Consider the following 54,314-nt stretch of genomic DNA (forward strand, 5'->3'; position numbering starts at 1 on the left):
GAAAGCCGAGAACCCGCGTCGCTGGTCTGGTGATATCCGAAACTTCAGCTTGCCGGAATCAGTCACTCTGAACCCGGAAAAGGCGGCCAATTGTTAAAGAGCTGATGACTTAAACGCGACATCTACGTTGACAGACTCCGACGGGAAGATATAGGTGGCGGTGTTCAGCAGCAGCGGATAGGGCTCACTGGTGACCAGCTCGAAGGTGTAATCATCGATGATGTTGATGCCGCTGAAGGGCTTGAAGATGGCCTTGAAATCCTGGCTCTGCTTCAGGCGGTCGAAAGTGAACTTCACATCCGCGGTCGTCAGCTCGTTGCCGGAATGGAACTTCACGCCCTAACGGAGTTTGAAGCGCATGGTGTTTTCATCAACCCGGGTCCAGCTCTCTGCCAGGCGCGGCTCGAAACCAAGATCCTTGGTCCAGCGCAACAGCGGATCAAAGGTCATATGAGACAGCTGGAGAATGCCACCAGACAGCTGCTCATGAATGTCGAGGGTCACGGGGTCGGCGTCGTACGCCATCTTCAGTTCCTTGGTCGCCTCGGCAGACAGGGCTACCGGCGCCGCCGCCAGGGCCATGGAACCGACAAATGCTGCAATCAGTTTTTTCATCGCGTTTTCCGTCGCTGTTTTAGGAATTTTCACGGAACATCGGCGCAGAACGGCGCCGAATGCCTGGCCAACAAGCTAGTCTCGGAAAACACTTAGGGCAATCGAAATTGCGACATGGGGCTATACGCCAGGTGAATGACCTGATTTGGCGCAGACTTACAGCCGGAAAACCAGAGGCAGGATCAGGGCAGTAAACACACCGGTAAGTCCCATCCCCAGAGACGCAAACGCGCCGGCGCTATGGCTGATTTCAAACGCCCTGGCGGTTCCGATGGCATGGCCATTCAGCCCCAGGGCAAAGCCCAGAATCCGTTCGTCGTCAACAGGCAAAAGCCGCGCGAGCAGGTCTACGAAGAGGGTTGCCACCACGCCCGTGATCAGGAGCCCGCCCATCATCAGGGGCACCGAACCGCCCAACTGCTCGGTAATACCGATGGCGATAGGCGCAGTAACCGACTTGGGCGCCAGCGATGCCAGGACCTCCGGTGTGGCCCCCAGAGCCCAGCCAATCACCACGGCGTAAACCGCCGCCATGGTGGCGGCAATCGGCAGCGTGACCACAATCGGGCGCCACATGGCACGGATATGGTGCATCTGCTGGTACAAGGGAATCCCGAGTGCGACGGTGGCAGGCCCCAGCAACACCGTCAGCCACCGCGCGCCCTGTTGGTAATCCTGGTAATCCACCGCCAACGCGATGAAGCCAGATAAAAGACACGCAGACAAAACAACCGGCGGCAGCCAGATAGGCCGGCCAATGCGGGAGAACAGCCAGTTGCCGGCAAAGAAGGCACCGAGGGTCAAACCGATCGCAAGAATCGGGGTGGCGGCAAGCGACTCCGGCAGGGCCTGGAAGCGCGCGAGTAGCTCACTCACCATCGCTAACGCCTCTTTTCGTCACCGCTTTCATCAACAACAACGTCGTCAGCACACTGAGAAAGGTGCCCACCAGCAATGCCGCCGCAACCGCCAGCCACTGCCCGGAGAACTGGTTCGCCGTGAAAAACACACCCACCACCCCCGGCATGATCAAGAGCACCAGCACCGATATCAGCCCCTGGCTGGCCCGAGCAAGATCATCACTCACGTTGCCTTTAAGCATCAGCGTGAAGGTAATGACCACCATCCCCAGCACGCCGCCACTCACCGGCAACGCCAGAAGCAGGCGCACAGACTCGCCAAGAATAAAAAACAGCACCAGAACCAGAAAACCACGCAACATCGGCATGCGCTTACACTCACCCGGGAAAGAATTGCATTACACTAGCCCAAACCCCTATCCCGATACCAATGCAGGAAGCCCATGGCGCTCAAAGCAACCATCCTCAAGGCGACGCTCAACATCGCCGACATGGACCGTCACTACTACGCGGATCATCAATTGACCATCGCCCAGCATCCGTCGGAAACGGACCTGCGCGTGATGATCCGGCTGCTTGCCTTTGCCCTGAACGCCGGCGACACCCTCGAATTTACCAAAGGCCTGAGCACCGATGATGAGCCAGAGCTGTGGCAGAAAGACCTGACCGGCGAAATTGAATTATGGATCGAGCTTGGCCTGCCAGAAGAAGACCGAATAAGGAAGGCCTGCAACCGCGCCGGGAAAGTGATCCTCTACACCTATGGCGATCGCGCATTCCCAGTCTGGTGGGACAAACATCACGGCAAGCTGGAACGTTTCGACAACCTCACCATTGTTCACCTACCCGGCGACAGCACTGAGGCCCTGGCAGCGCTCGCGGACCGGTCCATGAGCTTCCAGGTGACCATCCAGGATGGCGAGGTCACCTTCAGCAATGACAACAATCTGGTATCGATTACCCCCGAGCAGCGACTACCCCAGAACTGAGGTCAGGACTTGCCGCCGGGGGCTGGACAGACACCCGCTACGCACGTAAGATTGCGCACTCGAAATCGGCGAGTCATCGTCGAGCTCGAAGCGCCCGTAGCTCAGCTGGATAGAGCGTTGCCCTCCGGAGGCAAGGGTCAGAGAAAAAATCCGGGACCGAAGGCAACGGTCAAAAATGCCAACTTTGTTGAAGACCGCCCGTAGCTCAGCTGGATAGAGCGCCGCCCTCCGGAGGCGGAGGTCAGAGGTTCGAATCCTCTCGGGCGGGCCATTTGATCGATATTTCAGCAAGTTAGACGCACCAGCCTTTTGAAAACCCCGCACTCTCGCAAATTTCTTCCAGTCTAATTTCAAACTACGCGATGACCGCTGCCCAGCTTCTGAAATTGTGCTGTTTGGCACACGAATTCGAGCCTGTGTCCAAATTGTGTCCATGGTGTGTCCACAGCTTTTGGCACATTTTTCTAGGCTTAAGAATTCTGACCTTTGCACTGAATCCGAAAATAATGACTTGGACACAGAAAACAGTCCTACCGCTCAACGTTTATGCTTTGGAAAGTCCGCTGAGAACCTCTCTGAAGCTGTTCAATCCAGCTTCCAGATTTTCAATTATCTCCTCAGCAAGATCGTCTGGTTCCGGCAGGTTATCCAAGTCAGTCAGACTTTTGTCCTTCAACCAGAAAATATCCAGGCTGGTTTTATCCCGTGCGACCAACTCTTCATAATCGTATTTGCGCCAACGGCCGTCCGGATTGTTTTCCGGATGCCAGGCTTCCACTCGCTTGCTGGGATTGTGGGGATTATAACATTTGATAAAGTCAGCCAAATGTTCATATCGCATGGGCTTTTTCTTTAGAGTGTGGTGGATGTTGGTGCGGTAGTCATAGAACCAGACTTCTTTCGTCCAGGCATCGGGACTAGCGGGCCTGTTATCGAAAAACAGAATGTTTGCTTTCACGCCCTGAGCGTAGAAGATCCCCGTGGGCAAACGCAGAATGGTATGCAGCGTGGTGTTTTCCAGAAGTTTCCTACGAATGGTTTCACCGGCACCGCCCTCAAACAGTACGTTATCGGGCACAACTACAGCCGCCTTGCCGGTGGTTTTCAGCATACTGCGGATGTGTTGAACAAAGTTGAGCTGTTTATTTGTAGTGGTGGCCCAGAAGTCCTGACGGTTATAGGTCAGCCCATCGGTTTCTTGCTCGCCGTCCTCATTGGTAAAGCTCATAGAGCTTTTCTTTCCGAAAGGCGGGTTCGCAAGCACGTAATCTACATTGACGGGGCTTGCTGCAATCAGCGCATCATTTGGGGAAACCAGACTATCGCCATCGATCTCCCCGATGTTGTGCAGAAACATGTTCATCAGGCACAGACGACGGGTATTGGCGACGATTTCATTGCCAAAAAACGTGCTGTGTTTTAAAAACTGCTTCTGATCTTTATCGAGCTGGAAGTTTTCCGGATTGGTGAGAAAGTCATAGGCCGCTAAGAAAAAGCCTCCAGTACCACAGGATGGGTCAGCAATGGTCTTACCCGGCTCCGGCCGCAAACAATCAACCATAGCGCGAATCAGCGGTCGTGGCGTGAAATACTGACCCGCACCGGATTTGGTATCTTCCGCATTGCGCTCCAGTAGCCCTTCGTAGATATCCCCTTTTAAGTCAGCCCCCATCAATACCCACTGGGTACTATCGATCATATCGATCAGCCGATACAGCTTGGCCGGGTCCTGAATCTTGTTCTGAGCCTTGGTGAAGATCTGCCCGAGCATTCCGGTCTGTCTGCCCAATTCACGCAATAGCTCAACATACAACACTTCGAGCTCGGCCCCCTTCTTACTGGTGAGCGACTGCCAGCTGTACTCCTCCGGGATTCCCACATTCCGATTGTAGGGCGGCTTGCTGTACTCATCCGCCATTTTTAGGAAAATTAGGTAGGTAAGTTGCTCCAGATAGTCCCCGTAGCCCACACCGTCGTCTCGCAGAGTTGTACAGAAGCTCCAAACGCGGGAAACGATAGACGAAGTATTCATTGATGATGTTCCTTAGCGGCAAACACGAGGTTGTTTAATTTAGTGAGTCGATGTTCATTGATTGGACTTCAAGGGAAATTCAATCACATGTAGAAGCCATAACGGATCTGTGGTCGATCGTTATCGTCAAGATACTTCATGATCTCACCCACTTTCCTTGCACAACTTAGAGTGATCGGATATTTGCCATCCAATTGGGTATTGTTCCAATTCATTTTGGTTAGACCCAAGATTTCCTTCGCTAGAAATGCAGGACTTTGATCCGACCTTACAACACGCAACTCCAGCGGTTGCGGAATATACATTCCCGGATAAGTCTTGTAATACCAGATAGATCCGCGCGTATAGAGCAATTGTCGTTGGTCATTCAGAACCAGAGAGGTGCCGCGGTATGGCGGGTACCCCCCATTTCTAAAAAGCCTGAACCGTGAATCCATAACCGTCACGAAATCCACCGTATCGATATGCAAATCAACAGCGGCAGACATGAAACCTGCAATTTCCGGATCAGAGAAGTTCGATGTTTTGTGCACGACTACCCTACCCGGATACGTTCGCATTGCATTCCGATACTCTTCAAGAGCTGCTTTAAACAAAGTGTAAGACTGTTCCTCAGATAGACGGGGCACCCTGTCCCCTTTTTCCAGGTGAACTGGAGTGCCCCTCAAAATCAGACCGTTGCCTAATTCATCAAAAACCTGAGCCAGACTGGTATTGAGTGTTTTTTTGTCTCTGCTGCGATAGAAAGCAATGCCAAGCGCACATGACAGGGAACTCCCACCATTTTTCTCTAACCGCCAAGGATTGGTCGCTCCAGCCTTGTAGTAGAGCGCTGTGGCCAAATTCCAGGCTTTGGTTGCATCGTCCTGCTGACCTTTACCACCGGAGGTGAGAGACTCGGTCCGTAGTAACTGTAGAGGCTTCCCCAAGTGCATTGCCTTCGCCTTCAGAGCACGTCTGAAGTTAAACTCTGATCGCACCTCAATACTTTCTTCAAGTTTTTCCTCGCCTTCGGCGGAGGCATCCTTACTGACTGCGTCGAAAATCGCTTTCGGAAGCACGCAAACAACCACATCAACTGGCCTGTTTTGCGCCAAAAACTTGACCTCCTCGTAATAAAGATTAATAGCCTCGTCAATCCGTCGAACTCGATCCTTTATTCTTACTACTTTTTCAATGTCTAGCTGCCTGAGCTTACGCCCTAGATCTTCATTAAAAACAAGCTCTGAATGGAATCCTGCTTTACTGTTAAACCCACAAAAGTCCGGGAATAAATTACTCTTGTGGTCCTCGCTCGCACCGTGAATGGGATGACTCATTCTATCGAGCAGGTTAGAGAACTCTTCCAAGTCTTTATTGGTTCCAACCGCACCAAGAAGAATATTTGTGCGACGAGTTTGTGAGTTTCTATCATATACGCCGTAGGCAGAGATACCCCGCCGAGGACATACGTGAGTACCGTTAAAAAATTCAAGCCTTGGCTCATTTACATGTACAAGCTTCATTATTCGAACAACCCTAGCCTTCGCTCAAATTCATCTTTAACCTGTGAAGGTAAAGCGGCCCACCTTGACTCATCGAGCGCAGGTGCACCGTCAAAGCTAAGAATTTCACCAAATGAAATAAATATGTCCTCTTTGGATTGATCGGAAAAAAGATCTTCCTCATCGAGGGATAGAAGCCATGCTGCAATGAATCGGAAGTGGTTTCTAACCTGCTGATTATTTTCCTGGCGTTTTATCCAACTCAAGTTATCTTGGCCGAAAGGCGATTTTCTGAAATCTCGCCCGTAACTGAAATACCAGTTTGGCGTTATAGAGATGAGCCACTGATCTTCGAGGTTCAAGAAATCTACTGAAAAAGAAAGGTGCTTCTGCGTAAATACTTTAGATGGATCTTTCTTGTTGTACTGTCTTGTGAACACCGTACGCGTGGACTTTTTCGCGCCCTCCCACGTTTCTGTTCTTTGGTCTAGATTATCCTCGCGAGGCAAAAATATAAATTCCTTTGACTCGCTTTCCCAATGAACACGTTCCCTAGCCAGACGATGCTGGAGAGAGAACCGCAATAAAGATTTGAATACGCGCTCATGATCATCGTCGATCATAAAAAAATCCTGGCTTGAATGTTCCTCTGCTGTTCCCAGCTCAATCAAGTGACGAAATGGATTAGCATCTTTCGTCAAATCAAAAAACGTAATCACCGATCGGCTATGGATGACATAGGCAGATGGAATGCGCACGCCCATATCTTGATTTAACTCGCGTATAGTTTTTCGCCACCGTCCCTCTTTTCGCTTACCATGACGTTTTATGAGGTCCTGATTTATCTGTGCGACGTACAACCGTGGAGGAAACCAAACATCGATAAGGTTACTCGTTAACGTTTCGGCGGGGCTGTTAGGCGGGTCAATATCCTCATCCGCCAATCCTATTGGGACCCCTCTCAGGTGTGCCTTCAGGTGGTCAACCGCAGCCTGAAGCCGTTTTGGCGGGGCCTCCGCGGCTTTAGCGCAAAGCTCTCGATAGTCCCAGACATCATGACTAGACGAGAATTTAACCTTACCTTGGCAGGCGGTCTCAATAATAGATTGTGAATAACTGCCTTGCTTAGCGGTCAAAACATAGAGCACTAGTCGATCGTACTGTTCGTGAAGGTTATGCCTTATAAAAGTATCGATAGTGTGCTTTATTTTTCCAATATCAGCTGTAGCCGTAACCTGAACAGCTACCCGCGCTGTATCATCAGCGAGATCTATGCCGGGGAAATTCGCTTGATCAGCATTTAAATTGTGCATATCTGGCCAGTCACACAATTCACGCAACAAGCCACAAATTACGTTTTCTGCCACTTGATGAGCATCGAACTGGGTCATAGCACTGGCCGCCTCAATTTCTTGACGGAAGCGTGCAATCAACTCGCGAAATTCATTCTGCAAATCAAGAATGTTCATTTGAACAGCCCTGTCCCATTTCAGACTTCACGCCCTTTACTTCACCGCCAGCTACCAGCTGGCCAGAAAACGCTTTTCTCAAGATGGATTGGCGGATTAATTCAACACGACACAACTCAGCGTCAACGCACGCCGAAACATTTTCTTCAATGGAGAGCAGCTCCCGTAGCTTGTTTACAATCTCATATTGCTCTTCAAGCTGAGGGAGGTTGATCTCGACTGAACGGATGTTATCTAGATTTAAACCAGGCTTTCCCGCACCATACGCGAATTTCGATAGTTGCTTTCTGCCAGCTGACTCAGCCACCAAAAACCAATGAAGGAATTCTGAATCAATATCTTCTGTGGGCCTACAAAGAGCCACATGCTGACTTACGTATGCAGTGCCGACATCGGCAGAGACCCGTCCTGTTTTGGTTACATTGGCACCCGTGATGGTGACAAGAACATCACCCACCTGCACTTGAGTTCTTCGCCCTTCGGTCTTTTTGGGCAAAGCAACAAAGGTTTTCTCATCTAAATCCAGCCTGTCGTATTTCAGGTTCTGGGCACGTATAAATGTGTCGCCAGAGTCCGAGTAATACTTTGCCCAGCCACGCGATCCCGAGGTAAGCAATGCAAGTAGATTTCCCAGCTTTTCTAGCCGCCATGACGCACTAGTGTTTTTTTCTCGCCACCGAGCAGTAAGCTTGCCCTCGAAAGCATGTTTGAGCACAGACTGACGATAGACTTTAAGTTGTTCGCGGGCTGTTTTCAGCGCAGCGATACCATTTTCCAGCTCGGAAAAGAGCTCTTCGATTTTATTGACAATACGCTTTTGTTCATTCAAAGGAGCAAGGGGAAAAGGAAAAGCCTTGATTACTGTTTGACTTATGTTTTGTTGTGTAGCTCCCTTTCCTAGATCCTTTAAATTTGGACGCACGTATCGCAAAAAATAAAATAGATATTTTGTTTCTATTTCATTCTGTATGGCAAAAGCAATGGCCTGATTGGTTGCCAGCCTCATGCCAGCAATCCCTAATTTCCCTATGGATCCATACATAGCCAGCAATACAGTGCCTTCATCTACAAGCTTGGCAGAACTATTATTCAAACCTTCTCTAGTGATAGTTTGTCCCGACGCCACGACAACGCTATCGTTTAGATCTCCAATTACAAGCCAAGGGATTTCGCCATTATAGTAATCGCTATTACCAGCTCTTGGTGTACCTCCACTTCCCCATTCAAAGCAATCACCCAGCGTTGATTTAACCCAAGTATCGGGGATGTCATCTAGTATTCGGGATTCGGCTTTTTTTAACGCTCCCAGATCGACTTTCCCCAAGCTGCTCACGCCACCAACTCCCGATTCAACTCACCCATCACCCAGTCCATCCGCTCCCCAAACAACTGATACATCCGCCCCAACCCACCCTGGGCATCAAACGGAGCCATATCCAGATCATCCCGCTCGACGTGGAATGAGCTGGCAACGTGGTCGCGGATCAGGTGCAGCCAGGCCATTTGCTGTTCGTTGAATTTGTCGCTACCACCAGCGTGGTATTTCATGATCCAGTCCTGAAAGTTCTTTCTGACGGTGCTACCGAAGGTTCTGATTCCCGGGTCGATGCCGCATACGCGGCGTATCAGTGCCACCAGGGCTGTGAGCTCACTCAATGGGTTCTCGCCTTTGTAATTGTCCAGGTGGGCATAAGCCTGCCAGACGCGCAATGGTGCGAGCTTTGGCCGTTCCTGCCTAAGCTGTTCCAGCAGGGCTTTGATTTGGGGGTAAGTCACTTCGCTGCGCCTGGCAGGGGTATGAAAGTAGATGCTCAAAGCGTCAATGTTGTCTGCCTGCCCCTGAAGGTAGTCGGCAAACTCCTCCACCAGGGCTTTGGCATTGTCCGTGGTTTCACCAGCCCATTCGGCGGTGATTATATTATCCAGGTCGTCGTGGACAATGGTTTGTTCTTTATCTCGGCGGATGCTATCGATCAGGTCGATCAAATCGCCGTTGAATACATTGGCAACCTGGCTTACCAGTTCTTTCTGGGCCTGATCACGGGCGCTCTCGCCAGGGTCTGTTCCCGCTGGCTGGCTGACAATTTCCAACGCTTTTTGTTCCACCCGGTCGCCATCAATGGCATTGAACAGTTCACCTATAATCGTCAACAGGGGTATACCGCCCGCTTTCCCGGCGATGCGGGCACGCTCTTTGTCGTCCAGCTGTTTGTCCAGTCTTGCCAAGCGTCCAGCCAGGGAAGATACAGTATCCGTATCGCTGGCGCCCATCATTACGCCCATGGCCAGGTCTTTCATGGGCACGCTGGGCTTCGTGATTAGTGGTTGGCTGGCTGTTTTCAGGGATTGAGTCACGCCGATGGAGTCCACAATCACGTAGTGGGTTTTGGCGCCTTGCGCAGATGGCGTGACCTTTTTCAAACTGTCTTTATCCAGAGTTCGGGTGCCCCGGCCTTTCATTTGTTCGAAATAGTTCTTACTCTTCACATCCCGCATGAACAGCAGGCATTCTAGCGCTTTCACATCTGTACCAGTGGCGATCATATCCACTGTCACGGCGATCCGCGGGTAGTAATCATTACGAAACTGGGCGAGTACGGATTTAGGGTCTTCGCCTTTTTCGATCACTTTACCGTCAGCATCCAGTTTGTCGTTGGCCACCCGATAAGTGACCTTTCTGCAGAACTGATTGCTCTCACCAAATTCCTCTCGCACTGTCTGAATAATGTCGTCGGCATGGCTGTCGGTTTTGGCGAAAATTAGCGTTTTCGGAACTTCCTCTCGGCCTGGAAAAATGCTGGGCAGGGCATCCCTGAATGCACGAAGCACCGTGCGGATCTGGTCGGGATTAACAATATTCCGGTCCAGTTGCTTGGCGGTGTAGGTTTCGTCTTCATCTTGGGTTTCCCAGCGCCTGCGACGGGTGCTGCGTTCGCGCCTTTCCACCTGCTGTTTAGCGGTGATCTCGCCGCCTTTCCGGGTTTTCTCGGTTTCAATCACATAAACTTCGTTGCCAACGTTAACGCCATCCGCCACGGCTTTTTCGTGGTCGTATTCGCTAACCACGTTTTTGCGGAAGAAACCAAAGGTGCGGTTATCGGGTGTGGCGGTCAGCCCTACCAGATAGGCATCGAAATATTCCAACACCTGACGCCACAGGTTGTAGATGGAGCGGTGGCATTCATCAATGATGATAACGTCGAAAAACTCGGGGGGAATCTTGTCGTTATAGACCACCGGCAAGGGTTCTTTTGGCCGGGTGGATTGCTCCGCCGGGTTCTGCTCTTCCAGTGATTCTTCCAGCGGTTCGCCCCTGAGGATGGAGTACATACGCTGAATGGTACTAATACACACTTGGGCATCTTTAGCAATGAACTGGTTTTTCAGGCGCTGGACGGTGTAGAGCTCGGTGAATTTCCGGTTATCGTCGTTAGGCAAAAAGCTCATGAATTCCTGTTCAGCCTGTTCGCCCAGGTTTTTGGTGTCTACCAGAAACAGGATTCGGTTGGCACTGACCGGCTCTCTTAATAAACGGTAGCTGGAAGTAATAGCGGTAAAGGTTTTTCCCGAGCCCGTGGCCATCTGTACCAGAGCGCGGGGTTTATCCTGCTTTAACGATTCTTCAAGATTGGTTATAGCAGTAATCTGGCAGTGCCGCAGGCCGGTGGTGTTCAGCGGCGGAAAATCCTGTAATCGGGCACGAAAGCTTTTTGGTTCATATAGCCATTTTGCCAATGTTTCGGGGCGATGGAAGTTGAACACTTCCCGTGAGCGGGGGTGTGGGTCGTTGCCATCGGTAAAACGGGTAATCACGCCGGTGCTTTCATACACAAAGCGCATAGGTTGGCTGTTGTTGACCCACTTCAACGTGGCGTTGGCGTAGCCTTGGGACTGATCTTCGACGATGGTGATTTTCTCACCCCAGGTCTCGGGCTTGGCTTCGATTACACCAACGGCTTGTTTATCCACGAAGAGAACATAGTCGGCCGGACCTACATCAGTTTGGTACTCGCGCACAGCCACACCAAGTGAGGCAGAAAAATCGATCTTTTTCTTGTCCTGCACCGCCCAGCCAGCGATTGCGAGGAGCTGATCTATCTCGTCTCGGGCTTTTTGTTCCGGATTTTGATTGACCATGCGTACTCCCTTATTTACTCATCCTTGCCGAGGCCGGTCATTGTGAGCGTGGCTCGTGCGCTACTCCAGCTGTACTTATTCGAGCGACGCATCCGCCATTTTTGGCCAGATAGCTGCGAACACAGCCTCTGAAAACAGAGCGTCACTCTTCAATGAAATAGTCAGTATCGACCTGCTTGACCTCGTAAACGTCCTTCACATTAACGCCTAGGTTATTCTCGATCATGAGCTGAGCCAGTTCGCGCCCATCGATGAGAACAACCTTCATATCCAGTCCAGCGGCCGCATCGCGAGCACCAGATGAAAAATCGGATGTGGTCAGGAAAACACCTTTGCGTGCACGCTGACGAGTCAAAGCACCAATAAATTTATCGATTTCAGGACGGTGAACCGTATTGGCCCATCGCTTGGCTTGGAGGTAGATGGTATCCAAGCCAAGTTTGTCTTCCTTTATGATGCCGTCGATTCCATCATCGTTGGTCGTTTGTGTGGCCTGCCCTGCCTCTTTCCTGGAGCCGCCATAGTCCATGGAGATCATTAGGTCGACGACCAGCTTTTCGAAAAAAGAGGGTGATGCTTTGCGGATGCTATCCAGCACTTCGTCGGCAAGGTTTTCCATCAAAGACTGGTGCGCAGAGGCAAGCTGCTCGTCAGGCGTAGCCTCTTCAATGGTGTCGTCCCCTGGCTTCAAGGAATCGCTGACAGGTTTTGGTTTCTGGGTATGGAAATTATGGAACTCGGGAAACTGTTTTAACCATGCAACACTGATGCGCTCGGGTCCATTGCATAACGCATCCTGACCGCGCTCGGTGATCTGCACCATGCCTCTTTCCGGAATTGTAAGAAGTCCGGCTTTATTGAGATATGTCCTTGCCCAACCCACCCGGTTGTTGATTACCGTCTGATTGCCGGATGGCAGACGCTCTTTCCGCTCTTCCTCTGACAGCTCAAAAGCTTCTTTCACGGCCTCGCGCACATCGGCCAACGACCGGGGATATCCGTCGCTGACTGTTTGAAGTACCGGACGCATGACTGATTGGAAATCAGGTATTGCCATTGCCTGTACTACTCCCTGCCAGAACTTTGCTTACTGCTTATCCACAAACTCAAATAAATCACCAACGCCGCAGCCCAGATATCGACACAGAGCTTCGATAGTTTCGAGCTCTACGCGACTCGCGGTCTCGTGATAAAGCCGGGTGATAGTGCCCCGGTTAACCCCAGTTTCTCTCGCCACGTCGACGATTTTGAGTTTCTTCTCGCCCATCAGCTTAGACAGATGGCACTTAATCATTTGGCCCACCAAAGAACAAATTAACCCACAGGAGATCAAAAAGACTTGCAAAGAGTCTTTATGAGTGCATAATGATCTACAGGAGGACATTTTGAAGTGCTAGTCATGCGGTATGTTCTCCAGAACCAAACGATAGCAGAGGTGAAAAGTTATGTCACAGGAGTATCTGACTACCGAGGAACTCGCCCAGCGCATCAAATATGACGCGCGAACTATTCGCGAAAGGCTCAAAGACAGTGTTCTGCTAGAGGGCGTTCACTACATTCGCCCATTTGGCGGACGAAAAATCCTTTATATCTGGGAAAAGGTCGAGCAGGACATGTTCGACCAGGCCAGCAAGGTTGCTTTTGCCGTGCCAATGGCTCGGGGAGGGGTGTGCCGTGGGTAAAATCGTTGTACGTCCTGAAACCGGAAAGCTGTACTTCGACTTTCGAGTCCAGGGTAAGCGCTTCAGAGAACAAACTGCGCTCCCGGATACTGCAAAAAATCGAAAACAGCTGGAACAAATCCTCAAGAAGCTTGAGGCCGAGATTACGCTCGGGACTTTTGATTACTCAGCATACTTTCCAGGCAGCCCCAACCTTCAAAAGTTCACTGCTCTCGCCAAAAACAACGTGCCAGGCTATCACGAGACACCGCTGTTTCGGGATTTCGCCAATGACTGGCTGAACGAAATGAAAATCCAGTGGCGCCAGTCACATATCGGTACCGTGGCAGGAACACTGGAGAACTACCTGAAACCATTTTTCGGGGAAAAAGAGGTTGGCCACATCACCAAAAAAGACATTCTCGACTTCCGGGCCTCACTCGCCAAAGTTACAACCCGGAGCGGTAAAAGTCTTTCGGCCAGTAGAATAAACCGAATCCTGACGCCATTGCGCATGATTCTCAGTGAAGCGGCCAATCGATACGAGTTTAGCTCACCCTACCACGGAATTAAATCGCTGAAGGTCCCGCGCACAGACGTGGAGCCGTTCGACATCGATGAAGTGAGGCTAATCATCGATACAGTGCGGCCGGATTTCCGGAATTATTACATCGCGCGTTTCTTCACAGGAATGCGCACCGGTGAGATTGACGGCCTGCAGTGGGACTACGTGGATTTTGAGCGGCGCCAGATTCTGGTTCGCCAATCCTTGGTGAAGGACCGGCTGGAATACACAAAAAACGATGGCTCTTTCCGAACAATCGAAATGTCTCAATTGGTCTTCGATGCTCTCAGCGAGCAGAAAAAGGTCACTGGAAACAAACAGTTTGTTTTCTGTACCAGCACCGGCGGACCACTCAACCACAACAATTTGACGAAGCGCGTTTGGTACCCGCTGCTTCGCCATCTTGGACTACGCAAGCGCCGGCCTTATCAAACACGTCACACCGCAGCAACGTTGTGGCTGGCTGCGGGTGAGAACCCGGAATGGATCGCAAGGCAAATGGGCCATACCACCACGGAAATGCTGTTCCGCGTTTACTCCCGGTATGTACCAAACCTGACCCGCCGCGATGGCAGTGCGTTCGAGCGCCTGCTCATTAACGAATTCAACGCCAAAACTGATCCCAAGAAGGAAGGTGACTCATGAACCATTCTCAACTGTTTGCTATCAGCCGAAAGTCTTTCGCAAGTCGTTTGGCTAGTGCACTCGCATTCTCGATGCAAATTCCGGACGGAACTCACCTCGTCGCCGTGCTTGGCGAGGGCGACGAAAGCTGTAATCTCGCTGCGCTCACTCACTGGGTGGAACATGAGATGTGGTTGATGGACGACGAGGCCCTTCAGGACCCGCTGCCGCAACTGCTCAACAATCTGGAACGTCTTCTGCACTCTGCACAGGAGGACTTCGCATGAGCATTGTCGTCAACACCACCTGGAAAACCGAGCCGGAAATCTTCATTGGGACCATTACCCATTTGACGGAAATCCCAAACGGAGAGGACCTGCCGGTGTTGGAACTGACCATCGAAAACTCTTTCGAGCAGTATAAGGTCGTCATGTTCCAACCTCACCGAGATCTCCAGCTCACACAAATCCCAGACTGTGCTGTTCAGCTGGTGCTCTGGGAGGGTGAGCGGGGGAATGCCGTGTCGCGCTCAGACACTGTCATTCTAGGGGAAACGCCTGACACACTGCTGCATCTGCCTGAGTCGAAACTGGTCCACCCAGATCTGGTGGTCGATATTGAACTGTTCATCGACGCGTGCCCGGTGCAACCGTTAGCTGATTTTGTTCGGCGAGTGCTGGGTCGACCATCAGTTGGGCTGCGTTTCTTGAATGGCGCGATGCAAGAAGCAGGCCTCCGACAGCCAGGCAGCCTCGCAAGACACGGCCTTGATGTAGCCATACGATCATTCGATGCATGCCGCGGTTATAACGACGACGAACGCTGGCTGGCTGCTATTGCGGGACTTCTACATGGGGTGGGCCGTATTGAGTTGTCTGACTCTAAACCAGTCGATTACTTAAAGGTAGTGTTAAAGGGTTTGGGCTTGATAGCGGACGACCTACAGCGATTAGCGCGACAACTTCCTGAGGCAGCCCGAAGCATTCAGTTTATTATCGCCTCGATGTACCGCATCGGAAGCCCTACACAGCCAGACCCAAAGGCTATGGTTGTGCAGTCATCTCACCTGCTTGCCGCGCAACTCCAGTCAGAACTGATGCACACAGCGTCAACGCACTTGGCTAGCGCCTCTACACGCCTCACCTCACCTTAAAAAAGGACTATATTCAGCGGCCATGGATGGCTCTCTCCTTCCGGATTTTATCATCAACATACACTCGTCCGGCGAATCCAATCAGCGCTATAAATGCCACAAATCGAATAGCTGTCATGCCATGCTGCAGAGAGCGCCCACCAAAACCTTTAGTGGGCTGATCGACCACTATTTGAGCGACACCCATTGCATTTCTTGGGCCTGCAGGATCATCCCAACGCACCCGAACATGGGATTCGGGCAGAGACAGCTCCTTACTCCAATATGTCTTCATTTGCTGTCTATCAGGACCGTTTTCGGGCGCACGCACATCCACCCACGCAAGTTTCTGAAAACCTATAACCTCCAGAAACTGGAGATATAAAACTTTCTTCTCGGTCGAAGAAAACTTCAACTGCGTGTGGCTCCTCTGCACAGCATTGACAACGTTCTCTACAAGCGCGACAAAGCGTTTAGCGTCCGAGCGAGCAAGTTCGACCAGGCTTTCATACATCTTCTCAGCGGCCGGATGCGATGCCGTCAACTTGGGTGGTGCCGGACACATGCGCTGGACAGGATTGGCCACTCCACCCACTCCAACTCGGTGAGCAATACTGTGGGCATTCGGTCTCTTGCCCAAAGTAAATGCGTTGCGTTGACCCAGGTGCCCCTCTTTGAAATGCCGTGCATATTGGTCCATCAACCACTCACCACGCCTATGGCAGCAAGTCAAACAGGACTCGGACAATCCGAACAAGCTTGCGGTTCCGACAATCGCATTCTCCAACTCTGCACCGTTCGTTATGAGCTGAGAGATATGATCAAGCGCCTGATAAACCAACAATGGGGATTCCGGCATCTCCTGTGCCTCAGGCTTGGGCCCTACCGCTGATGAGACCAACGGCTGGTATTCAGCGAATGACTTGTCTGCGGCAACCTCCCCGCATTTTTTAAAACGACCCAACACGGCAGCCAGTTGAGGAAGAGTAGAGCCCTCTTTAAGGCCTCGTCGTTTACGAAGCTGATCAAAATTAGCCCGGGTAAAACCCAGGAGCTCGATTTGCCGGCTATCTGATAAAGTATTCATTGGTACCGACCAACGCATCAGGCCAACCGCGACGTCCAGCAGATGTGTGTAGACTCGGGTGGTTTGCCCCGGAGACGCATGCCCCATCAAAAAGCTTAGGTACTGGAGCTTATCGATCGCAGGCACATACTGCTCTTCCCCACACAAAACCGCATACCAGTTCTCTCCCCAGTGAGGCATGATGATCTCACCGTCATCACTGCAGGCCCATTCAACCGGGAAAAGCTCTCCTGGATAGGATTCCATCAATCGCAAAGCATTACACGTCGCACAGGAATGTCGCAGATTATGAAAACTAAGCCCGGGTGTTCCCGAGGCGATTCGCATCGCATCCTGAACCGGGTCGATCAACGCCTTAGACGGCATCAAAAAATTTGGCTGATGCAACTCACACAGGAACAATTGGTTACGTTTCTTCGATGTCTGCTCCAAGGTCCGCCTGCGATACCAACGCCTCACCAAATCCAACTCTGCGTCAGTTAGCAACGCCCACAATGACAACACTCGATTGGCGTTACTGGTCTTGGTGGAGCCAAACCTGTTCCCTCTGACGACCAACGTCGGAAACGCCAGGGCAGGCTCATACAATCCCTGCAGATCCCGGAGGAGCAATCGTCGGATTTCCCCTCGTCTCAAACCGCACCGATAGCCGAGTATGAGTGCAACCTGTCGTGCTTCAGCTAACCGCCGGTCTGGCTCATCATCGAGCATGGACATAGCCCTCGCATATTCTGCGGGCGTTAATATCTCTGCATCCACCTGGCCGTTACTGCTCACTCCCTCGATATAGGTGTCTGGCAAACCGTGCTGCGTGACCAGGTCACGATGAAATCGTCTGAGAACGCCAGAGCGGTAGGCTCGCTGTTGGATTGAAGAACTGGCCTGTAGCAACTGTGCGTACAGCCCTTCCCAGTCATCTTCGTCCAGGTCATTCAGGTCCTCTTCATCAATCAACTCTGCGACCAGTGGTTCGGCAAACTCCGACAGATACCGTTGCAGAGAACTATCTGTCACAGAGAATCTTAAACATGCGCACCACGAAGCTAGAACCCTGACGATGGGGGAAAAGGAATTCGCACGGGCAATTTCCATGAGTGCCTTGTAGCTCCGGCTTTTTTTAGAAAGCCGCTTCACAGTCTTATCGAGCGCCAACGCCTGAGCGATCGCTTCCATTGCCTCGTTGGAATTTTCGCCTTTTAATCCATAAAGCGGACAAGGTGATTCCCCGTTAATCAACTCCGAGGTGGGTTTTGACGATTTGCTGTGCCGGATTTTTGGAACACGACCGGTAATCAATCTGATCCAGGCGTCGCTATGCATAGAGACAAAGACGCCGGGAGCGTTTTGTACGAAACCGGCAATTCCCATAACGTTCAGGGACGCCAGTGTGGAGGACGCGTCCATCAAATTACGGACAAATTTAGCGTCCTCCTTAGAGACTATGTTCTTTGTAGATGCAATCCGGCCAACAAACATTGACAGTAGAGAACCCGGCGATGCGCTCGGGAAGGCGTCAATACCATGCTCACGATTAAACCGATGCAGCAAACACAGCGTGACCGGGTCTGGAAACCAACGGAAACATTCCACCCCTTCACCACACTCCACCCAATACAGCGTCTCTGGCCCCAGTTGCTTTTTGGCAGTTTGCATACCGCGGGGAATGACTTCACAGATAGCATTGAGACGCTTCTGGGCGCATAGCCCGCCAAACCAAATCATGGAATATATCAACCGGCCAGCATCATGCATCAGGCGTTCGTTCCCAGCCAAATCGCCACTGTCCAAGGTTTTCCAGAAATCTACCTCAATCTCCTCGTAAGCTGATTTATGCTCAAAGGATTTCGGCGTCATCGGCGGCGTATCCATTCGAACGACTATCATCAAATCCCGGTTTGGAATTTCGAGGCTATGCTTCTGTGCGATCTCATCGAGACGCCTCACCACGTGATTGTGACGGGTGCGTAGTGCATGCCCTTTTACATCAGCGCAGACAGTATCGAAAACGCGCGCGATCATTCCCTCATCAATCGGGTTAGGCACAGCACCTGCAACCAACTCTGAAAAGGACTGGGCAAGAATTCGGTCCACAGCATCACGTTCAGCCTGTACGAGCTTTGCCCGCTCGTACTCGCGCCGCTCATCGCCGTGCAGCGTTTTATTGTTGGATTTTGTATCGACGATCAGCCCATCCCTCTCAACGGTGTCCAACCGAGTTCCGTTTGGATCTCCGCCAGCACTGGCAACAGAATTTTCTTGTACTCAATCGGCGACAGTGTCGAGAATCTCCCCATGGGCTCTCGACCCGCCACCCAGTGCCCCATCAAGGCATCCACTAATGCCACGGGGACTTTGCGATGTATCAGCTCACTACGCAGGAGATGCCGCGCAACATTTAGCGGTAAACGTGAGAATGGTGAAAGGTGATCCTCAATCCCATCAGGCGTCACGGGGAGCGGCTTCGTAATTCTCTGAGTCGGTGTTGAGAGAAAAAAGAACACGTGATCCGGAGCTGACTCACCCAAGTACGTCTCAACCATCCGCACCACATGGTGCCGGTGGCGCAGATAATACTCCCAGTGACTCAAGAAATTTTCGGTCAGTGGCACAATGCGCGAGTGACTCCAATAGTCGCCCTCCTTGTCCGCGATCACCGCAAACCTGCGATTCAGGTCTACATCTGTAATTCGGGATAGGGGCGCTTGAACGCTTCGGTACCCGGTGCACAAAAACAGCAAAAGAACCGTGTATAACGTGTATGCATTATGAATATCGGGAAGTGTCGATTTTCCGATTGGCTGGCGCAGCATTGCCTGGAAATGTGTTTTCAAATCCGTCGCAAGCTGACTCAATACATTAGATCTTGGGCAATAAGGCGAACCAATGCGCCGGTCAGACTGCACCGCTGCTACCGAACACAACGCATCGCGAAATGCGGGCATTAGCTGCGAAATAGCCAGCAAGTAATTTTCTTGCAAGTCCGACTCATAGGTGCAGTAGTAATTTATTCCCACGTGTTTACTGATCTCATCATGATCGCCGGCAATAAGAATCGCCTGGACCATGTCACCGGCACCGTCAGACAAACGGTGAAATAACGCTCGTTGAACTCGTTTGAGGGTCAATCTGACGTCACCGTCTTTTTTGATTCGTTCAAACAGGCCGACCGCTTGTCCCGCAACACTCTCTTCCTTGTGGTTCTTGAAAAGCGCGCCCCGCCAGGCAGTTGGGTCAGAGCCCAGATAACGCTCCAGCAGCTTCCAGAGAGGACCAACAACAGGCATCCGCATTGATGGCACGGTCTGAACCAATTGGTGCCGAAGTTCCGCGTCGAGCTGTGTCTTCCGTACCGGTTGCGGTGCAGCGCTTTGCCAAATCGCAGACTCATGACAAATGTATATTCGCCCCTCGTCTCCACGCTCCGGCAAGTCACTCAATTGGGATTTCAGCTGCGTCTGCAGAACCAAATCTAGCTCTCGCCCTGTCAAAAGGACCAAAAGGAGCGCCAGTGCAGCCGATAGATCGGCGTCAACGGGCTCAGTAACCGCTTTCCAGTAAACGTAGAGTTCGTACTCCGTCGGTCGTTCCCAACGGTTTGGCAGCGTTTGATTAGAACGTTGAAGCTGATCGGATTTTGCGCGGTCTCTAGCAACCCCATTTTTCCCAACCCAAGGCTTCCGATGCTTTGAGGGGCCTTGGCTTGTCGCAACTATGGGCCGGTGAACTAGGTCATCTGATGGGAGTGCATTGCGCTCTGCTGTTTGGAATAGTTTGTCCTGGTCAACACTGGTCCTAGTAGGGAAAGAGAGCGCCTCAATCAACGCAGCGGAATCGATCTCATCATTCTCTTCAGTATCGAGGTGAACTCGCTCCATCTCAAAGTCGCTACCGGCGCGATTCTCGTACTCACCTGTACCTGCTGAGACTTCGATTTCAGCTCGTGCTCTTCGCTCAATGAGAGACTCTTTTTGCAACGACAGTCCCAGTAGCCGACGGATAGGCGACAAATGCCCGGCTCGCAGTTCACCACGCTCCCTAAGTCGCTGTTCCAATTGATCAAGCGTGGTATAGCAATTTTCGGGCTCCGAGGTACCAACGCTCTCAAGGCTATCCATCCAAAGATGGGCTCGCCGGAACTCCAGAAAAACTTTTTGCAGGTTCGAGAGCGGAACTTTTCCATCAGGCGCTTCGGGAACCCCGACCCAAATCGCGATAAACGCATGAGCCAAAATCGACATATGCTTGCTGTCTAAAGAGACCTGGTCACCCATTTTCAGCAATGCGGCATAGACAGGATACGGAGTGATTTTTGGCCTTTCGTCAGAAGTCGGATGCCAAGATTCGTCAACATAAACACCATCGATAATATCTCGACACAACTCGATGATTCCCGGCAAGGTCTTGCCCAAGTCATCCATACTAGGATGATTCTTTTTCTCAAGAATCGACGACATTCGACCCGCAATTGGCAAAAAAGCCGTAGCGACAGTCTGGATTTGGGCGCGTATCTCAGGTGGCTGAATAAGCCGCTCAAGTGCAACACTCGGGGACATCATTGACTCCCTAACTTTTGATAAATAATCGGAGATTCCTGCCTCAAATCTCTCGGCGATTCACGCCAGCGACCAGGGATAAACGGCTTTTTGTGGGGAAGATCGAACTAGCAGAGCCACACTTCTTCATTAGACGAAATAGAGAGGAGATAGCTTTTGAATAGCCCCCTGTCTGCATTGCCATCAGGGACAAATTCAGCAGCTCACGTTCAATCACTTCGGTGAGCAAAATGTCGGTAGGGATTGGAGGGCTCTCAACAAGGACAGGAATCGGAGTCTCAGGATTCAAACACGAAACCAACGCCGCAGATCGCAGATTGCCCGTTACAATGTAATATAAGACGTACTCGGTTTTGTTCTCCGTTCCTTTTCCCTTTTCTCCTTCGTTCTTTTTCTTCTTTTTCTTTCTCTCTTCAACCACCATCGGATGGCGGTGCAGATAGTCCAAGATAGCTGGCTCGGTTAACTCACCCAGAGCGCTTGCCCGGAATGGCAGTGCTGCGAACTGCTCAAGAAAGTGTTTTCCCCGCAATACTGGGGATTCCTCAAGGTCCGTAGGTGAGATCGTTTTCAGTGTATAGGTGTGGTCAGTCATGCTGCTCTCCTCAAAAGTGATGAGAGTCATTCTGGCGACCTGTGAAAGCGCGCTGTTTTGTCTAATTGATTGAAAAGTGCGTTTAGACGATTTATTAAAAAGTCTTAATCTTCGTCTCCATCAGCCTTGCATCAATCAAAAAATGTGAAACGGAAATGCTGGATTGGTAAATCATGAAGCAGGTCTCAGGAGTTGGAGACAATGACAGACACGAAAACCATTGAGAAATTGCGAGTGCTGGCTATTCAAGAAGCTATAGCTCTGTTTGAGGGTGATGAAATGGCTGCTATGAAATGGATGAGGACAGCTCAGCGAGGGCTTGGTAATCGACCTCCTCAGGGACTGATGGGCACATCCATGGGTATAGAAAAAGTGCGTACGTTAATCGGCCGGTTGGAGCATGGAGTCCTAACCTAAGCTTTCCGGTAGGCCGCCCCCTGCAACCACTACTGATCATGTATCGTTCAACAAGCGCCTTGGGAGCCAACCGTCAGACAAGGCCTAGATGTCGCAGCATGGATCCGGCCATAAAACGCTATAAGTGGGTGAAAGAAACATCGTCGCCAAAATTCCTGCGTCCTGCAGGCGTGGGTCTAGGTACAGTGATTCCGTGAAGTCGCAACCAACAATTGGAGATCTATCGTCTAAGCCAAGATCAGCTCAACGCAACACCCAACAAGCTAGTCACCATGCAAAACAACTGAACCCAAATCATGGGACCAATCCTGCTGCGAATGGCCAACCTCTCAAACTTTCAAGCGGCGTCACCTCTTTTGAGTTGGATTAGCCAGTTCGTGCACATGAGCATATTGTGCATCCAAGCCTCTCAACAGCTCTTCTTCAGGAAACACTTGGTTTTGCATCGAGCCTCCTGCTCCGAGAGGTTTGCCATGTGCGAGCCAGTTTAAGCAAAAATTGCCATGCCGATTGCTTACCGCGCGCTAGTACGGTCAGCAATCCGTCCAGTTATGGTGGCGCCCATCCTTGGTTTTTATTCAAAAAGCCCTGCTTATGGGTCTAATTCAATTTTTCGCTCAATTAGACGAGCCTCGCTCCCCGGATTACTCGTTACGCTTTCTGTGCAATTCAACTCATTTGCGAGGTTATTTATGGACCCTAAAGAAAAACTGGATGAAATCATCTCATTGCACTCGGTTATCCGGTCATCTTGGCTGCGGATTGATTGGCTCGATGAAGCCTTGGCGGAAATGAAGCAGGCCCTTCAAGAAGCGGAAGAAAAGCATCAGGAGAACGTTGCATATCAAGAAAAACTGATGCATGAATTGGCTAAGTGGGCAGTTTTGGAAGGCGTTGCAGGCGTCGACGACCATCTGCCCATGCTTCGACCAGTCGAATTCGGGATTACGATGCTCAATCTGTTAGCAAGGCGGGATGCGACTGAGGATAACTTAGAGGAGGAACACTAAACTAATCTCCATTGACCAAAGGTCTTTTGGCGCAGTCAGTGATGTCATTGGCTGCGCCCTTTCCTTCCAGTCACCCGCTATTCTCACGAAAGAAACTACTTCGACCATCTTCGACGACTCGCAAATGAACCGGTAATCCCCACCCCATTTTTATCGAGTTTCAAAAGTAGACCTCAGGCCATCATGGCCACTTTCTATTGAGAGGTAATCTGACTTTATCCTTGCAACACGGTCAGATCATGCAAAACTGATATGGAAGTCAGCTGGGAGCATTTGATGTGATTGAAGAGTACACCGTTGCTGAACTCCGGGATCTCGTTTATCGGGAGATCATGGAACTATTCGAGGGAGATAGGGTTGCTGCCGACTTGTGGTTATCGTCACCCATTAAAGTTCTCGGCGATCGCACACCGGCATCCTTCATGGCAACTAAAACCGGTGTGCAAAAAATCCGAAACCTCTTGCGCAAGTGGGAAGAGGGGACAGTTTCTTAGTGTTTTCATCCACCGTAAACACGGAGTTCGTGGCGATCTGATGGACTGTAACAACCGGCAATGAGCTTGCGCATTCGCCGGGGCATTTCTGGGTACAGCTTTGAAATACTTGACCTGACTTGTGACCTGAAATCAAACCGCCAAAGGCCTAAACAAGTTACTTCAAGAGGATCATTTTCGACCGCCACTACCATTCAGAACCAAGTAGCAGAAGTAACCAATGACAACACCCCAGAAAGCTGATGAGAGTCCAAATAGAGACATGCCCGAAGCTGTAACAACAAAGGTAATCAATGACGCTTCGCGGTGACTAGGCTCCTCTAAGGCGGAGAATAGATTACCTGCAATCGCTCCAAGGAGAGCAAGCCCGGCAAGCACAGCTACAAATGCCGCTGGAAGTGATGTAAATAGACTAACGATGGTACCGGCGAACAAACCTCCCACCAGATAGAAAACACCATTGAACACCCCCGCGATGTATCTACGAGACGGATCTTCATGGGCGTCTTTACCTGTGCAGATGGCAGCGGTAATAGCAGCTACCACAGTAGTGATTCCGCCGAAAAAAGCCATTGGGAGTGAAACCAGGCTTGTTATTCCGATAATGGGCTTTGCCTTAACCGGGTAGCCTGCACTTTGGAGGATCGCCATGCCGGGCAGAAATTGTCCAGTTAAACTCACCAAGACAAGCGGAATGGCAAAACTAAGGGTTGAACTTAATGTCCACTCTGGCTGAATGATCTGAGGCACCGCAACGCTCCAGCGAACGCCTGACAAGGAGGCACCTTCCAGAGCGACCGCAAGTACCACCCCTGAAATTAACAAGAGAACCAGGGTATATTTGGGAAAAAGGCGACGAAACACAACATAGGAAACAAGCATTCCGATGGCCAAAGCGGGAGTGGTTTCTATTGCGGTGAAAGCACCCACACCAAACTGAAAAAGAATACCCGCCATCATCCCAGCAGCAATGCCCTTCGGAATCGCTCTGACAAATGTGTCAAAGGTACCTGAAATACCAATAATAAAGATCATAATCGCCGCGCTAATATAAGCGCCTATTGCCTCGTTTAGAGACAACTCGGGGAACAGTGTAACCAGCAACGCGGTGCCCGGTGCAGACCAAGCGGTCACGATAGGAGCTCTAAGCCAAATCGATAACGCGATCCCTGATATGCCGGCTCCCACAGAAATAGCCCAAACCCATGAGGTCATCATATCGGACGAGATTCCAGCGCTGGCTCCAGCTTGGAAAAAGATAGCTAAGGGGCCCGAATATGATACGAGAACCGCTAAGAAGCCCGCCACGACTGCCGGCAGGGAAAGGTCTTTTAGAAGTTTTTGCATAAGTGTGAATCCGTTATTGATTATTGTAGATTCAGGTCATGAAAAAGGGCCCCGAGCGGTTAAACGCCGGGGCCAAAGAGGGCATGACTGACTGTCTACCCTGGGGTCGCATTTCCTACAGAACTTACCCTAGATCGCCCCCAGCAACTGGGACCACTGTTCCCGTAATGTAGCTGGCAGCATCAGATGCCAGGAAAAGAATTGGCTCAGCCTGTTCATCCAAAGTTCCGTATCGATGCATGAAGCTGTTCCCTATGGTCTGATCAATCAGGGTTTGATACCACGCCTTTTCCTGCTTACTCTGTTCTTCCGCATTTCGAGGCGTCAGTCTCGGTGGCGCTTCTGTACCGCCCGCCGCTGCGGCATTTACTCGGATATTGTGTGGCGCATATTCATACGCCATGTTCACAGTCAAAGCGTTAACCCCTCCTTTGGCTGCACCGTACGGAACTCGCATTAAAGCACGCGTTGCTATGGAGGAGACGTTGACAATCACTCCTTCATTTTGCTCAAGCATGTAAGGTAAAACTGCGCGGCAACACCATAGAGTCGTAAAAAGCGAACGCTGAATTTCCTTTTCAATCTGTTCCGGCGTGTAGTGCTCGAACGGCTGAGCCCAGATAGTGCCACCGACATTATTAATGAGAATATCGATACGCTGAAAGTGCTGATGCGCCTCCGCCATTACTTTCTCGGCCCCTGCCCAAGTTTCAAGGTTGGCCTGAACAGCAACAGCATCAGCTCCCTCATCACGCAACTCTGCAGCGACGCCGTGAATATAGTCCGCAATGTCTACGAGAAGCAGGCGAGCGCCTTCTGCGGCCGCCAGCTCGGCTACACGCTTACCTATTCCTTGGGCGGCTCCAGTGATCACCATTACCTTATCGGTGAAGCGAGATGTCATGCGACCTTCTCCTTTTCTGCAGGAGCGCTAGGAGCGAACTTTTCATAATGAAACGAATTCGGTTTCAAGCCCTTTTCTCGGAAAAATCCGAGCACCGAATCAACCATGGGAGGGGGACCACACAAGTAGACATCGACATCCCCCTCATTTAGGGGAGCGTCATCCATATGCTGGGTAACATATCCTTTCCTCGGATGGTCGCTCTCTTCTCCAGAAACCACAGTGACGTATGTAAAATTGGCCAACTCCTCGGTAAAACGGTCCAGGATATCGAGGTACACCAAATCATCATCATTAGTGACGCCGTAAATCAGATGTGTTGGTAAGTCGCAGCCATTGGCTTTCATATGCTCTAGTTTGGATAGGAAGGGCGCTAGGCCAGTGCCTCCTGCCAGCATCAGTATCGGACGCTCGATGGGTCGCAGATAGAAACTTCCCATGGGGCCGGTTAGGGTTACCTTATCCCCAGTGCGGGCCTTGCCCACCAGCCAAGAGCTCATAAGCCCCCCTGGCACATTGCGAATTAGGAAACTCAGATCACGGCTACCTGGCTTGGAACTGAAGGAATAAGCGCGCGTCTCTTCAGAACCCGGCACCTGAATGTTCACGTACTGCCCAGGAAGGAAGGCAATGTCATCGTCCGCGGTGATCTTCAGTTCGATCGATGTGGGCGAGATCAGGTTCACCTCCGCCACGGTACCACCGACTTCGGCATTGCCCGTTTTGCACATGGTGGAAGCGACAGGCACTTCCACCACACAGTCACTGGAAGGCACCATCTGGCAGGTCAGTACCATGCCCTGTTCGGCTTCCTCGTCAGACAGCGCTTCGTCAATGTATTCCTCACCCATGTCGAAGTCGCCCTGACGGCAGGCACCCTTACAGGTGCCACAAACGCCATCGGAGCAGTCCATGGGCAGATTGATCTGCGCACGGTAGGCGGCGTCGAGAACCGTTTCGCCTTCGTTGCAGGACACAAAACGGGTAACGCCGTCTTCAAAGTTCAGCGCAATGTTGTAACTCATGATGATGCTCTCCCCATCAATTACAGGTGATAAACGTCCAGCACCTGATTGATGCAATCGTTGTTCAGAACCAGTCGCTTCTCCCGAATCAGCGGCTGCTCGCCAGTAATGTCCAGGGTGTAGAAGGACGTTCCGAAAAATTCCGCCGTTTTCTTGTAGCGGTACGCCTTGGTCAGCCAGTTGAACCGCAGCTTCACTTCACTCTCATCCTGGGACAGGATCTCCAAGTTGCTGGTGAAGTGCGTGGTTCGCGGCTCCGGCATGGAGCTGGCACCGGAACGCTCAGTCTTTATGCGATAGATCCGGTCTTCCAGGCCTTCCTTGTTGGGGTAATAGATGAGCGAGATCTCGCTTTGCGGGTCCTCGGTCAGCTCATCGTCATCGTCCCAGGCCGGCATCCAGTAAGTGACGTCTTCGTGATAGCAGGCCAGCCATTTGTCCCACTCGCGGTCGTCCAGAAAACGGGCTTCGCGGATGATGAATTGCTCGATATCGTGGTAGCTCAGGCTCATGCCGACGCCTCCTCTGAAGTCACTGGAATGAAACGGGCCCGCTCTGCCTCGATGGCACGGGTCATTTCCTCCTGCCAATGTTGGTGGTGATTAACATACAGCCCTTCGTCGTCGGGCCGCGCGCCACTCATGATGGGCTTCATATCGATCTGGTTGGCGTGCTCATCGGGGCCGTCGATCCAGTGCGCTGCACCACGGCTCATGTCGTTCCAGCGCATGTCGCGGGCTTCATAGCCGTTCTGGCAGGCGCGGAATTCCTCCAGGTCGTCTGGTGTGCCCATGCCGGTCACATTGAAGAAGTCTTCATATTGACGGATACGCTTGGCACGTAGCTCTGCCGGCTCGTTCTTTGGACCAAAGGCATAGATGGTCACTTCCGTCTTGTTGACGTCGATGGGCCGGGTCACGCGGATCTGTGTGGAGAACTGATCCATCAAGTAAACGTTCGGGTAGAGACACAGGTTCTTGGTGGTCCTTACTATGGAGTCCGCACGAGCCTCTCCGTAGGTTTCCTTCAGGCGCTCCAGCTGGCTGAAGATCGGACGCACTTCTGGGTTCAGCAGTCGAGTCCACAGCATCATGTGACCGTTCTCGAAGGAGTAAAAACCGCCTTCCGCAGACCAGCTCTTGGCGTCGACCGCTTCAGTGCCGCCTTTGTCGTAATTGCGCTGGCCCATGGTGGACAGGTAGTTCCAATGCACGGTGCCCACGTGATATCCATCGGCTCCGTTCTCGGCGGTCAACTTCCAGTTACCCTCGTAGGTGTAGGTCGAGCTTCCGCGCAGGATTTCCAGGCCGTCTTCGGACTGATCCACGATGTTGTCAATGATCTTGGTTGTCTCGCCCAGATACTCTTCGAGAGAGACCACGTCGGCATTGAGGCTGCCGAACAGAAAGCCACGGTAGTTGCCGAACTTTGGCATTTGCTTCAGATCGTGGGAGCCGTCGGTGTTGAACTGCTCTGGGTAGCCGCCTTTCTTCTGGTCTTTCGCCTTCAACAGCTGACCGTCATTACGGAAGGTCCAGCCGTGGAACGGGCAAGTAAAGGAGGTCTTGTTGCCCCGTTTTTTACGGCACAGGGTCGCACCACGATGCGAGCAAGTGTTGAGGATGGCTTTCAGCTCGCCATCCTTGGTACGAGTGATGATCACCGGCTGGCGACCGACAGTTACTGTAAAGTAGTCACCCGGCTCAGGGATCTGGCTCTCGTGAGCTAGGTAAACCCAGTTGCCCTCGAAAATATACTTCATCTCCAGATCGAACAGTTCCTGATCGGTGAAGATGCTGCGATCACACTGGTAGCGTCCGGTTTTCGGATCGGCTATTACCGCGTCACGTACCTTTTCGGCGAGTTTTTCAAGCTTGCTGGTCATGTCGTTCACTCCGTCTTGTTCTTGGGTGGCGCTTACGCAGCGTCGGTTTCCAGGGCACGCGGACGTGCGTGGCGTTCCTGGAGCTCGGGCTTGTCAGTAGCAACCAGGGCGACGTTGAACTCGACTTCGGTAATCGGTCCTGTGACGCCGTGCTTGGCCCCTTCTTTGGACTGGTCTACGTGCTTGGCTTCCACCACCAGCTCTTCACGGGTGGCAAAAGCAAAGTCGCTGTAGGTGTATTCGTCACCGGCGATGTTGATCTGAGTGGTCAGGTGCTTGTAACCAGGCTTGGACACGAAGTAATGAATATGCGCCGGGCGCTGGCCGTGACGGCCCAGTTGGTTCAGCAGCTGCTGGGTTGAACCCTCAGGCGGGCAACCGTAACCGGACGGCATAATGCTCTGGGCAGCATAGCGACCTTCAGAATCAGTCTTGATGCGGCGGCGCAGGTTGTACTCGCTCTGCGACTGGTCGAAGTAGGAATAGGCGCCCTTGGTATCAGCATGCCAGATATCCACGATAGCATTGGCCAGCGGCGCGCCGTTCTCGTCGGTAACCTGGCCCTTGATCAGGATCACCTCGGCGTCTTTGTCGGAGCCGTCATCCATGCGAGCAAATCCTTCGCTGATTGGGGCACCGGCCACGTAAAGCGGGCCTTCAATAGTGCGTGGCGTGCCGCCGGTCAAGCCGGCCTGTTCGTCCTCGGCGTCCTGACGGATATCCAGGTAACGGTCCATGCCCAGGCCCGGGGCCAGCAGGGCGGCTTCGCCGTTTGCACCCAGTTCGCCAACGTAATAGACGGCGCTCCAAAACTCCTCCGGCGTGACATCGAAATCTTCCACGATCTGAAAAATGTCGTGCATTACACGGTGGACAATCTTTTTCATCCGCTCGTCACCGCCTTGCTGATCAAAGCCGGCAACTTTTTCAAGAAGATCTTTCACTTCGGCGGTTTGCATGGTTTTAACAGTCATTGTTGGTCTCCTCGGTCTTTTGTTGTTGTTGCTCAAGACGTCCCAATCAGTTGGCAACATCATCTTTGAAGCCCCTTTCACCACAGAACGGGGCCGGATCTTGTGAAAAATTTTGCTTAGCGATCGTCCTCGTGAATGGAGGACGGATGGCGGCAAAGGGGCGCAACGGTGATGTCCATATAAGGGAACAGCGGAAGGTTGCTGATCAGGTCCTGTAACTCGGCGTTGTCCTCAACGTCGAAAATGCTGACATTCGCGTAGCTGCCCGCCACACGCCACAGATGGCGCCACTTGCCTTTTTCCTGAAGGCCTTGGGCGTAGGCTTTTTCCCGGGCCTTGATCTCGCCAGCAACCTCAGTCGGCATATCGGTGGGCAGATTGACCTTCATTTCAACTTTGAACAGCATGTGCGCTCCTCCGTTATTGATCTTTGCGGCTGTATTCAGCGAGCTTGTCTTCGTTAAGCGTGACGCCCAATCCAGGGCCTTGTGGTAGGTCCACTCCGTTGTCGTGGAAGCTCAGGGGCTTTTCCACAATGTCGTCCTTCATCAGTAGCGGGCCGAACATTTCCGTGCCCCAGTGCAGGGTTTCCAGAGTGGACCAGGCATGCAGTGCAGCGACGGTGCCGATCGTGCCTTCCAGCAAGGTACCTCCATACAGGCCGATACCCGCCGCCTGGGCAACCGCGGCCTGCTTTAGGGCCTGCGCCGGGCCGCCAGCCTTGGCGATCTTAAGGGCGACGGCCCCCGAAAAGCCGGCGGCAGAGAGGTTGTACATATCGCTGGCATCGGCAACGGCTTCGTCGGCCAGGATAGGCAGGTGGAATTTCTGCGAAAGGCGCACCAGCGCGGCGTGATCCTTCATGGGTGTGGGCTGCTCGACCAGGTCAATACCGGCGGCTTGCAGTTCCGCCATGCCTTTGGCAGCCGTTGACTCATCCCAAGCCTGGTTCACATCAACCCGAACACTGGCGGACTCACCCACGGCATCCTTGATGGCCGCCACATGACGAACGTCGTCCATTAACGCCCGCGACCCAATCTTGAGCTTAAAATCACAATGGCGCCGGGTTTCGATTAGGCCGAGGGCCTCCTCGATATCCTTGGCGGTATCGCCACTGGCAAGGGTCCAGAGCACCGGGATATGCTGGTGTACAGCCCCGCCGAATAGGTCGGATACCGGGCAGTTCAACCGCTTGCCTTGCAGATCCAGCAGAGCCGTTTCAATAGCGGACTTGGCCAAATTGTTTCCACGGGACGCTCGGTTTAGCTTTACCCTTAGGGTATTGATTGCGTCGGCCGGCTGGCCAATCAGTTGTGGCCTGAAATAGGTGTCGATGGTAAGTTTCACGCTTTCGGGGCTTTCCGGGCCGTAGGCAAGGCCACCGATGGTGGTGGCTTCACCCAACCCTTCAAGACCATCGGAATCCTTCATCCGCACGATCACCATGCTCTGAACCCCCATGGTTGTCATGGAAAGCTTGTGCGGCCGGATGGTCGGAATGTCGACCAGGATCGCTTCGATGGACTGAATGGTTGCGGACATGTGCTCTCCGAATCGCAAGTTATAATGCCTGTGACTCGAACAGTACGAAGTTTCACGGATGTGAACCAATATTGATTAAGTAGCTAGCGATACCTAGGAGGTATGGATGGAACTCAGACACCTGCGATATTTCGTCGCCGTTGCAGAGGAAGGCAACCTCACCCGGGCAGCAGAAAAACTGTTTATTGCACAACCACCACTAACCCGGGCAATGAAGCAGCTTGAGGAAGAAATAGGTGTAGAGCTTTTTATCCGCAAGCCCAGGGGCCTTGAGCTGACCAATGGAGGGGAATATTTTCTGGAACAGGCCCGACAGATACTGGACAAAGTAACTGCGACGGTTGATGACACTCGCAGGATCGCACAGCATCGAAAGACTATTTTTTCCATCGGGTTTGTCCCATCCGTTTTTTATGGCCAGCTACCTCTCATGGTTCGGCGTCTGCGCCGAAACAAGAACTTGGAGATAGTCCTGCATGAACTGAAAACACGGGAACAGGTCGAAGCACTTAAGACTGGCAAGATCGACATTGGCTTTGGAAGGGTGAGCATAGAAGACCCCGACGTGGAGCAGGAGCTACTGTTCGACGAGCCCATCATCGCTGCCATACCCATGGGTCACCCGCTCAGCAAACACCCTCCGTCTATGAAAGAGCTTTCTGCCCACCCCATGGTCGCCTTCCCTTCCGGGCCGGGCCCAAACTTTGCAGATATCACCCAGGGGCTTTTTCACAGACGCGGCCTGAAAATTCATGTCAGCCAGCATGTCAACGATCTTCAAACGGCCCTATCGCTGGTCGCCTCCGACATGGGGTTCACGCTGGTGCCAGAACAGGTCCGAAAACTTAATCGTGAGGGGGTGGAATTCATGCCGCTGGAGGATAACAACATCACCACGCCCGTTATCGCCTCCCGTCGTCGAGGCGAAAACCCGAACGCCGTGATGCGGCTGGCTAACACTATCCTGGATGAACTCGTACAGAACCGGCTGACCGGTCGTTATCCGTGAGGCTTATCGAGCCGCCTGGCGAATCTGATCAGCCACAATCTGCAGCCTCGGCAAATACATGTTCAACAAAGTATCCATGTCCACTCGGGCGGCATTGGTGCTGATATTAAGTGCACCCAAAAGCTCGCCGCTCGCAGAATAGGCGGGCACCGCCACAGATCGCAAACCAAGATCAAGCTCCTGATCTACGACGGCGTACCCGAGATTTCGCGCCTTGTCGATCTCCTCCCGCAAAACGTTTTTTTCTGTGATTGAGGATAACGTATGACGCTCAAGCTGAATCCTGTTTATATAGGTCTCAAGCTCGCTCTGCGGCAACTGTGCCAGCAGCACCCGCCCCATGGAGGTATAGGCCGCAGGCAGGCGGGTACCCACCGACAGCGTAATAGCCATTAGGCGATGCCGGGCGGCCGACCGCACCACGTACACTACATCGTCACCATCCAGAACCGCCAGGGATGAGGATTCTCCAAGCTCGGCGGTAATGTCTTCCAGATACTGTTGAATGACTGCTCGATACTGGTTTGATGCTTGATAGGCATAACCCAGCTGCAGTACCCGAGGAGTCAGCTCGAACTGGCGACCGGTGCGCTTCACAAACCCCAACGCGTGCAGGGTCAGCAGAAATCGCCGTGCCTTAGCTCGGTCCATATCAGTGCGGGCCGCCACTTCGCTCAGGGTCATGTGAGGGTGATCGGCATCGAATGCCTGAAGAACCTCTAGACCCGACGCCAGTGCGCCCACGTAATCCCGGTCTCCCGGCTTGAGAATCTGTTCGTCCATTCCAGCTCCTGTAACAAGCTTATTTAGCCTGCCGCACATCATGTCAGCGCATGGTATCAGTCAGTTCGCATTACGAACATCCGTGCTTTTGACCAACTGGTGAAAATTTGTACTTGACGACCGAAAACCAATCACGCCATTATGTTCGCATATTAAACTTATGTTCGTATATCGAACTACTCAGCCAAAACACGATGGAGACACTGCGATGGCCGAATTCCTCTCTCTCAAGGAAGCGGTAGGCAAACACATCAACAGCGGCGACACCGTTGCGATGGAAGGCTTTACCCACCTAATTCCGTTTGCCGCTGGACACGAAATCATCCGCCAGCAAAAACGTGACCTGACCCTGATCCGCATGACCCCGGACTTGGTTTATGACCAGATGATCGGTGCGGGCTGCGCTAAAAAACTGATTTTCTCTTGGGGTGGCAACCCGGGCGTGGGCTCCCTGCACCGTTTGCGGGATGCCGTTGAGAAAGGCTGGCCGAACAAACTGGAGATCCTGGAACATAGCCACGCAGCCATGGCCTGCGGCTATGAAGCCGGCGCCGCCGGGCTGCCGCTAGCAGTTCTGCGCGGTTATGTCGGCAGCGACCTGCCCAAGGTCAATGACCAGATCAAATTCATCGAGTGCCCCTTTACCGGTGAGCGCCTGGCGGCAGTACCCTCTGTTCGTCCGGATGTAGCCGTGATTCATGCCCAGCGGGCCGACCGCAAGGGTAATGTGCTGATAGAAGGCATCGTCGGTATCCAGAAGGAAGTGGTGCTGGCCGCCAAGCGAAGCATTGTGACCGTTGAGGAAATCGTGGATGACCTCGGCGCCTCCGTGAACGCCTGCGTACTGCCCTCCTGGGCCATCACCGCCATCGCCGAGGCCCCGAAAGGCGCCAAACCCTCCTACGCCCTCGGCTACTACGACCGTGACAACGCCTTCTACAAAGAGTGGGACGGCATCGCCCGCGACCGGGAAACGTTCCAGACCTGGCTGAAAGACAACGTGTTTGAAAAAGGAGCTGCGTGATGAGCCTTGAATTTACCTCCTCAGAAATGATGAGCGTCACTGCCGCCCGCGCACTGACCAGCGACATGACCTGCTTCGTGGGCATTGGACTGCCCAGCGAGGCTGCCAACCTGGCGCGACTGACCCACGCACCGGACGTGACCCTGATTTATGAATCCGGCACCCTGCAAACCAAACCGGACGTGCTGCCTCTGTCCATCGGCGACGGCGAGCTATGTGAATCCGCCCTGACCACCGTGGCAGTACCGGAGATGTTCCGGTACTGGCTGCAGGGTGGACACATCAGCGTCGGCTTCCTGGGTACTGCCCAGATTGACCGTTACGCCAACCTGAACACTACGCTGATTGGCGACTACCGCGAACCGAAAGTCCGCCTGCCTGGGGGTGGTGGCGCCCCGGAAATTGCCACCAATGCAAAGGAAGTGTTCATTACCGTCAAGCATTCCAAGCGTACCTTCGTGAAGGACGTCGACTTTGTTACCACCGTTGGCTTTGGACGCGACGGCAAGGCACGGGATAATGTACCCAACATTGGACGTGGTCCCACCGTGGTAATTACCGACCTGTGCATTCTCAAGCCTGACCCTGATAGCAAAGAACTGGTAGTCACTTCTCTGCATCCCAATGTGACTCGGGAAGAAGTGATCGATGCCACTGGGTGGGAAATCCGGTTTGCCGACACGTTGGAGACCACGCCAGAGCCAAGTGCCAAAGAGCTGGAAGTTCTGCGTGATCTGAAAGCACGCACAAATGCACATCATGCCGGTCAACAGTGAGAAATATCATGACTGACGTTTATCTCTGCCATCCTCGTCGTTCGGCGATTGGCCGTTTCGGTGGCACCCTTGCCAGCATTCGCCCTGACGACCTCGCCGCTCACATTTTTAAAGCGGTACTGGAGCAGGCTTCGGAACTCGACCCGACCGCTATCGACGAAGTGATGATGGGCTCCGCTAACCAGGCCGGTGAAGACAACCGCAACGTGGCGAGGATGTCTGCCCTGCTGGCCGGCTTGCCTACGTCTGTTCCCGGCACCACTCTCAATCGTCTGTGCGGCTCCGGCATGGACGCCGTGGGTACGGCGTTCCGCGCCATTCGTGCAGGTGAAATGGACCTAGTGTTAGCAGGAGGCGTGGAATCCATGTCTCGCGCACCCTATGTGATGGGCAAGGCTGACAGCGCCTTTTCACGTGGCCAGAAGATTGAGGACACCACCATCGGCTGGCGCTTTGTGAACCCGCTGATGAAAAAGCAGTACGGCATCGATTCCATGCCGGAAACGGCGGAGAACGTGGCCGAACAATACAAGGTGTCGCGGGAGGATCAGGACCTGTTCGCCTTCCGTTCCCAGGAAAAGGCCGCCCGAGCCCAGAAGGAAGGACGCTTCGCCGAAGAAATCGTGCCTGTGTTCGTTCCGCGACGGAAACAAGACCCGCTGGTGTTCGATACCGACGAGCATCCCCGCGAAAGTACGCTGGAGAATCTCGCATCCCTGCCCACGCCATTCCGCGAAAACGGCAGCGTGACCGCAGGCAACGCCTCAGGCGTGAACGATGGCGCCGCTGCGATGCTGGTTGCCAGTGAGACCGCCGTCAAAACCCACGGACTAAACCCCATGGCCCGCATACTGGGCATGGCCACGGCCGGCGTGGAACCGCGCATCATGGGCATCGGCCCTGTGCCGGCGGTTCGCAAGCTGCTGGAGAAACAAGGCATCGGCATTGACGACATTGACGTGATCGAACTGAACGAAGCCTTTGCCGCCCAAGGGTTGGCGGTACTGCGGGAATTGGGCGTTGCCGATGGTGATTCACGCGTGAACCCTAACGGCGGCGCCATCGCCCTGGGCCATCCTTTGGGGATGTCCGGTGCCCGACTGGTAATGACCGCCGCCCACCAACTGCAGAGCACCGGTGGCCGCTATGCCTTGTGCACCATGTGCGTAGGTGTCGGCCAGGGTATTGCGACACTCATCGAACGGGTCTGAGCTAAGGAGCAAACATGGCTTTTCTAAAACACGACGGTCGCACGGTTTGTTATCGACTGCTGGGTGACAGCAACAAACCGCTGCTGATGCTCGCTCATCCCCTAGGCATGACCCAGGGGGTTTGGGACGACATGTTGCCAGCGCTACTCGAAAAATTTCGGGTACTGGCCTGGGATTTACCGGGACACGGCGCCAGCGCCGCCTGGCCGGAAGAATCCGACGAAATCACACCGGAAAACCTGGCGCAGGAAGCCATCGCGCTCGCGAAAGTGGCAGAGTCAGATAAGTTCCACTTTGTCGGAACATCGATTGGCGGCGCCATTGGCCAGCAACTCCTCAGCAAGCATTCTGAAAGGCTGCTTTCAGCCACGCTCACAAACACCGGCGCCGTCATCGGCACACCCGATGCCTGGAATACCCGCTCGGCCAACGTTCTGGAACTCGGCCTGCCGGCCATGGCGGTGGATATCGTGCCACGTTGGTTCGGCCCCCACGCGTGCGAAAAGCAGCCGGCGCTGGTGGAAGGCTGGAGCGTGATCATGGGACGCGGTGATGACCGTAGTTATGCCCTGCTGTGTGAGATGCTGGGGCGGGTCGACTTCCGAGAGCAGCTGGGGCAGCATCAAGTGCCACTCCGACTGCTTGGTGGTTCTGACGATGTGGCCACGCCCCCAGACACACTCAGGGCGCTGGCCGGCGTCAGCGGTGCAGCGGAGCCGGTCATTTTGGAGCAGATTGGCCACGTGCCGTCGGTGGAATGCCCCGATGCATTCAGCCAGATTCTGCTTGATGCCCTGACCTGAGCACTTAGCGCGCAGACCAGACCGCAGCTTACTCCGGTCCTGGTTTGCAGCCAACCACTTCCGCGCTTCAGAATCTGGATAACTGTCTGCACTTTGCGGATAGGTTCATTCCGAAAAAAACCTTAGCGTTGCTCCACAATGCTAACCCTTGCCCGCCGGGAACAGTACCATGGACAACACTCTCATATTAGAAAAAGAAACCTCTGAGACCGGTTCTTCCAAAGTCCCAATGTATGGAGCGTTCCTCCTGGCTCTCGCCTTTGCCGCACTGATGCTTGTCAACGCAGACACGGTATTCCAAACCACGCTTGCAGCCATAACTCTTGGGCTGACAGCTACTGCACTTATTCTGTGCGCACGAATGCGTCCGACCACCGTCACGATACGCGAACCGGTGCCACCAGTGGAGTCCCGTCCCGAACCGGTTCATGAACCGGAAACGCCTGTTCCCGAACCGAAATCACCCGACCCCGTTCTGATCGGCCACCTAGACGACCTGCGAAACAACGTGGACATGATACTCGAAGAAATGGATGAAGCTGGCAAACTAGCCAAAGCGTCCGGCGCGAAGGTAGCCCAGAGCGCGAACAGCATTTCCGGGGCCGAGGCCTCGATTAGGGAGCTGGCGGAGTTCATGAGTCGTATCGATGACGTCTTCACTCAGTTGGTTAAACAGTCCGAAGAAATCGGTAGCATTGTCGGCAACATTCAGGATATTGCCAAACAGACCAACCTGCTGGCTCTGAACGCGTCCATTGAGGCCGCGCGAGCGGGAGAACACGGTCGCGGCTTTTCGGTAGTGGCCGACGAAGTGCGTAACCTAGCTGTTCGAGCGAACGAATCCAGCGAGAGTATCCGTGAAATCGCCAACAGCCTGAATTCGACCTCCGTGGAGGCCGGTAGCGGTATGGAAAAAATCCGCCAGTCGTGTGATCACTGCCTAAACCAGTCGGGGGAAGCCTTACAAGCAATGGAAGACATTCAGGCCGGAGCTGTCGCTCGTATGGAAGTGGTTCAGGGCATTACCAAACGCTTGCAGGTCCAGAGCGAGCTCACCCGTCAACTTTATACTGACCTCAGCACTGAGCATTGATCTTTTTTGGGACGGGCTTCCCATGGCCGGGTGACGACCAACAACCTAAGTTTTCACTGAACGCCCGCATTGGCGACTTTGAGCCTCCGATACAGTGTCGCTCGACCAATGCCCAACCGTTTTGCTGCGCGACTGACATTCCCCCCCTCAATTACCAGCGCTTCTTCGATAACGGCGCGCTCCAGAGTCTTTAAGGTACCGCGTTTGCTCGCTGCCCTATTGCTTCGAACTGCCATGGTTGTCGGGGCCGCTATCTCTTCAGGCAGATGGCAAAGTTGCAAAACTTCACCGGGGTCCGCAAGTGCGTCTGCGTGAGTCAGGGCATAGACGAGCTCACGAACATTTCCCGGCCAGTCGTACCGCATTAAACCGTCCAAACAGTCTTGCGACAACTCGCGACTACCCTGTGTCAGAGCACGGCATCGGTCGACAATGAAGCTTTGCAAATCCGAGCGTTCCGAAAGTCTTGGCAGGCGTATAGCCATACCTTTAATGCGGTAGAGCAGATCCTCGCGAAATTCTCCGTCCCTGGCAGCTTCTGACAGGTTCCGATGTGTTGCGCAGATCAACTGGAAACGGACCTGCTTTGGGGTAGCACTTCCAAGACGGGTCACTTCACGGGTTTCCAACACTCTCAATAAACGGGACTGGAGCGCCAACGGCATGTCACCAATCTCATCCAGAAACAGGGTGCCACCATCTGCCTGCTCGATCTTACCTGGAGCACCGCCTCGTCGCGCACCTGTGTAGGCACCATCAGCGTGACCAAAGAGCTCACCCTCAATAAGCGACTCCGGGATGGCCGCACAGTTAATCGCAACAAACGTGCCGGAAGAAAATGCGCTACCGTTATGAAGTGACGTTGCCATCACTTCCTTTCCGGTCCCGGTCTCACCTAGTATAAGCACCGGCAGCCCCTTCTCCATTGCTCTGCTTGCTTGGTTTACCTGACGACTAATTGCATGATCACCAAAATCTGTGGATTCTGGTACACGATTAGCCAAAGGCACGGAAGCCGTACGTCTCGTGGTTTTTCGCGAACCAGCATCGACCGGTCGTAGCGAGAATGACAGCCCAGAGTGCATCCTGGCCGTTATAGGGTGATTCCGGCCACGGAACCCATCAACGAGTGTCTCAAAGCGCAAATCAAACAAATCCTGAAAGCGCAACGTCCCATCCGTTGAGGCCAACCCCGTCAGTTCGCGCACCCGGGGCGACAAACCAAGCACTTGTCCGTCCGGCCCAAGCGCCACCAACATGTCACTCGTGGCATGAGGATCACTCTGCTCCCACCCTAGACTAATCATGAGCCAAGGCGACAACATACCCATCAACTGGCGTTCAATCCTAGCTGAACATTGTTGCACTAAGGAAAGCGCGCTTCCCGGCTCCAACGGATTTCCACGAGTAATATCAATGGCCCCCAATACCCTGCCCATGGGGTCCACAATGGGAGAGGCCGCACAATTGAATACTCGATTTGCATGCAAGTAATGCTCGACTCCGGCAACTAGCACTGGACGACGCTCCAACACAGCACAAGACATCGCGGAAGTGCCAATATTCGCCTCGGAGAGATTGACTCCCTGTCGAAAGGCGTCATTAATCAGTGTATTGGCGCACCGACCCGAACGTCTCGCTGCCAGAGCAACCCCTTTGTCATCCGTAAGCAGAACGGAATAGCCTGCGCCATTAACGGTTTGGCCCAACTGTTCCAGCGGCTGGGTGGCTGCCTCCAACAAAATTCGGTTGTTATCCATCAGCTCTATTAAACCGTTTCTGGACACGGTGTCGAACTGAACACGCTCACTCACGTTTTTTCTCGCCGCGGAACAACGCTGCCAGGAATGAACAATGGCATCATCGATCAGGCCCGTTGGAATCTGACCATGCTCAAAAAAGGTTTCACGTGCCTTGGCACGCCTCTGGTCGGCAGGAATAAGTGCGCTCATTGATTTTCCTCTATCGCAGGACTGATTATTGTCGTTTGATGCGACCCTGCGCTTTGGCCTTATTGGCTCTTCTTGTCATTTTCTTGAAACTTTAACACGTTCTTTAATAAGGACCGCCTGAAAATTCGTTGGCATGCCACTTACTGTCTCATTCTGAGACAGTGCCTCCCTGTTTCCCCGATTGAAACATTCATAGCCCCTCTTAACGATAACAAAACTCCCTTAATCAAATGATTTAAAGAGCCTTTTTTATAGAAACGAACTGTTGGCATGATCGTCGCTAACTGTTTTCGCGTTGACAACAACAACACGAAATTTGGAGAGCAACTATGCGATCGACCTCGAAGTACACACCATCAAAATCACTTGCTTTGGGCTCAACCCTGATACTGGCCATGAGCATTTTCTCGGTTCCAACCCAAGCTGCCGAAATTGCCACTGACCCCGGCGACTACACACCGCTGCCAGCAGGTGTAAACCTTGGGATTCTATACGGCCAATATGCCACCCGCGACGCAGCTTACGCCGATGGCAACAAAGTCCCCGCCGAGGCTGGACTGGACACCACTATAGGATTGGCACGCTTCGTCCACTACATGGACATTGGTGGCATTATTGTTGATCCCCAGATCATCGTTCCTTTCGGAAAGGTGGAACTGACAGAGCCCTTCGGTCCGCTTCAGCCGACCTCAGAAAGTGGTATCGGTGACCCGATCATCGGCGCAACTGCTTGGGTTCTCAACAACCCCGATGATCAGCAATGGGTTGGTCTGTCCGCTTTCGCATCCGTGCCGGTCGGCCAATACGATGAGGCCAAAGGTCCAGTAAATATTGGCGAGAATCGTTGGAAGGGAATTTTTCAAGCTGCCTACGTGAAACATTTAAGCTCCAGTGTAGTGCTGGACCTGATCGCAGAGTATTCAGTATACGGCGACAACGACGACTTCCTCGGCTTCAAACGCGAACAGGAAGATGCGCAGAGCCTGCAGAGCCATCTTCGTTACCTCTTGTCCAAGCAAAGCCACGTGGCACTTTCTTACTACCATTCGTTTGGGGGTGAAACCACTGTTGGCGGCCAAAAGCAGGACGACAGGGTGAACACCAATCGCTGGCAGGCAACCTACGCAACTTTTGTTGATCCGACTGTGCAACTGCAATTTCAGGCTGGCCAGGACATCGACGTGGAAAACGGATTCAAAGAAGATACCCGCGTAAATCTGAGAATATTGAAGGTATTCTGACCCCCAAGAACATGAACATGCCTTTCGAACACAGGCAATAATTCGGAGAACACCATGAGTCAGATGAGCGATCAAACAAAAGAAGCCATCGACCAGATCAATGGCCTAAGCCGCCGAAGCTTTCTGAAAGCGGCAAGCGGCCTTGCGGTTGCTGCGACAGTCGGCACCGGACTTCTGGGGGCAGCGCACGCTTTCGCCTCAATCCCAGAAGGCATAAATGTTATGTCCGCCAGCGAATACCACGTGATGAATCGCCTGATGCAGGTTCAGCTGGCGAGCGAGGGAACCGGTCTAGTTCCGGCAAGTGAAATCCCGGTCATGCAGACATTGGACGCCGCACTTATGGCGACTATGGCACCCCACATTCTCGAAGGCCTGAAAGGTGGTATCGCCTACTTTAATGACGGACCTAAGACCTTTTATGGCAAACCTTTTGTGGAACTGTCCGACAAGCAAGCCGCAGCATTCTGTGACACTTGGGCCAATTCCGACGAAGTACCGCAAAGAGCACTTGCTATGGGCCTGAAAAAGCTGATCGGGCTGGCCTATTGGGCGAATCCCCCGACCTGGGAGCCTCTCGGCTACGGCGGACCGGTGACTGAAAAATGGAACCTGGTGTCTCTGGGCAATGCACCCTTACCAAAAAGCTGAGCGGCAGGAGTAGATCATGCAAGAAACAATCGAAGCTAAAACAATACCTGCCCACGGTTTGCAGGTAACCCAAGCGTCAGACGTGACCAGCGACAACATTGAGCTCAACGCCGATGCTGTCGTAATTGGATCAGGTGCCGGCGGAGCCATTGCAGCTTATGAGTTGGCCAAAGCCGGAAAAAAAGTGGTGGTTTTGGAAGCCGGCCCTTATGTGCCATCTGAACAATTTTCAGAAATGTTGGCCGTTTCCATGGATCAGCTTTATGCCGACCACGGCGGTCAGTCCAACTCCGCCGGTGACATCTCAATCTTGCAGGGTGCCTGCGTTGGTGGGTCCACAGTCGTAAATGCTGCCCTGTGTTTTCGAACCCCGGATTACTATCTCGACCGATGGGGGAAGGAGTTCGGGCTGACCAATCTCACACCGAAAGTCATGCTGCCCTACTTTGAGAAAGTCGAAGAAAATCTCGGCATTGCACCGAACAAGTCCTTTGAGACCAGTCCAGGCGCCCAACTGCTCAGAGGCGGCATGAAAAAGCTGAACCTTCCCGAAGGTAATGCCAAACGCAATATTCGCAATTGTGCTATGACTGGTTTCTGCTTCGCTGGCTGCAAATCCGACCGTAAACAATCCATGATGGTCACCTACCTGCCCTGGGCCGTGGCCTATGGTGCGACCATCTATTCTGACACGCGGGCCACACAGATCCTCGCAGAAAATGGCAAAGCCACTGGCGTATTGGCCGAAATTGTTGACCAGCAGAGCAAAACGGTAAAGAGCAGGCTCAAGGTCAACGCTCCGATCGTCGTCGGCGCGGCTGGACCGATCCAAATGCCAATCCTGCTTCAGAAAAGCAAACTAGCCAACAGCAATGGCCAGGTGGGCAAGAACTTCGCCTGCCATCCAACCATGTCTGTGACCGGCATGTTCGAGGAGAACGTTGATAACTTCTACGGTGCCACCCATTCCCTATACATGGATAAACATGTAATGCCTGGGGATGGAAGCTACTTGCTGCTCGATGCTATCCAGGAACCCGTGGAGGCCAGTTTTCAGGCCGAGCCAGGCACTGGTAAGCCGTACATGTCCTACATGTCGAAATATCGCAACACAGTTCGCCTAATCACCCTCATCCACGATCAAAACGTGGGCGAGGTAAACTGGAAAGACGGCGTGAAAGAGATCAAATACTTCGTCGACGACGGCGATTTCGAAATCATGAAGAACGGCCTAAAGACCAATGCTCGGGTACTTTTTGCCGCCGGTGCGAAGCAACTGTTCATTCCGACATCCCACAAGCTGACCATCGACAGTGAAGATCAGATTGATGCTGTCATCGATGGGCTCGACAATGAGCCCGCCCGCTATCGCTACACCTCGTTTCACCCCCAGGGTACCTGCCGTATGGGGGCAGACCCGAAATCCACAGTGGTTTCTCCCACGGGCGAAACCCATGAGATCAAGAACCTTTACATCGTGGATGCGAGCCTGCTGCCGACATCGATCGGTTACAACCCCTCGGAAACAGTTTACGCGCTGGCCCACTATATAAGCGACCAGATCAACCGGGCGCACACCTGATTACAGTCGAAAGCATTGAGGAGAAAATACCATGGATGTGCCAGTAAACCCTGTTTGGCAACAGAACCTTTTCCTGGGCTCATGGCAAAATGGCGACGGTGAGCAGGTCGATATAATGGAACCAGCGACCGGGGAGGTGATCACACAACTGAAAGCGGCGACGCCTCTTGACGTTGACCGGGCCGCCATCATCGCCAAAGACGCCCAGAAAAAGTGGATGGCAGTCCCCTTTGATCAGAAAGCCGAGATCCTGCGCAGGGCCGCAGCCCTCCTCAAGGAGCGCGCGGAAGAAATCAACGGATGGAATACCCGCGAGTGCGGCTCAATCGGTCCAAAAGCAGATTGGGAGTTACAGGCTACCTACGAACAGGCTCAGATGGCTGCAGCCATGCCAATGCAGCCCAATGGCGAGATATTCCCGTCAAGCATTCCCGGAAAGCGGAATTATTGGAAGCGGGTACCACTTGGTACCGTAGGTGTTATCGCACCCTGGAACTTTCCCATCCTTCTTTCAATGCGTTCCGTGTTTCCGGCCCTGGCCATGGGTAACTGTGTGATACTCAAGCCGGATCCCAAAAGCAGTATTTGTGGCGGTGCACTGATGGCTCAAATTCTCGAAGACGCCGGACTGCCCGAAGGGGTGTTTCATGTTCTGCCGGGCGGCCCTGATGTAGGCCAGGCTCTCGTTGAACATCCGCTGGTCAAAATGATCTCTTTTACCGGTTCCACCGCGGTTGGGAAAAAGATTGGCGAGATCTGTGGTCGGATGCTTAAGAAAGCCTCGCTGGAGCTAGGTGGAAACAACGCACAGGTGGTTCTCGAAGACGCCGACCTGGACATTGCAAGTTCGTGTGGTGCCTGGGGCTCTTTTCTGCATCAGGGGCAAATCTGTATGCAGACCGGTCGACACCTCGTCCAAAGTTCGGTGGCAGACGCTTATATTGCTCGCCTGGCCGCTCGCGCCGGAAACCTTGCCTGCGGAAACCCTGCGCAAGAACAGGTTCATATAGGTCCACTGATCAACGAGGTTCAGGCAAAGCGGGTAGAGGGTATCGTCAACCGCTCTGTCGAAATGGGCGCACGCATCGTCGTCGGCGGCAGACGTAATGACAACTACTATGAGCCCACAGTTATAGCCGACGTCACCTCGGACATGCCAGTCTTTTCCGAGGAAGTCTTCGGGCCTGTAGCACCAGTGATGACCTTCGACTCGGATTCAGAAGCTCGTGATCTGGTCAATGAGTCTCCCTATGGTTTGGCTGCAGCGATTCATTCAGGCTCGACAGAACGAGCACTGAAGATTGCCAATCAAATCCAGGTTGGGATGATTCATATCAACGATCAAACTGTAAACAACGAGTTCCAGGTACCCTTTGGCGGCATGGGCAGCTCGGGTAACAGCGGCCGCTTTGGTGGTCCAGCCAACATTGAAGAATTCACCACCAGCCAATGGGTGAGCGTGATGGAAGAGGGTATGCAGTATCCTTTTTGAACCATGAGCTCGCCTGTCATTTCTTGTTGAGCGTCGGTTCCCGTTGGGAACGATCTGCCCTTGCCTGAAGAACGCCCGGTTCTTCAGGCTTTTTTATCGACCAAGCTACTGAATTTGAAAGGTCTCGCAATACCTCTGCAATAACCGGACACGCCTATGCAGAAAACGGATATCTCTGCAGCCCCCACACGCCTCTAATGACAGAACCCACAACAACAATCTGAGGTGTTGAAATGAGCAAGATCAAAACGCTTGCCGGTGCTGTACTGGCAACCACCCTTACCGCCGGGCTCTCAACCTCTGCCCTAGCGGCCGCTGGTGACCCGGTAAAGATCGGTGTCATGCTTCCGTTCAGCGGCATTTACGCACAACTTGGTGAAGCCGGCCGAGATGGCCTGAAGCTCGCTCTGAAAGAGCATGCCGAAAAACTTCACGGATCAAAAGTTGAGTTCATCGAGCTTGATACTGAAGCCAAGCCCTCACGCGCTCCGGAGCTAGCATCTTCGCTGTTGAACCAGCACGAAGCAGATTTCGTGATTGGTCCGGTTCATTCCGGCGTTGCCATGGGCATGATCAAGATGCTGCGCGGTAAAGATACCATTATGATTATCCCCAACGCGGGTTCTGCCGCGGCGACCGGTCCTCTTTGCTCTCCCAACGTATTCCGCACTTCCTTCTCATCCTGGCAGCCGTCCTACCCCATGGGCGAAGTGGCGCTTGAAAAAGGCTACAAGAAGGTTTATGCGATCAGTTGGAACTACGGCATGGGCCGCGAGAGTCTCGACGCCTTCGAAGAGTCCTTCACCGCCGGTGGGGGTGAGATTGTCGAGAAGGTACTGCTGCCTTTCCCGTCCACCAATTTCCAGTCCCACGTCAGCGACATAGCTGACGAGAATCCTGATGCGGTGTTCACATTCTTCGCCGGTGGTGGCGCCATCAAGTTTGTGAAGGATTACGACGCCATGGGCCTGCGCGGCAAGATTCCGCTGATGGGGTCCGGCTTCCTCACCGAAGGTACACTGCAGGCACAAGGTGATGCTGCCGAAGGCGTGATGACTGGGCTGCACTACGCAGAACAGTTGGACGTTCCGAAGAACCGGGAGTTCCGGGAAGCCTTCAACACCGAGTATGGCCACTACCCGGATATCTACGCCGTTCAGGGGTATGACGCAGGGCAGGCCATCGCCAACACCATCGACCAGCTTGAAGGTGATATTTCAGACAAGCAGGCGGTGATCAGCACCATGGAAAAGTTGACCATCGACAGCCCGCGTGGGGAATTCACCTTCTCCAAGGCACATAACCCGATTCAGAACATCTACCTGCGGGAAGTGAAAGATGGCGTGAACGTGGTGCAGAGTATCGCCGCCGAAGCGCTGGAAGATCCCGCCCGTGGCTGCAAACTCTGAGCACGGGCTCTGTTACCCCCCGGCAAGAGCCGGGGGCTTACCTGAAGCTCCCTGCCCATACCTGAATTGACTTATCCGTAAAACCGTTGGGTATTACTATGTCTACCGAACTTTTCTTCGTGCAACTTATTAATGGCATCCAGTATGGGTTGCTTCTTTTCCTGATCGCTTCCGGCCTGACCCTAGTGTTCGGCGTCATGGGCATCCTTAACTTGGCCCATGGTTCCATGTACATGGTCGGCGCCTATCTGGTGTGGTACTTCGTCGCTGTGACCGGCAGCTTTACGGTATCGGCCATTCTGTCGGCAGTGATCGCGCTTGGCCTGGGCATACTCATCGAGCGGGTATTGATCCAGCGACTCTATAACCGCAATCACCTGGACCAGGTACTGCTGACCATAGGCATGATCTTCGTGTTCAACGCTTTGCAAAGCATTCTCTGGGGCAATGATCCCTATGGTGTTGCCGTTCCGGAAGCACTGAGCGGTTCGGTGCCTTTTACCGACAACTCAAGCTATCCGGTGTATCGCATCTTCGCTGCAATGGTCTGCATAGCCATCGCCGCTGCCCTGTACTTCGTGGTGAGCAAAACCCGGCTGGGCATGTTGATTCGCGCCGGCGAATCTAACCGAGAAATGGTAGAAGCTCTCGGAGTCAACATCAAAAGCCTCTATACCATCGTGTTTGCCATCGGAGTCATGCTTGCAGCCGTTTCGGGCATTATTGCCGCACCAATGCGCTCCATCGTTCCCGGCATGGGCGAAAGTGTATTGATCACCTGCTTTGTCGTAGTGGTCATAGGAGGCATGGGCTCGATTAAGGGCGCCTTCGTGGGAGCCCTGCTGGTCGGTGTTATCAGCACTTTTGCTGCGGTTCTAATACCGACCATGTCCAACATGATTATCTACATCTTTATGATCCTGGTGCTGCTGGTGAAGCCCCAGGGCCTGTTCGCCAAGTAAGCGGGAGCCGAACATGATTTTCGAAAAACGCACCGAACGGATTTTCCTGGCGATCTTCTTTGTCATCGCCCTCTGTATTCCCCTTTTCCTGGAGGAGAACTCCTTCTTCGTGGGCAAAGCCACCACCATCCTGATTTTGGCGGTGTTTGTAATGTCTCTGGACTTCCTGGTTGGGCGAGTTGGCCTGGTCACCTTGGGTCACGCCCTGTTCTATGGCCTTGGCGGCTATTTATTCGTGATCCTCACGCCGGAGTATGAGGCAGTCAATTTCTGGATCTACGCCTTTTACATTATGGGGCTTAATGCCCTGATTGCGCTGGTGATCGGTGCGGTGGTGCTACGCACCTCCGGAATCTACTTCATCATGATCACCCTGGCCATCTCGCAGATGGCCTATTACTACTTCTTCGATTCCCTGGAGTTCGGCGGCAACGACGGTCTGTTTATCTTCATGAAGCCAGAAACCAGTATCTTCGGACTGAGCTTCCTGAACCTGGACAACCCCACCCACTTCTATTACCTGGCATTGCTGGCGGTGCTGGTCACCCTGTTGGCCATCAAGATCATCCTGCGTTCGCGCTTTGGCCGCATCGTCGAAGCCAGCCGCCTGAACCCGGAACGTACCGCGGCGCTGGGCTACAACATCTTTGCCTTCCGCCTGATCAGCTACGTCATTGGCAGCACCCTGGCGGCCTACGCCGGTTTGCTGTTTGCCCTGCAGTACGGCTATGTAAACCCGCAATTCATGACCTGGGAAATGTCTGGAACAGCGCTGGTGATGTCCATCCTCGGCGGGATGGGCACGATCTACGGCGCCATTATCGGCACCATAACCTATGAAGGTCTGCAGTATTTCTTCGAGCACATGAGCGAAGACTGGATGCTGTTCATGGGCGGCGCCATCATCCTGATGGTCCTGCTGCTGCGCAAAGGCCTGGCCGGATACCTTGAAAAGCTGCTGGAGAAATAATCATGGCCAACGACATCATTCTGGAAACCGAATCCCTCAGTAAACACTGGGGCGGGATCAAGGCACTCAACGACATTTCCCTGCAGTTTCATGATCGACAACTGCACGGCGTGGTCGGCCCGAACGGCGCCGGCAAGAGCACGCTGTTGAATATGCTGTGCGGCACCCTGCAGCCAACCAGCGGATGTATCTTCCACAAGGGCGAGCAGATTGAAGGCATGAAGCCGTGGAAATTCGTGCGCCGGGGCATCGGCCGCAGCTTCCAGAAAACCAACATCTACGCCGATGTCACCTGCCTGGAAAACTGCGCGGTGGCGGCTCAGCGCCGATTTGCGGGTAGCTTCAATTTGTTCGCGTCGCGTCATTCCAACAAGCTTGTTCAGGAAGCCGCTGAAAAGGCTTTATGTCAGGTGGGGCTCGAAAGCCGCATCCAAACCGTTGCGGCGGAAATTTCATACGGAGAGCAGCGCCAGCTCGAACTGGCCATGGTGCTGGCAACCGATCCGTGCATCCTCCTTCTGGATGAGCCCATGGCTGGCATGGGCCACGAAGAATCTCAGCGCATTATCGCGCTGCTGAACGAGCTCAAACAGACCTACTGCATTGTGCTGGTAGAGCACGACATGGACGCAATTTTTGAGCTGTCCGACCAATTAACCGTGCTGGATAACGGCACCCACCTGATTACTGGCACCGTGGATGAAGTTCGCAACGAGCCCCGGGTGAAAGAAGCCTACCTGGGCAAGGAAGACGAGGAGGAAGCGGCATGAGCAACAGCCTTCTAGCAGTTAAGAATCTCAATACACTTTATGGCCGCAGCCACATCCTCCACGACCTGTCCTTTAAACTTGAGAAAGGGCAATCCATGAGCTTGATGGGACGCAATGGCATGGGCAAGACCACCACGCTTAAGTCCATTCTTGGCATCGTGCCACCCCGCAGTGGTCATGTTTACTTTGACGGACAGGACATTAGTAACCTGCCGACATGGAAGCGGATGAGAAGGGACATTGCCTACGTTCCCGAGGGCCGGGGCATGTTCCACAACCTTACGGTGAAAGAACACTTACAAATGGCCGCACGCCCGGACAGCAATGGAAAATCCGGCTGGGACTTCGACCGAGTTATGTCGACTTTCCCTCGCCTTCAGGAGCGCTTGTCTAATTTAGGAACGGAACTCTCTGGGGGTGAGCAGCAGATGCTGGCGATCGGACGGGCGCTGGTCACCAATCCGAGACTGATGATTCTTGACGAAGCCACCGAGGGCCTTGCACCGCTGATCCGAGAGGACATATGGAAGGTTATCGCAACCATTCGCGAGTCCGGCATTTCTACATTGATCGTGGACAAGAACATCAAGGCCCTGAAGAGGCTCTGTGACCGTCATGTCGTTATTGTAAAAGGAAAAGTTCATTTCGACGGCAGCTCTGAGGAGCTGGACCAGAACCTAGAAAAAGTCGAAACGGCACTCAGTGTGTAAATTTACAGAAAACGGATAGGGATGTTCATTAACCGGATATTTGACCCCGCCGTAATAACCGATAGTTCAAGTGCCAAACAACAAGGAGAAGGCAAATGAACTATCGTAACTCACTGCTAGCGCTGGCGATCGCTTCCGGTCTCAGCGCAACACCTTCCGCTCATGCTCTCGAACTCGGCGAGTTCAACGACACCAAATTTAGCATCGGTGGTTATTTCAAAGCCGAAGCCATCTATGAAAAGGTCGATGATGGGGACTCGCGCATCTTCGGTCGCTCAAACCAGTCTCGCGTGAACCTCAAGACGGTGACCCAGAAGGAAGGCCATACCATTGTCGGTTTTGTGGAAGGCGACTTTTACGGCGGAACCTATCCTGGGGAGAACAACGACCTGCGTCTTCGCCACGCGTTCATCAAGGTTGACCAGACCACCGTAGGTCAAACATGGACCGGCCAATTCTGGGCCGTTGCATACCACGACTACCTGGATTTTCTCGGTGGGCCACGCGGCACCTTGGGCGGGTTGAACTTCCGCACCAACCTGATTAGCCATGAGGTGGCCGGATTCCGTTTTACCGCACAGGATCCAGTAAACAACGACGCAGACACCCCCGATCTGGCCGTCAACTACAACCTGAACTTCGACGGCGGTCACCGTGTTATCCTCACCGCATCCGGTCGCGAAGTTGAAAACGGCGACTTCGTGGGTGGCGGTGCCATTGGATCAAAGTTCATGATCGGGCCGCACAGCATTAACTTAAACGCCCACTACGGCGAAGGACTTGGAGCGTTCACCGGTGTAGGCGTGAACAACAGCCTGTCATCCCCCGATGTAGAAAACGGCGATGCTGTAAGCCAGGCAGGCGTCGACGTCGGATTCCGCTACGTCATAAACAGCGATTGGCGAGCCAATGTAGCCTACACAGCCGTTGAAGTGGACGATAACGCCGACACCAACTACGAGGCCCACCGCGTCAACTTGATCCACAACATTACGCGGGATCTGGAAGCCGGGATAGAGTGGCGCAAATACAACCTCGCCTTCGGCCCACTTCTACCGGAGGGCCAGCAGGTTGAGGTAATGGCCAAATACAAGTTCTGATCCAGACCTTCAGAATTGGTACTTTGAAAGAAACCGGAAAGGCGGGCGTCCTCGTTCCCCAGGGCGCCTGTTTTCCACTGGCACACGGCAGAACCAGTCATTCGAAAACGGTAACGTCAATGGCAGAAGAGACCACAAAGCGACAAGGAATCGGTTCGCTGGAAATTGGATTACATATACTCAACTACATATCCGTAGCATCCAGACCCCCGACTCTGAAGGAACTTTCGGGCGCTCTGGACCTTTCGCCTAGCCGCGCTCACAAGTACCTCGTCAGTTTGCTGAGAGAGGGCTATATCAATCAGGTGAATCAGACCCAGTATACTCTCGGCAACTCCAGCCTGACTCTCGGTATTTCTGCGCTCCGGCGCATTAACCCCATTCAATTGAGTTATGCGGCTGTTGATCGGCTTAATGAAGAAACAGACAAAACGGTTTCCGTGACTGTATGGAATGGTAACGGCCCATTGATCATCAAGTGGTTGGATTCAAGCCAGCCAATCTCGGTCAACGTGAGGTTGGGCGCGGAGTTATCGCCACTGAACTCTGCGTCAGGAAGGATTTACCTGGCCCACTTACCAGACAAACGACGCAAGGAGTTGATAGACCAGCACTACGAGAACTCCAAGTCACTCCCAAAACATCGGGGCAAGCCCGTCACCCGAGACGAACTGCAACTTCATCTGGACACCATCAAACGGGATAACTACTGCGCGTTTTTCAGCGATTACCTTCCCGAAATCAATGTGCTTAGCTGTCCCGTGTTCGATATTAACGGCAGCATTGTCACCGTCATCACACTGTTGGGTCTTGATAGGGACACAGATATTAGCGAAGGCTCATTTCTGTTCGAAAAGGTCTTGGAGTGCAGTAAACGGGTCACTCGCCAGATTTGCGGGCAACAACGAGAAGGCAATGGCCGGGCCTAACCGGCCATTCGCAGGGTTTCAGAGGGCAATTCGCCGAAGGATTTTCGATAATCCGACGAAAACCGGCCCAAGTGGCTAAAGCCATAGTCCAGCGCGATCTCGGTAACATTGCGGCATTTTCCCTGTATGAGATCTTCCCGCAACTTCTGCAATTTCAACTGCTTAATGTAACACTTCGGAGTCGTTGCGAAGGCTTTTGAAAAGGCATTGTAGATGGATCGAACACTCATATTAGAGACGCTGGAGAGTTCTTCGATATCAATATTGCGATGCACGTTCTGTTCTATGTGCCTCAGCATCTTACCCAGCATGGGCGTATGAGCAGTTTCGCCCTCTTCAATTGACCAGTTACTCGGAAAAGCTTTCAGCAGCTTCTTGAGTATGATGTCCCGGTAAGGCGCTCCGACTGCGCTTATTTCCTCATCCTCAGCATCATCAAGCTCCGAAAAAACGGCTTCAATAATTTTGATGAGTGCCGGACATAATTTGAGATCGACGGGAATCCGATCAAAACGAATACCATTTTCTGGCAACCGCCGAAGAGACACCTCCCGGGCGTTGATCAATGCTAACTCAGGAACTTTGATGATTAACTTTTCGCAATCTTCTGAATATTCGAGATCAATTTTCTCATAGGGGTTCACCATAAGGCCCTGGCCACTGCGAACTTTCATCCGTTCGCCAGCCTGGTGCCAGACACACTCCCCTTTGGTGACGATTTGCAGGTGGTAAATGGATTCCAGTTCAGGACTTTTTACCCGGACGCAATTTCCGTAGCTAATTTGAGACAAACCAAATCCGGCAAACTCCCTGAAACTTAGACGTGACTTTTGTTCCTGCCCACCGACCATTTCGAGTCTATGATGTCCGATATGCTTATTGACGAAGGATGACACTTCTTCCGGGTGTGCCCCATGGAGGATTGTTTCGCCTGCAAGTTGTTGACTAAACATCAGCTGCCTCATTTACTTATTATTAATTCATTCACTTTAAAGAAAACGGCATGATCAATCAACAACCAATCAAACGCCCTTCTCTCATTGGCAAGCCCCCGATAAAGCAAACGCCTGATGGCGTTGCGCCGAACGCAAATCTGCAGGTGCTGGCAATGAACTGAGAGCGGATACTGCGAGGAATTAAAAATCGAAGCGGTCAGAATGCTAGAGAAATCATGATCGGTATAAAAGCAAGGGCAAAAATTGTAGTCAGTAGAACCGTTCCAGCTGCTTGGCTCGGTGACACATCCATCAAGGTGGCGATAACAACAGCATTCGCAGGTATTGGCGTGATTGAGATCAGGAAAATCGCTTTGTGGGCAGCTGAGTCGTATATATCCAGGAATGTTGCATCCAGCCACCAGAAGCCAATCGCAACCAAGGGCCAGATCACGAACTTTCCAAAAAAGGCCATTGCCGTAAAACGAATGTTGCCTGCCAATCCACGGAAACTGATGATGCTCATACCGATAATCATCATGCCCAGAACACTGTGAGCTCCTCTGAAATTATCGAAAAGCGGAACGAAAATTTCTGGAATGTCGACCCCAGAAAGATTCATCGCCATAGCGGCAATAAAGGCATACACGGCTGGGAGCCTCAGAACCCGGAAAAGGGCGTCTTTAATTCCGAACTGACCTCGTGCGGCGAGATAAAAACCCACCGAGTTTTCGAAAAGCGTTGTTCCGAGCATGCACATGATGTACAGCCCCAGCCCCTCTTTTCCAAAAAGTAGTAGCGCTACCGGCACTCCAAAGTATCCGTTGTTTCCTGAACCGACACACAAAGGGATGATGTTGGCACTGCCATCATTGAGAAACTTACTTGCTACTTTCATCTGGACAATACCTAGTACAGATGCAATCGCAAAAATGAGAAAGGGCAACAGGATAACTTCTGTTGAAAGCGGCGCGGCCATCACACCGGAAAAAACGACCGATGGGGTCACGATGTAAAGCATGATGCCCGCTATGTTTCGGCTGCTGGCCTCCAGATAGCGGCCCGCAATCCAGCCCAGAGCAACCGTTACGTAGAGCGGAATCAGCTTAATAAAGAGAGCAAATCCGGCCGTCATAGGTATTCCGGGTAGCGTTAATATTTCCTGCCAGGCAAGCCGCGACGTTAACAGTGCAAGAGGAAACTGAGGCGTTTTAAAAACATTAGGGATCTCTGAGGCGTTAATCTATCCGCTCAGTGCAGACACTTATCCAGGTGCTGAAACCTGACAGCAATCAATCTCGGTTCAAGCCGCAAAGGACCCAGAAAACCCCGTGGTACATCGCGGTCGAGGCGTTTTCAACCAAACAACTGTAAGCGCCAATAAATCCGCACCTGTGGCTGGCAACTGAATTTCGCCACACTGATTCCTGCTTTCAAATGAAGGAGGAATCCGATGACCACCCCTGATTTACATCAGTTCTGGCAACAGACGCTATCGGACTGGCAGG

51 protein-coding genes and 1 tRNA gene are annotated in these 54,314 nt (G+C 52.8%); 26 read left to right on the forward strand and 26 right to left on the reverse strand.

What is annotated here, in order from left to right; translation table 11 throughout:
* Nucleotides 1-93 precede the first annotated feature (93 nt).
* The 4 genes from AC13DD_RS09610 to AC13DD_RS09625 all read right to left on the reverse strand — a co-directional run bounded on the left by AC13DD_RS09610 (nt 94) and on the right by AC13DD_RS09625 (nt 1,843).
* A complete protein-coding gene (locus AC13DD_RS09610) occupies nt 94-336 on the reverse strand; it encodes an ABC transporter substrate-binding protein (protein ID WP_482931084.1) in 243 nt (80 codons plus the stop codon).
* Between the two features lie 3 nt (nt 337-339).
* A complete protein-coding gene (locus AC13DD_RS09615; RefSeq protein WP_227507707.1) occupies nt 340-615 on the reverse strand; it encodes a hypothetical protein in 276 nt (91 codons plus the stop codon).
* 156 nt (nt 616-771) lie between these two features.
* A complete protein-coding gene (locus AC13DD_RS09620; RefSeq protein ID WP_092033508.1) occupies nt 772-1,494 on the reverse strand; it encodes an LrgB family protein in 723 nt (240 codons plus the stop codon).
* The gene (locus AC13DD_RS09625; protein WP_008169943.1) at nt 1,484-1,843 is read right to left on the reverse strand and encodes a CidA/LrgA family protein; all 360 of its coding nucleotides are present in this window, start codon (nt 1,841-1,843) and stop codon (nt 1,484-1,486) included. The genes AC13DD_RS09620 and AC13DD_RS09625 overlap by 11 nt, the downstream gene beginning before the upstream one ends.
* 75 nt (nt 1,844-1,918) lie before the next feature.
* On the opposite strand from AC13DD_RS09625, the gene AC13DD_RS09630 reads away from it, so the two are divergent.
* Together AC13DD_RS09630 and AC13DD_RS09635 are read left to right on the forward strand one after the other, a co-directional pair.
* A complete protein-coding gene (locus AC13DD_RS09630; protein ID WP_008169944.1) occupies nt 1,919-2,464 on the forward strand; it encodes a YaeQ family protein in 546 nt (181 codons plus the stop codon).
* Nucleotides 2,465-2,658: 194 nt separating this feature from the next.
* Nucleotides 2,659-2,735 (forward strand) — tRNA-Arg (locus tag AC13DD_RS09635).
* Between the two features lie 273 nt (nt 2,736-3,008).
* Here AC13DD_RS09635 and AC13DD_RS09640 read toward each other — a convergent pair.
* The 7 genes from AC13DD_RS09640 to AC13DD_RS09670 all read right to left on the reverse strand — a co-directional run bounded on the left by AC13DD_RS09640 (nt 3,009) and on the right by AC13DD_RS09670 (nt 12,970).
* Nucleotides 3,009-4,496 carry a class I SAM-dependent DNA methyltransferase gene (locus tag AC13DD_RS09640; RefSeq protein ID WP_482931085.1) on the reverse strand — a complete coding sequence of 496 codons (1,488 nt, stop codon included), beginning with the start codon at nt 4,494-4,496 and terminating at the stop codon, nt 3,009-3,011.
* Nucleotides 4,497-4,579: 83 nt separating this feature from the next.
* On the reverse strand, nt 4,580-6,001 hold the full coding sequence (locus AC13DD_RS09645; protein ID WP_305965655.1) for an argonaute/piwi family protein: 1,422 nt from the start codon (nt 5,999-6,001) through the stop codon (nt 4,580-4,582).
* On the reverse strand, nt 6,001-7,449 hold the full coding sequence (locus AC13DD_RS09650; protein WP_482931086.1) for an SMEK domain-containing protein: 1,449 nt from the start codon (nt 7,447-7,449) through the stop codon (nt 6,001-6,003). Before AC13DD_RS09650 ends, AC13DD_RS09645 begins: the two co-directional genes overlap by 1 nt.
* On the reverse strand, nt 7,436-8,782 hold the full coding sequence (locus tag AC13DD_RS09655) for a restriction endonuclease subunit S (RefSeq protein ID WP_305965653.1): 1,347 nt from the start codon (nt 8,780-8,782) through the stop codon (nt 7,436-7,438). Before AC13DD_RS09655 ends, AC13DD_RS09650 begins: the two co-directional genes overlap by 14 nt.
* Entirely contained in the window at nt 8,779-11,586 is a 2,808-nt protein-coding gene (locus tag AC13DD_RS09660; RefSeq protein WP_305965652.1) for a type I restriction endonuclease subunit R, read from the reverse strand. The genes AC13DD_RS09655 and AC13DD_RS09660 overlap by 4 nt, the downstream gene beginning before the upstream one ends.
* A 142-nt stretch (nt 11,587-11,728) precedes the next feature.
* Nucleotides 11,729-12,643, reverse strand: a complete 915-nt coding sequence (locus AC13DD_RS09665; protein WP_305965651.1) for a restriction endonuclease — start codon at nt 12,641-12,643, stop codon at nt 11,729-11,731.
* A 30-nt stretch (nt 12,644-12,673) separates the two neighbouring features.
* A complete protein-coding gene (locus AC13DD_RS09670) occupies nt 12,674-12,970 on the reverse strand; it encodes a helix-turn-helix domain-containing protein (RefSeq protein ID WP_482931087.1) in 297 nt (98 codons plus the stop codon).
* Between the two features lie 61 nt (nt 12,971-13,031).
* On the opposite strand from AC13DD_RS09670, the gene AC13DD_RS09675 reads away from it, so the two are divergent.
* From AC13DD_RS09675 to AC13DD_RS09690, 4 genes are read left to right on the forward strand one after another with little or no spacing between them, the layout of a single operon-like run.
* Nucleotides 13,032-13,268 carry a hypothetical protein gene (locus AC13DD_RS09675; protein ID WP_305965649.1) on the forward strand — a complete coding sequence of 79 codons (237 nt, stop codon included), beginning with the start codon at nt 13,032-13,034 and terminating at the stop codon, nt 13,266-13,268.
* Entirely contained in the window at nt 13,261-14,457 is a 1,197-nt protein-coding gene (locus AC13DD_RS09680; protein ID WP_305965648.1) for an Arm DNA-binding domain-containing protein, read from the forward strand. The genes AC13DD_RS09675 and AC13DD_RS09680 overlap by 8 nt, the downstream gene beginning before the upstream one ends.
* The gene (locus AC13DD_RS09685) at nt 14,454-14,723 is read left to right on the forward strand and encodes a hypothetical protein (protein WP_305965647.1); all 270 of its coding nucleotides are present in this window, start codon (nt 14,454-14,456) and stop codon (nt 14,721-14,723) included. Before AC13DD_RS09680 ends, AC13DD_RS09685 begins: the two co-directional genes overlap by 4 nt.
* Complete coding sequence (locus AC13DD_RS09690; protein WP_305965646.1) at nt 14,720-15,589, forward strand: hypothetical protein; 870 nt, start codon at nt 14,720-14,722, stop codon at nt 15,587-15,589. The genes AC13DD_RS09685 and AC13DD_RS09690 overlap by 4 nt, the downstream gene beginning before the upstream one ends.
* A 13-nt stretch (nt 15,590-15,602) precedes the next feature.
* Here the strand turns inward: AC13DD_RS09690 and AC13DD_RS09695 are convergent, their stop codons facing one another.
* From AC13DD_RS09695 to AC13DD_RS09705, 3 genes are read right to left on the reverse strand one after another with little or no spacing between them, the layout of a single operon-like run.
* Nucleotides 15,603-18,866 (reverse strand): hypothetical protein, encoded by a 3,264-nt coding sequence (locus AC13DD_RS09695; protein WP_482931088.1) that lies wholly within the window; start codon nt 18,864-18,866, stop codon nt 15,603-15,605.
* Nucleotides 18,839-21,211: a site-specific integrase gene (locus AC13DD_RS09700; RefSeq protein WP_482931089.1), complete on the reverse strand. Its 2,373-nt coding sequence runs from the start codon at nt 21,209-21,211 to the stop codon at nt 18,839-18,841. Before AC13DD_RS09700 ends, AC13DD_RS09695 begins: the two co-directional genes overlap by 28 nt.
* A gap of 40 nt (nt 21,212-21,251) precedes the next feature.
* On the reverse strand, nt 21,252-21,803 hold the full coding sequence (locus AC13DD_RS09705; protein WP_146162199.1) for a hypothetical protein: 552 nt from the start codon (nt 21,801-21,803) through the stop codon (nt 21,252-21,254).
* A 201-nt stretch (nt 21,804-22,004) separates the two neighbouring features.
* Between AC13DD_RS09705 and AC13DD_RS09710 the strand changes: the two genes are divergently transcribed.
* The 3 genes from AC13DD_RS09710 (at nt 22,005) to AC13DD_RS09720 (ending at nt 23,724) form a co-directional block, all read left to right on the forward strand.
* Nucleotides 22,005-22,220 (forward strand): MbcA/ParS/Xre antitoxin family protein, encoded by a 216-nt coding sequence (locus AC13DD_RS09710; protein ID WP_305965643.1) that lies wholly within the window; start codon nt 22,005-22,007, stop codon nt 22,218-22,220.
* Nucleotides 22,221-22,723: 503 nt separating this feature from the next.
* Complete coding sequence (locus tag AC13DD_RS09715; protein ID WP_482931090.1) at nt 22,724-23,230, forward strand: hypothetical protein; 507 nt, start codon at nt 22,724-22,726, stop codon at nt 23,228-23,230.
* A 278-nt stretch (nt 23,231-23,508) separates the two neighbouring features.
* Nucleotides 23,509-23,724: an MbcA/ParS/Xre antitoxin family protein gene (locus AC13DD_RS09720; protein ID WP_108017970.1), complete on the forward strand. Its 216-nt coding sequence runs from the start codon at nt 23,509-23,511 to the stop codon at nt 23,722-23,724.
* A gap of 171 nt (nt 23,725-23,895) precedes the next feature.
* Here AC13DD_RS09720 and AC13DD_RS09725 read toward each other — a convergent pair whose 3' ends face one another.
* The 8 genes from AC13DD_RS09725 to AC13DD_RS09760 form a co-directional block, all read right to left on the reverse strand.
* Complete coding sequence (locus AC13DD_RS09725) at nt 23,896-25,071, reverse strand: benzoate/H(+) symporter BenE family transporter (protein WP_482931091.1); 1,176 nt, start codon at nt 25,069-25,071, stop codon at nt 23,896-23,898.
* 124 nt (nt 25,072-25,195) lie between these two features.
* Nucleotides 25,196-25,975, reverse strand: a complete 780-nt coding sequence (benD, locus tag AC13DD_RS09730) for a benzoate diol dehydrogenase BenD (protein WP_053114074.1) — start codon at nt 25,973-25,975, stop codon at nt 25,196-25,198.
* On the reverse strand, nt 25,972-27,000 hold the full coding sequence (benC, locus tag AC13DD_RS09735; protein WP_053114072.1) for a benzoate 1,2-dioxygenase electron transfer component BenC: 1,029 nt from the start codon (nt 26,998-27,000) through the stop codon (nt 25,972-25,974). Before benC ends, benD begins: the two co-directional genes overlap by 4 nt.
* A 20-nt stretch (nt 27,001-27,020) precedes the next feature.
* A complete protein-coding gene (gene benB / locus AC13DD_RS09740; RefSeq protein ID WP_053114070.1) occupies nt 27,021-27,512 on the reverse strand; it encodes a benzoate 1,2-dioxygenase small subunit in 492 nt (163 codons plus the stop codon).
* A complete protein-coding gene (locus AC13DD_RS09745) occupies nt 27,509-28,885 on the reverse strand; it encodes a Rieske 2Fe-2S domain-containing protein (RefSeq protein ID WP_053114068.1) in 1,377 nt (458 codons plus the stop codon). Before AC13DD_RS09745 ends, benB begins: the two co-directional genes overlap by 4 nt.
* Nucleotides 28,886-28,917: 32 nt before the next feature.
* Nucleotides 28,918-29,859, reverse strand: coding sequence for a catechol 1,2-dioxygenase (gene catA, locus AC13DD_RS09750; protein WP_305965641.1), 942 nt, complete (start codon nt 29,857-29,859; stop codon nt 28,918-28,920).
* Nucleotides 29,860-29,975: 116 nt separating this feature from the next.
* Nucleotides 29,976-30,266 carry a muconolactone Delta-isomerase gene (gene catC, locus AC13DD_RS09755; protein ID WP_053114064.1) on the reverse strand — a complete coding sequence of 97 codons (291 nt, stop codon included), beginning with the start codon at nt 30,264-30,266 and terminating at the stop codon, nt 29,976-29,978.
* A gap of 13 nt (nt 30,267-30,279) precedes the next feature.
* A complete protein-coding gene (locus AC13DD_RS09760) occupies nt 30,280-31,404 on the reverse strand; it encodes a muconate/chloromuconate family cycloisomerase (RefSeq protein WP_108017974.1) in 1,125 nt (374 codons plus the stop codon).
* Between the two features lie 106 nt (nt 31,405-31,510).
* Here AC13DD_RS09760 and AC13DD_RS09765 point away from each other — a divergent pair, with 106 nt between their 5' ends.
* Nucleotides 31,511-32,413 (forward strand): LysR family transcriptional regulator, encoded by a 903-nt coding sequence (locus tag AC13DD_RS09765; protein ID WP_108017975.1) that lies wholly within the window; start codon nt 31,511-31,513, stop codon nt 32,411-32,413.
* 3 nt (nt 32,414-32,416) lie between these two features.
* On the opposite strand, the gene AC13DD_RS09770 is transcribed toward AC13DD_RS09765, so the two are convergent.
* Nucleotides 32,417-33,196 (reverse strand): IclR family transcriptional regulator domain-containing protein, encoded by a 780-nt coding sequence (locus AC13DD_RS09770; RefSeq protein WP_305965640.1) that lies wholly within the window; start codon nt 33,194-33,196, stop codon nt 32,417-32,419.
* A 208-nt stretch (nt 33,197-33,404) separates the two neighbouring features.
* Here AC13DD_RS09770 and AC13DD_RS09775 point away from each other — a divergent pair, with 208 nt between their 5' ends.
* The 5 genes from AC13DD_RS09775 (at nt 33,405) to AC13DD_RS09795 (ending at nt 38,103) form a co-directional block, all read left to right on the forward strand.
* Nucleotides 33,405-34,220: a CoA transferase subunit A gene (locus AC13DD_RS09775; RefSeq protein ID WP_482931092.1), complete on the forward strand. Its 816-nt coding sequence runs from the start codon at nt 33,405-33,407 to the stop codon at nt 34,218-34,220.
* Nucleotides 34,220-34,996: a CoA-transferase subunit beta gene (locus tag AC13DD_RS09780; RefSeq protein WP_053114054.1), complete on the forward strand. Its 777-nt coding sequence runs from the start codon at nt 34,220-34,222 to the stop codon at nt 34,994-34,996. The genes AC13DD_RS09775 and AC13DD_RS09780 overlap by 1 nt, the downstream gene beginning before the upstream one ends.
* 8 nt (nt 34,997-35,004) lie before the next feature.
* Nucleotides 35,005-36,207: a 3-oxoadipyl-CoA thiolase gene (gene pcaF / locus AC13DD_RS09785; RefSeq protein ID WP_305965638.1), complete on the forward strand. Its 1,203-nt coding sequence runs from the start codon at nt 35,005-35,007 to the stop codon at nt 36,205-36,207.
* Nucleotides 36,208-36,221: 14 nt separating this feature from the next.
* Complete coding sequence (locus AC13DD_RS09790; protein ID WP_305965637.1) at nt 36,222-37,010, forward strand: alpha/beta fold hydrolase; 789 nt, start codon at nt 36,222-36,224, stop codon at nt 37,008-37,010.
* Between the two features lie 169 nt (nt 37,011-37,179).
* Nucleotides 37,180-38,103, forward strand: coding sequence for a methyl-accepting chemotaxis protein (locus AC13DD_RS09795; protein ID WP_482931093.1), 924 nt, complete (start codon nt 37,180-37,182; stop codon nt 38,101-38,103).
* A 53-nt stretch (nt 38,104-38,156) separates the two neighbouring features.
* On the opposite strand, the gene AC13DD_RS09800 is transcribed toward AC13DD_RS09795, so the two are convergent.
* On the reverse strand, nt 38,157-40,055 hold the full coding sequence (locus tag AC13DD_RS09800; RefSeq protein ID WP_305965636.1) for a sigma-54-dependent Fis family transcriptional regulator: 1,899 nt from the start codon (nt 40,053-40,055) through the stop codon (nt 38,157-38,159).
* 329 nt (nt 40,056-40,384) lie between these two features.
* Here AC13DD_RS09800 and AC13DD_RS09805 point away from each other — a divergent pair, with 329 nt between their 5' ends.
* The 11 genes from AC13DD_RS09805 (at nt 40,385) to AC13DD_RS09855 (ending at nt 51,871) form a co-directional block, all read left to right on the forward strand.
* Nucleotides 40,385-41,296 (forward strand): transporter, encoded by a 912-nt coding sequence (locus AC13DD_RS09805; protein ID WP_108017983.1) that lies wholly within the window; start codon nt 40,385-40,387, stop codon nt 41,294-41,296.
* Between the two features lie 54 nt (nt 41,297-41,350).
* The gene (locus tag AC13DD_RS09810) at nt 41,351-41,947 is read left to right on the forward strand and encodes a gluconate 2-dehydrogenase subunit 3 family protein (protein ID WP_305965635.1); all 597 of its coding nucleotides are present in this window, start codon (nt 41,351-41,353) and stop codon (nt 41,945-41,947) included.
* A 16-nt stretch (nt 41,948-41,963) separates the two neighbouring features.
* Nucleotides 41,964-43,529, forward strand: coding sequence for an FAD-dependent oxidoreductase (locus AC13DD_RS09815; protein WP_108017985.1), 1,566 nt, complete (start codon nt 41,964-41,966; stop codon nt 43,527-43,529).
* Nucleotides 43,530-43,560: 31 nt separating this feature from the next.
* The gene (locus AC13DD_RS09820; RefSeq protein ID WP_305965634.1) at nt 43,561-45,021 is read left to right on the forward strand and encodes a benzaldehyde dehydrogenase; all 1,461 of its coding nucleotides are present in this window, start codon (nt 43,561-43,563) and stop codon (nt 45,019-45,021) included.
* A 233-nt stretch (nt 45,022-45,254) separates the two neighbouring features.
* Complete coding sequence (locus tag AC13DD_RS09825; protein ID WP_108017987.1) at nt 45,255-46,430, forward strand: ABC transporter substrate-binding protein; 1,176 nt, start codon at nt 45,255-45,257, stop codon at nt 46,428-46,430.
* Nucleotides 46,431-46,528: 98 nt separating this feature from the next.
* Nucleotides 46,529-47,392 carry a branched-chain amino acid ABC transporter permease gene (locus tag AC13DD_RS09830; RefSeq protein ID WP_108017988.1) on the forward strand — a complete coding sequence of 288 codons (864 nt, stop codon included), beginning with the start codon at nt 46,529-46,531 and terminating at the stop codon, nt 47,390-47,392.
* Between the two features lie 13 nt (nt 47,393-47,405).
* Nucleotides 47,406-48,362: a branched-chain amino acid ABC transporter permease gene (locus AC13DD_RS09835; protein ID WP_108017989.1), complete on the forward strand. Its 957-nt coding sequence runs from the start codon at nt 47,406-47,408 to the stop codon at nt 48,360-48,362.
* 2 nt (nt 48,363-48,364) lie between these two features.
* On the forward strand, nt 48,365-49,132 hold the full coding sequence (locus AC13DD_RS09840) for an ABC transporter ATP-binding protein (protein ID WP_305965633.1): 768 nt from the start codon (nt 48,365-48,367) through the stop codon (nt 49,130-49,132).
* On the forward strand, nt 49,129-49,842 hold the full coding sequence (locus tag AC13DD_RS09845; protein WP_108017990.1) for an ABC transporter ATP-binding protein: 714 nt from the start codon (nt 49,129-49,131) through the stop codon (nt 49,840-49,842). Before AC13DD_RS09840 ends, AC13DD_RS09845 begins: the two co-directional genes overlap by 4 nt.
* A gap of 95 nt (nt 49,843-49,937) precedes the next feature.
* Nucleotides 49,938-50,942: a porin gene (locus AC13DD_RS09850; RefSeq protein WP_108017991.1), complete on the forward strand. Its 1,005-nt coding sequence runs from the start codon at nt 49,938-49,940 to the stop codon at nt 50,940-50,942.
* A 119-nt stretch (nt 50,943-51,061) separates the two neighbouring features.
* Nucleotides 51,062-51,871, forward strand: coding sequence for an IclR family transcriptional regulator (locus AC13DD_RS09855; RefSeq protein WP_094182557.1), 810 nt, complete (start codon nt 51,062-51,064; stop codon nt 51,869-51,871).
* Here AC13DD_RS09855 and AC13DD_RS09860 read toward each other — a convergent pair.
* Together AC13DD_RS09860 and AC13DD_RS09865 are read right to left on the reverse strand one after the other, a co-directional pair.
* The gene (locus AC13DD_RS09860; RefSeq protein ID WP_339779263.1) at nt 51,868-52,824 is read right to left on the reverse strand and encodes an AraC family transcriptional regulator; all 957 of its coding nucleotides are present in this window, start codon (nt 52,822-52,824) and stop codon (nt 51,868-51,870) included. The two genes, AC13DD_RS09855 and AC13DD_RS09860, sit on opposite strands and share 4 nt — an antisense overlap.
* A 199-nt stretch (nt 52,825-53,023) precedes the next feature.
* Nucleotides 53,024-53,941, reverse strand: coding sequence for an AEC family transporter (locus tag AC13DD_RS09865; RefSeq protein WP_418141299.1), 918 nt, complete (start codon nt 53,939-53,941; stop codon nt 53,024-53,026).
* Between the last annotated feature and the right edge of the window lie 373 nt (nt 53,942-54,314).

It is taken from the genome of Marinobacter sp. L-13 (assembly GCF_056857715.1).

Coding starts and splice junctions, on each gene's coding strand:
- AC13DD_RS09615 (WP_227507707.1), bottom strand. CDS start 615: ATGAAAAAACTGATTGCAGCATTTGTCGGTTCCATGGCCCTGGCGGCG.
- AC13DD_RS09620 (WP_092033508.1), bottom strand. CDS start 1,494: ATGGTGAGTGAGCTACTCGCGCGCTTCCAGGCCCTGCCGGAGTCGCTT.
- AC13DD_RS09625 (WP_008169943.1), bottom strand. CDS start 1,843: ATGCCGATGTTGCGTGGTTTTCTGGTTCTGGTGCTGTTTTTTATTCTT.
- AC13DD_RS09630 (WP_008169944.1), top strand. CDS start 1,919: ATGGCGCTCAAAGCAACCATCCTCAAGGCGACGCTCAACATCGCCGAC.
- AC13DD_RS09640 (WP_482931085.1), bottom strand. CDS start 4,496: ATGAATACTTCGTCTATCGTTTCCCGCGTTTGGAGCTTCTGTACAACT.
- AC13DD_RS09645 (WP_305965655.1), bottom strand. CDS start 6,001: ATGAAGCTTGTACATGTAAATGAGCCAAGGCTTGAATTTTTTAACGGT.
- AC13DD_RS09650 (WP_482931086.1), bottom strand. CDS start 7,449: ATGAACATTCTTGATTTGCAGAATGAATTTCGCGAGTTGATTGCACGC.
- AC13DD_RS09660 (WP_305965652.1), bottom strand. CDS start 11,586: ATGGTCAATCAAAATCCGGAACAAAAAGCCCGAGACGAGATAGATCAG.
- AC13DD_RS09665 (WP_305965651.1), bottom strand. CDS start 12,643: ATGGCAATACCTGATTTCCAATCAGTCATGCGTCCGGTACTTCAAACA.
- AC13DD_RS09670 (WP_482931087.1), bottom strand. CDS start 12,970: ATGTCCTCCTGTAGATCATTATGCACTCATAAAGACTCTTTGCAAGTC.
- AC13DD_RS09675 (WP_305965649.1), top strand. CDS start 13,032: ATGTCACAGGAGTATCTGACTACCGAGGAACTCGCCCAGCGCATCAAA.
- AC13DD_RS09685 (WP_305965647.1), top strand. CDS start 14,454: ATGAACCATTCTCAACTGTTTGCTATCAGCCGAAAGTCTTTCGCAAGT.
- AC13DD_RS09690 (WP_305965646.1), top strand. CDS start 14,720: ATGAGCATTGTCGTCAACACCACCTGGAAAACCGAGCCGGAAATCTTC.
- AC13DD_RS09700 (WP_482931089.1), bottom strand. CDS start 21,211: ATGATGTCCCCGAGTGTTGCACTTGAGCGGCTTATTCAGCCACCTGAG.
- AC13DD_RS09705 (WP_146162199.1), bottom strand. CDS start 21,803: ATGACTGACCACACCTATACACTGAAAACGATCTCACCTACGGACCTT.
- AC13DD_RS09710 (WP_305965643.1), top strand. CDS start 22,005: ATGACAGACACGAAAACCATTGAGAAATTGCGAGTGCTGGCTATTCAA.
- AC13DD_RS09715 (WP_482931090.1), top strand. CDS start 22,724: ATGCCGATTGCTTACCGCGCGCTAGTACGGTCAGCAATCCGTCCAGTT.
- AC13DD_RS09725 (WP_482931091.1), bottom strand. CDS start 25,071: ATGCAAAAACTTCTAAAAGACCTTTCCCTGCCGGCAGTCGTGGCGGGC.
- benD (WP_053114074.1), bottom strand. CDS start 25,975: ATGACATCTCGCTTCACCGATAAGGTAATGGTGATCACTGGAGCCGCC.
- benC (WP_053114072.1), bottom strand. CDS start 27,000: ATGAGTTACAACATTGCGCTGAACTTTGAAGACGGCGTTACCCGTTTT.
- benB (WP_053114070.1), bottom strand. CDS start 27,512: ATGAGCCTGAGCTACCACGATATCGAGCAATTCATCATCCGCGAAGCC.
- AC13DD_RS09745 (WP_053114068.1), bottom strand. CDS start 28,885: ATGACCAGCAAGCTTGAAAAACTCGCCGAAAAGGTACGTGACGCGGTA.
- catA (WP_305965641.1), bottom strand. CDS start 29,859: ATGACTGTTAAAACCATGCAAACCGCCGAAGTGAAAGATCTTCTTGAA.
- catC (WP_053114064.1), bottom strand. CDS start 30,266: ATGCTGTTCAAAGTTGAAATGAAGGTCAATCTGCCCACCGATATGCCG.
- AC13DD_RS09760 (WP_108017974.1), bottom strand. CDS start 31,404: ATGTCCGCAACCATTCAGTCCATCGAAGCGATCCTGGTCGACATTCCG.
- AC13DD_RS09765 (WP_108017975.1), top strand. CDS start 31,511: ATGGAACTCAGACACCTGCGATATTTCGTCGCCGTTGCAGAGGAAGGC.
- AC13DD_RS09770 (WP_305965640.1), bottom strand. CDS start 33,196: ATGGACGAACAGATTCTCAAGCCGGGAGACCGGGATTACGTGGGCGCA.
- AC13DD_RS09775 (WP_482931092.1), top strand. CDS start 33,405: ATGGCCGAATTCCTCTCTCTCAAGGAAGCGGTAGGCAAACACATCAAC.
- AC13DD_RS09780 (WP_053114054.1), top strand. CDS start 34,220: ATGAGCCTTGAATTTACCTCCTCAGAAATGATGAGCGTCACTGCCGCC.
- pcaF (WP_305965638.1), top strand. CDS start 35,005: ATGACTGACGTTTATCTCTGCCATCCTCGTCGTTCGGCGATTGGCCGT.
- AC13DD_RS09790 (WP_305965637.1), top strand. CDS start 36,222: ATGGCTTTTCTAAAACACGACGGTCGCACGGTTTGTTATCGACTGCTG.
- AC13DD_RS09795 (WP_482931093.1), top strand. CDS start 37,180: ATGGACAACACTCTCATATTAGAAAAAGAAACCTCTGAGACCGGTTCT.
- AC13DD_RS09800 (WP_305965636.1), bottom strand. CDS start 40,055: ATGAGCGCACTTATTCCTGCCGACCAGAGGCGTGCCAAGGCACGTGAA.
- AC13DD_RS09805 (WP_108017983.1), top strand. CDS start 40,385: ATGCGATCGACCTCGAAGTACACACCATCAAAATCACTTGCTTTGGGC.
- AC13DD_RS09810 (WP_305965635.1), top strand. CDS start 41,351: ATGAGTCAGATGAGCGATCAAACAAAAGAAGCCATCGACCAGATCAAT.
- AC13DD_RS09815 (WP_108017985.1), top strand. CDS start 41,964: ATGCAAGAAACAATCGAAGCTAAAACAATACCTGCCCACGGTTTGCAG.
- AC13DD_RS09820 (WP_305965634.1), top strand. CDS start 43,561: ATGGATGTGCCAGTAAACCCTGTTTGGCAACAGAACCTTTTCCTGGGC.
- AC13DD_RS09825 (WP_108017987.1), top strand. CDS start 45,255: ATGAGCAAGATCAAAACGCTTGCCGGTGCTGTACTGGCAACCACCCTT.
- AC13DD_RS09830 (WP_108017988.1), top strand. CDS start 46,529: ATGTCTACCGAACTTTTCTTCGTGCAACTTATTAATGGCATCCAGTAT.
- AC13DD_RS09835 (WP_108017989.1), top strand. CDS start 47,406: ATGATTTTCGAAAAACGCACCGAACGGATTTTCCTGGCGATCTTCTTT.
- AC13DD_RS09840 (WP_305965633.1), top strand. CDS start 48,365: ATGGCCAACGACATCATTCTGGAAACCGAATCCCTCAGTAAACACTGG.
- AC13DD_RS09845 (WP_108017990.1), top strand. CDS start 49,129: ATGAGCAACAGCCTTCTAGCAGTTAAGAATCTCAATACACTTTATGGC.
- AC13DD_RS09850 (WP_108017991.1), top strand. CDS start 49,938: ATGAACTATCGTAACTCACTGCTAGCGCTGGCGATCGCTTCCGGTCTC.
- AC13DD_RS09855 (WP_094182557.1), top strand. CDS start 51,062: ATGGCAGAAGAGACCACAAAGCGACAAGGAATCGGTTCGCTGGAAATT.
- AC13DD_RS09860 (WP_339779263.1), bottom strand. CDS start 52,824: ATGTTTAGTCAACAACTTGCAGGCGAAACAATCCTCCATGGGGCACAC.
- AC13DD_RS09865 (WP_418141299.1), bottom strand. CDS start 53,941: ATGACGGCCGGATTTGCTCTCTTTATTAAGCTGATTCCGCTCTACGTA.